The 55,025-nt window shown below is 64.8% G+C and carries 57 protein-coding genes (1 of these 57 running past the window's edge); 37 read left to right on the top strand and 20 right to left on the bottom strand.

Annotated elements, in window-relative coordinates:
• On the bottom strand, positions 1–753 hold the start of the coding sequence (locus tag N5C28_RS21805) for a sensor histidine kinase (protein WP_279825444.1). It extends 2,202 nt beyond the left edge of the window; the window shows 753 of its 2,955 coding nt (coding positions 1–753); its start codon is at positions 751–753; its stop codon lies beyond the left edge, outside the window.
• Positions 754–810: 57 nt separating this feature from the next.
• Entirely contained in the window at positions 811–987 is a 177-nt protein-coding gene (locus N5C28_RS21800) for a hypothetical protein (protein ID WP_003244646.1), read from the bottom strand.
• A 154-nt stretch (positions 988–1,141) separates the two neighbouring features.
• On the opposite strand from N5C28_RS21800, the gene N5C28_RS21795 reads away from it, so the two are divergent.
• The 4 genes from N5C28_RS21795 (at position 1,142) to N5C28_RS21780 (ending at position 7,272) form a co-directional block, all read left to right on the top strand.
• A complete protein-coding gene (locus N5C28_RS21795; protein WP_279825442.1) occupies positions 1,142–2,389 on the top strand; it encodes a parallel beta-helix domain-containing protein in 1,248 nt (415 codons plus the stop codon).
• Positions 2,386–3,501 carry an SO2930 family diheme c-type cytochrome gene (locus N5C28_RS21790; RefSeq protein WP_279825440.1) on the top strand — a complete coding sequence of 372 codons (1,116 nt, stop codon included), beginning with the start codon at positions 2,386–2,388 and terminating at the stop codon, positions 3,499–3,501. Before N5C28_RS21795 ends, N5C28_RS21790 begins: the two co-directional genes overlap by 4 nt.
• Before the next feature lie 373 nt (positions 3,502–3,874).
• Positions 3,875–6,361, top strand: a complete 2,487-nt coding sequence (locus N5C28_RS21785; protein WP_279825438.1) for a circularly permuted type 2 ATP-grasp protein — start codon at positions 3,875–3,877, stop codon at positions 6,359–6,361.
• On the top strand, positions 6,358–7,272 hold the full coding sequence (locus N5C28_RS21780) for a transglutaminase family protein (RefSeq protein ID WP_279825437.1): 915 nt from the start codon (positions 6,358–6,360) through the stop codon (positions 7,270–7,272). The genes N5C28_RS21785 and N5C28_RS21780 overlap by 4 nt, the downstream gene beginning before the upstream one ends.
• A gap of 9 nt (positions 7,273–7,281) precedes the next feature.
• Here the strand turns inward: N5C28_RS21780 and N5C28_RS21775 are convergent, their stop codons facing one another.
• The 4 genes from N5C28_RS21775 to N5C28_RS21760 all read right to left on the bottom strand — a co-directional run bounded on the left by N5C28_RS21775 (position 7,282) and on the right by N5C28_RS21760 (position 11,357).
• Entirely contained in the window at positions 7,282–8,238 is a 957-nt protein-coding gene (locus tag N5C28_RS21775) for a DUF808 domain-containing protein (RefSeq protein ID WP_279825435.1), read from the bottom strand.
• A 124-nt stretch (positions 8,239–8,362) separates the two neighbouring features.
• Entirely contained in the window at positions 8,363–8,950 is a 588-nt protein-coding gene (locus N5C28_RS21770) for a TIGR00730 family Rossman fold protein (RefSeq protein WP_279825434.1), read from the bottom strand.
• Between the two features lie 710 nt (positions 8,951–9,660).
• Positions 9,661–10,572 (bottom strand): glycerophosphodiester phosphodiesterase, encoded by a 912-nt coding sequence (locus N5C28_RS21765; protein WP_279825433.1) that lies wholly within the window; start codon positions 10,570–10,572, stop codon positions 9,661–9,663.
• A 149-nt stretch (positions 10,573–10,721) separates the two neighbouring features.
• Positions 10,722–11,357: a TetR family transcriptional regulator gene (locus N5C28_RS21760; protein WP_279825432.1), complete on the bottom strand. Its 636-nt coding sequence runs from the start codon at positions 11,355–11,357 to the stop codon at positions 10,722–10,724.
• Between the two features lie 142 nt (positions 11,358–11,499).
• On the opposite strand from N5C28_RS21760, the gene N5C28_RS21755 reads away from it, so the two are divergent.
• Together N5C28_RS21755 and N5C28_RS21750 are read left to right on the top strand one after the other, a co-directional pair.
• A complete protein-coding gene (locus tag N5C28_RS21755) occupies positions 11,500–12,606 on the top strand; it encodes a ferredoxin reductase (RefSeq protein WP_279825430.1) in 1,107 nt (368 codons plus the stop codon).
• Positions 12,607–12,648: 42 nt separating this feature from the next.
• Positions 12,649–13,731 (top strand): fatty acid desaturase, encoded by a 1,083-nt coding sequence (locus N5C28_RS21750; RefSeq protein ID WP_279825429.1) that lies wholly within the window; start codon positions 12,649–12,651, stop codon positions 13,729–13,731.
• 10 nt (positions 13,732–13,741) lie between these two features.
• Here N5C28_RS21750 and osmE read toward each other — a convergent pair whose 3' ends face one another.
• On the bottom strand, positions 13,742–14,083 hold the full coding sequence (gene osmE, locus N5C28_RS21745; RefSeq protein ID WP_279825428.1) for an osmotically-inducible lipoprotein OsmE: 342 nt from the start codon (positions 14,081–14,083) through the stop codon (positions 13,742–13,744).
• A gap of 149 nt (positions 14,084–14,232) precedes the next feature.
• Between osmE and N5C28_RS21740 the strand changes: the two genes are divergently transcribed.
• Positions 14,233–15,129 (top strand): AEC family transporter, encoded by an 897-nt coding sequence (locus tag N5C28_RS21740; protein WP_279825427.1) that lies wholly within the window; start codon positions 14,233–14,235, stop codon positions 15,127–15,129.
• 4 nt (positions 15,130–15,133) lie between these two features.
• Here the strand turns inward: N5C28_RS21740 and N5C28_RS21735 are convergent, their stop codons facing one another.
• Positions 15,134–15,595: a hypothetical protein gene (locus tag N5C28_RS21735; RefSeq protein ID WP_279825426.1), complete on the bottom strand. Its 462-nt coding sequence runs from the start codon at positions 15,593–15,595 to the stop codon at positions 15,134–15,136.
• Positions 15,596–15,895: 300 nt separating this feature from the next.
• On the opposite strand from N5C28_RS21735, the gene N5C28_RS21730 reads away from it, so the two are divergent.
• From N5C28_RS21730 to N5C28_RS21695, 8 genes are all read left to right on the top strand, one after another.
• Positions 15,896–16,786 carry a triacylglycerol lipase gene (locus tag N5C28_RS21730; RefSeq protein ID WP_279825425.1) on the top strand — a complete coding sequence of 297 codons (891 nt, stop codon included), beginning with the start codon at positions 15,896–15,898 and terminating at the stop codon, positions 16,784–16,786.
• 82 nt (positions 16,787–16,868) lie between these two features.
• The gene (locus N5C28_RS21725) at positions 16,869–17,816 is read left to right on the top strand and encodes an alpha/beta fold hydrolase (RefSeq protein WP_279825424.1); all 948 of its coding nucleotides are present in this window, start codon (positions 16,869–16,871) and stop codon (positions 17,814–17,816) included.
• 144 nt (positions 17,817–17,960) lie between these two features.
• On the top strand, positions 17,961–18,413 hold the full coding sequence (locus N5C28_RS21720; protein WP_347881275.1) for a PAAR domain-containing protein: 453 nt from the start codon (positions 17,961–17,963) through the stop codon (positions 18,411–18,413).
• On the top strand, positions 18,410–18,934 hold the full coding sequence (locus N5C28_RS21715) for a DUF4123 domain-containing protein (RefSeq protein ID WP_279825422.1): 525 nt from the start codon (positions 18,410–18,412) through the stop codon (positions 18,932–18,934). The genes N5C28_RS21720 and N5C28_RS21715 overlap by 4 nt, the downstream gene beginning before the upstream one ends.
• On the top strand, positions 18,927–19,310 hold the full coding sequence (locus N5C28_RS21710; RefSeq protein ID WP_279825421.1) for a hypothetical protein: 384 nt from the start codon (positions 18,927–18,929) through the stop codon (positions 19,308–19,310). The genes N5C28_RS21715 and N5C28_RS21710 overlap by 8 nt, the downstream gene beginning before the upstream one ends.
• A gap of 323 nt (positions 19,311–19,633) precedes the next feature.
• Positions 19,634–20,116: a Tox-REase-5 domain-containing protein gene (locus tag N5C28_RS21705; protein WP_279825420.1), complete on the top strand. Its 483-nt coding sequence runs from the start codon at positions 19,634–19,636 to the stop codon at positions 20,114–20,116.
• Positions 20,117–20,129: 13 nt separating this feature from the next.
• On the top strand, positions 20,130–20,852 hold the full coding sequence (locus N5C28_RS21700; protein ID WP_279825418.1) for an Imm52 family immunity protein: 723 nt from the start codon (positions 20,130–20,132) through the stop codon (positions 20,850–20,852).
• 58 nt (positions 20,853–20,910) lie between these two features.
• Positions 20,911–21,633, top strand: coding sequence for an Imm52 family immunity protein (locus tag N5C28_RS21695; RefSeq protein WP_279825417.1), 723 nt, complete (start codon positions 20,911–20,913; stop codon positions 21,631–21,633).
• Between the two features lie 39 nt (positions 21,634–21,672).
• Here N5C28_RS21695 and N5C28_RS21690 read toward each other — a convergent pair whose 3' ends face one another.
• The gene (locus tag N5C28_RS21690) at positions 21,673–22,347 is read right to left on the bottom strand and encodes a type 1 glutamine amidotransferase domain-containing protein (RefSeq protein ID WP_279825416.1); all 675 of its coding nucleotides are present in this window, start codon (positions 22,345–22,347) and stop codon (positions 21,673–21,675) included.
• 269 nt (positions 22,348–22,616) lie between these two features.
• Here N5C28_RS21690 and N5C28_RS21685 point away from each other — a divergent pair, with 269 nt between their 5' ends.
• Genes N5C28_RS21685 through N5C28_RS21670 form a run of 4 tightly spaced genes read left to right on the top strand, consistent with a single transcriptional unit; the run spans position 22,617 to position 26,865 of the window.
• Positions 22,617–23,255: a methylamine utilization protein gene (locus tag N5C28_RS21685; RefSeq protein ID WP_279825481.1), complete on the top strand. Its 639-nt coding sequence runs from the start codon at positions 22,617–22,619 to the stop codon at positions 23,253–23,255.
• A complete protein-coding gene (locus N5C28_RS21680; RefSeq protein WP_279825415.1) occupies positions 23,242–25,578 on the top strand; it encodes a sensor domain-containing phosphodiesterase in 2,337 nt (778 codons plus the stop codon). Before N5C28_RS21685 ends, N5C28_RS21680 begins: the two co-directional genes overlap by 14 nt.
• Positions 25,579–25,582: 4 nt before the next feature.
• Complete coding sequence (locus N5C28_RS21675; RefSeq protein ID WP_279825414.1) at positions 25,583–26,443, top strand: DUF3034 family protein; 861 nt, start codon at positions 25,583–25,585, stop codon at positions 26,441–26,443.
• Between the two features lie 2 nt (positions 26,444–26,445).
• Entirely contained in the window at positions 26,446–26,865 is a 420-nt protein-coding gene (locus N5C28_RS21670; protein ID WP_279825413.1) for a group 1 truncated hemoglobin, read from the top strand.
• A 3-nt stretch (positions 26,866–26,868) separates the two neighbouring features.
• Here N5C28_RS21670 and N5C28_RS21665 read toward each other — a convergent pair whose 3' ends face one another.
• From N5C28_RS21665 to dksA, 3 genes are all read right to left on the bottom strand, one after another.
• A complete protein-coding gene (locus N5C28_RS21665; RefSeq protein ID WP_279825412.1) occupies positions 26,869–27,402 on the bottom strand; it encodes a hypothetical protein in 534 nt (177 codons plus the stop codon).
• Between the two features lie 82 nt (positions 27,403–27,484).
• Positions 27,485–28,369 carry a tRNA glutamyl-Q(34) synthetase GluQRS gene (gluQRS, locus tag N5C28_RS21660; protein WP_279825411.1) on the bottom strand — a complete coding sequence of 295 codons (885 nt, stop codon included), beginning with the start codon at positions 28,367–28,369 and terminating at the stop codon, positions 27,485–27,487.
• Between the two features lie 65 nt (positions 28,370–28,434).
• Positions 28,435–28,878, bottom strand: coding sequence for an RNA polymerase-binding protein DksA (gene dksA / locus N5C28_RS21655; protein WP_279825410.1), 444 nt, complete (start codon positions 28,876–28,878; stop codon positions 28,435–28,437).
• A gap of 196 nt (positions 28,879–29,074) precedes the next feature.
• Here dksA and N5C28_RS21650 point away from each other — a divergent pair, with 196 nt between their 5' ends.
• On the top strand, positions 29,075–30,256 hold the full coding sequence (locus tag N5C28_RS21650) for a pyridoxal phosphate-dependent aminotransferase (RefSeq protein ID WP_279825409.1): 1,182 nt from the start codon (positions 29,075–29,077) through the stop codon (positions 30,254–30,256).
• Positions 30,246–30,953 carry a DNA/RNA nuclease SfsA gene (gene sfsA, locus N5C28_RS21645; RefSeq protein WP_279825407.1) on the top strand — a complete coding sequence of 236 codons (708 nt, stop codon included), beginning with the start codon at positions 30,246–30,248 and terminating at the stop codon, positions 30,951–30,953. Before N5C28_RS21650 ends, sfsA begins: the two co-directional genes overlap by 11 nt.
• Here the strand turns inward: sfsA and N5C28_RS21640 are convergent, their stop codons facing one another.
• Positions 30,954–31,271 carry a Rieske (2Fe-2S) protein gene (locus N5C28_RS21640; protein ID WP_279825406.1) on the bottom strand — a complete coding sequence of 106 codons (318 nt, stop codon included), beginning with the start codon at positions 31,269–31,271 and terminating at the stop codon, positions 30,954–30,956.
• Between the two features lie 83 nt (positions 31,272–31,354).
• Positions 31,355–33,568 carry a TonB-dependent hemoglobin/transferrin/lactoferrin family receptor gene (locus N5C28_RS21635; RefSeq protein ID WP_279825405.1) on the bottom strand — a complete coding sequence of 738 codons (2,214 nt, stop codon included), beginning with the start codon at positions 33,566–33,568 and terminating at the stop codon, positions 31,355–31,357.
• A 217-nt stretch (positions 33,569–33,785) separates the two neighbouring features.
• Between N5C28_RS21635 and N5C28_RS21630 the strand changes: the two genes are divergently transcribed.
• The 7 genes from N5C28_RS21630 to N5C28_RS21600 all read left to right on the top strand — a co-directional run bounded on the left by N5C28_RS21630 (position 33,786) and on the right by N5C28_RS21600 (position 39,750).
• Entirely contained in the window at positions 33,786–34,496 is a 711-nt protein-coding gene (locus N5C28_RS21630) for an energy transducer TonB (protein WP_279825404.1), read from the top strand.
• A gap of 18 nt (positions 34,497–34,514) precedes the next feature.
• Entirely contained in the window at positions 34,515–35,585 is a 1,071-nt protein-coding gene (locus tag N5C28_RS21625) for a ChuX/HutX family heme-like substrate-binding protein (RefSeq protein ID WP_279825402.1), read from the top strand.
• A 103-nt stretch (positions 35,586–35,688) separates the two neighbouring features.
• The gene (locus N5C28_RS21620; RefSeq protein WP_279825401.1) at positions 35,689–36,588 is read left to right on the top strand and encodes an ABC transporter substrate-binding protein; all 900 of its coding nucleotides are present in this window, start codon (positions 35,689–35,691) and stop codon (positions 36,586–36,588) included.
• Complete coding sequence (locus N5C28_RS21615; RefSeq protein ID WP_279825400.1) at positions 36,585–37,622, top strand: iron ABC transporter permease; 1,038 nt, start codon at positions 36,585–36,587, stop codon at positions 37,620–37,622. The genes N5C28_RS21620 and N5C28_RS21615 overlap by 4 nt, the downstream gene beginning before the upstream one ends.
• Positions 37,622–38,389 carry a heme ABC transporter ATP-binding protein gene (locus tag N5C28_RS21610; protein ID WP_279825399.1) on the top strand — a complete coding sequence of 256 codons (768 nt, stop codon included), beginning with the start codon at positions 37,622–37,624 and terminating at the stop codon, positions 38,387–38,389. The genes N5C28_RS21615 and N5C28_RS21610 overlap by 1 nt, the downstream gene beginning before the upstream one ends.
• 10 nt (positions 38,390–38,399) lie before the next feature.
• Positions 38,400–39,284, top strand: a complete 885-nt coding sequence (locus tag N5C28_RS21605) for a ChaN family lipoprotein (RefSeq protein WP_279825398.1) — start codon at positions 38,400–38,402, stop codon at positions 39,282–39,284.
• Between the two features lie 61 nt (positions 39,285–39,345).
• Complete coding sequence (locus N5C28_RS21600; RefSeq protein WP_279825397.1) at positions 39,346–39,750, top strand: nuclear transport factor 2 family protein; 405 nt, start codon at positions 39,346–39,348, stop codon at positions 39,748–39,750.
• A gap of 579 nt (positions 39,751–40,329) precedes the next feature.
• Here N5C28_RS21600 and N5C28_RS21595 read toward each other — a convergent pair.
• The 4 genes from N5C28_RS21595 to N5C28_RS21580 form a co-directional block, all read right to left on the bottom strand.
• On the bottom strand, positions 40,330–41,130 hold the full coding sequence (locus N5C28_RS21595; RefSeq protein WP_279825396.1) for a cyclic nucleotide-binding domain-containing protein: 801 nt from the start codon (positions 41,128–41,130) through the stop codon (positions 40,330–40,332).
• A gap of 96 nt (positions 41,131–41,226) precedes the next feature.
• On the bottom strand, positions 41,227–41,499 hold the full coding sequence (locus N5C28_RS21590) for a TfoX/Sxy family protein (protein ID WP_279825395.1): 273 nt from the start codon (positions 41,497–41,499) through the stop codon (positions 41,227–41,229).
• A 205-nt stretch (positions 41,500–41,704) separates the two neighbouring features.
• Positions 41,705–42,049, bottom strand: coding sequence for a pentapeptide repeat-containing protein (locus N5C28_RS21585; RefSeq protein ID WP_279825393.1), 345 nt, complete (start codon positions 42,047–42,049; stop codon positions 41,705–41,707).
• 87 nt (positions 42,050–42,136) lie between these two features.
• A complete protein-coding gene (locus N5C28_RS21580) occupies positions 42,137–43,699 on the bottom strand; it encodes a bifunctional aminoglycoside phosphotransferase/ATP-binding protein (protein WP_279825392.1) in 1,563 nt (520 codons plus the stop codon).
• A gap of 119 nt (positions 43,700–43,818) precedes the next feature.
• Between N5C28_RS21580 and mrcB the strand changes: the two genes are divergently transcribed.
• From mrcB to N5C28_RS21565, 3 genes are read left to right on the top strand one after another with little or no spacing between them, the layout of a single operon-like run.
• The gene (gene mrcB / locus N5C28_RS21575) at positions 43,819–46,137 is read left to right on the top strand and encodes a penicillin-binding protein 1B (RefSeq protein WP_279825391.1); all 2,319 of its coding nucleotides are present in this window, start codon (positions 43,819–43,821) and stop codon (positions 46,135–46,137) included.
• 17 nt (positions 46,138–46,154) lie between these two features.
• Positions 46,155–46,886 (top strand): tetratricopeptide repeat protein, encoded by a 732-nt coding sequence (locus tag N5C28_RS21570; RefSeq protein ID WP_279825389.1) that lies wholly within the window; start codon positions 46,155–46,157, stop codon positions 46,884–46,886.
• Positions 46,886–47,215, top strand: coding sequence for a YqcC family protein (locus tag N5C28_RS21565; RefSeq protein WP_279825388.1), 330 nt, complete (start codon positions 46,886–46,888; stop codon positions 47,213–47,215). Before N5C28_RS21570 ends, N5C28_RS21565 begins: the two co-directional genes overlap by 1 nt.
• A gap of 18 nt (positions 47,216–47,233) precedes the next feature.
• On the opposite strand, the gene N5C28_RS21560 is transcribed toward N5C28_RS21565, so the two are convergent.
• The gene (locus tag N5C28_RS21560; protein ID WP_279825387.1) at positions 47,234–47,671 is read right to left on the bottom strand and encodes a DUF4124 domain-containing protein; all 438 of its coding nucleotides are present in this window, start codon (positions 47,669–47,671) and stop codon (positions 47,234–47,236) included.
• A 404-nt stretch (positions 47,672–48,075) separates the two neighbouring features.
• Here N5C28_RS21560 and N5C28_RS21555 point away from each other — a divergent pair, with 404 nt between their 5' ends.
• Both N5C28_RS21555 and ilvN read left to right on the top strand, forming a co-directional pair.
• Positions 48,076–49,800 (top strand): acetolactate synthase 3 large subunit, encoded by a 1,725-nt coding sequence (locus N5C28_RS21555; RefSeq protein ID WP_279825386.1) that lies wholly within the window; start codon positions 48,076–48,078, stop codon positions 49,798–49,800.
• A 2-nt stretch (positions 49,801–49,802) separates the two neighbouring features.
• Positions 49,803–50,294, top strand: a complete 492-nt coding sequence (gene ilvN / locus N5C28_RS21550; RefSeq protein WP_279825384.1) for an acetolactate synthase small subunit — start codon at positions 49,803–49,805, stop codon at positions 50,292–50,294.
• 51 nt (positions 50,295–50,345) lie between these two features.
• On the opposite strand, the gene ilvY is transcribed toward ilvN, so the two are convergent.
• A complete protein-coding gene (ilvY, locus tag N5C28_RS21545) occupies positions 50,346–51,227 on the bottom strand; it encodes an HTH-type transcriptional activator IlvY (protein ID WP_279825382.1) in 882 nt (293 codons plus the stop codon).
• Between the two features lie 125 nt (positions 51,228–51,352).
• Between ilvY and ilvC the strand changes: the two genes are divergently transcribed.
• From ilvC to msrQ, 4 genes are all read left to right on the top strand, one after another.
• A complete protein-coding gene (gene ilvC / locus N5C28_RS21540) occupies positions 51,353–52,369 on the top strand; it encodes a ketol-acid reductoisomerase (protein WP_279825380.1) in 1,017 nt (338 codons plus the stop codon).
• Positions 52,370–52,527: 158 nt separating this feature from the next.
• Positions 52,528–53,343 carry a CDP-diacylglycerol--serine O-phosphatidyltransferase gene (gene pssA / locus N5C28_RS21535; protein ID WP_279825379.1) on the top strand — a complete coding sequence of 272 codons (816 nt, stop codon included), beginning with the start codon at positions 52,528–52,530 and terminating at the stop codon, positions 53,341–53,343.
• Positions 53,344–53,405: 62 nt separating this feature from the next.
• On the top strand, positions 53,406–54,413 hold the full coding sequence (gene msrP, locus N5C28_RS21530; RefSeq protein WP_279825378.1) for a protein-methionine-sulfoxide reductase catalytic subunit MsrP: 1,008 nt from the start codon (positions 53,406–53,408) through the stop codon (positions 54,411–54,413).
• A partial coding sequence (msrQ, locus tag N5C28_RS21525; RefSeq protein WP_279825377.1) for a protein-methionine-sulfoxide reductase heme-binding subunit MsrQ occupies positions 54,413–55,025 on the top strand: 613 nt, incomplete at its 3' end. The genes msrP and msrQ, both read left to right, overlap by 1 nt.

Raw genomic sequence — 55,025 nt, 5'->3', positions numbered from 1 at the left:
CGAGGCGAAGAACACCAGCAGCAGGGTGCGCCATGGGCCCTCCTGCAATGGGGTGTGCAGGCTGGTCAGGGCGGCCTGGTTCTGCACCAGCCAGTATTCCAGGTCGTTCGGCCCGTCGAAGACCCCGTACAGCGCATACAGGCCGATGGCGCCCAGGGCAGTCAGCTTGACGATCGATTCGAAGGCAATGGCGAACACCAGGCCCTCGTGCTTCTCCCGGGTGGCGATGTGCCGGGCGCCGAACAGGATGGTGAACAGGATGATCAGCCCGCAGAAGGCCAGGGCCACCTGCTCCTGCACCGGTTCGCGGGTGAGAATGCCGATGGAATCGGCCACGGCCTGGATCTGCAAGGCCAGCAGTGGCAGTACGCCGACCACCATGAATACGGTGCTCAGGGCACCGGCCCAGGTGCTGCGGAAACGGAAGGCGAACAGGTCGGCCAGCGACGACAACTGGTAGGTGCGGGTGATGCGCAGGATCGGGTAGAGCAGCACCGGCGCCAGCAGGAAGGCCCCCGACACCCCCAGGTAACTGGCCAGGAAGCCGTAGCCGTACTGGTAGGCCAGGCCCACCGTGCCATAGAAGGCCCAGGCGCTGGCATAGACGCCGAGCGACAGGGTGTAGGTCAGCGGGTGCCGGATGATCCAGCGCGGAATCAGGCCGTGTTCACTGACCCAGGCGACGCCGAACAGCACCAGCAGGTAGGCGGCGCTGATCAGGATCAGTTGGCTCAGGCTAAAGCTCGTCAGCATCGTGTCGGCTCTGTGCAACGAAGGAGAAGGGCAGCCACCGGGCGGCTGCGCGACGGGTCAGAGTTCATCGGCATCGCGCTGGCTCTGCAGGATGAAGGTCACCACGATCAGGATCAGCCACAGCAGGTAGGGGCGGTACCAGGCCCCGTTGGGGTCGATCCACCAGTCCATGATGGCCGGGGAAAACAGGTAGATCCCCACCACCAGGATCAGAACCAATCGATAGATATACATGCCGCATCTCTTCGCGTGAGTGGCGCCGATGGTAACGGAAAGCGGGGGTGGCTGCGTAGGGCGCAGGGGCTGACGAATGGCCGGCTGGAGGCTTGGCGGACGATTTAATTGGGACTATAGTTCCAATTAAATAACAAGAATCCCGGAGGCTCCCATGCGTGCCCTGTTGCCCTCGCTTGTCGCCACGACCGTGCTGCTGGCCGGTTGCAGTGAAGAAAAGCCCACCCCGGTGGCCAACCAGGACTTCCAGAAAGACCTGCAGACGCAGCTGATCAAGGCCAAGGCCGGCACGGTCATCGAGATCCCGGCCGGGACCTACCAGCTCGACCGCAGCCTGAGCCTGAAGGTCAGCGGCGTGACCATCCGCGGCGCCGGGATGGACAAGACCATCCTCAACTTCAAGGGCCAGAAGTCCGGTGCCGAAGGCCTGCTGGTCGACGCCTCGGACTTCACCATCGAAGACATCGCCCTGGAAGACACCAAGGGCGACGCGCTCAAGGTGGTCGGCGGCAAGAACATCATCATCCGCCGGGTGCGCACGGAGTGGACCAACGGCCCGGCGACCGAGAACGGCGCCTACGGCATCTACCCGGTGCAGACCGAAAACACCCTGGTCGACGGCGTGGTCGCCATTGGCGCCTCGGATGCCGGCATCTACGTGGGCCAGTCGCGCAACGTCGTGGTGCGCAACAGCCGTGCCGAGCGCAACGTGGCCGGCATCGAGATCGAGAACACCGTCGACGCCGACGTCTACGACAACGTCGCCACCGGTAACACCGGCGGCATCCTGGTGTTCAACATGCCCAACCTGCCCCAGGCCGGCCGGGTAACACGGGTCTACCGCAACAAGGTCGAGGGTAACAACCACCGCAACTTTGGCCACAAGGGCACGCCGGTGGCCAGTGTGCCGGCCGGCTCGGGGGTGGTGATCAACTCCAACGACGACGTCGAGATCTTCGACAACGATATCGGCGAGCACAAGACCGCCAACGTCATCATCAGCAGCTACTTCAGTACCGGCTACACCGACCTGTCCACGGCAGAGACCTTCGACCCCTATCCGGAAGGCATCTACATCCACGGCAACCGCTTCGGGCCGGCCGGCGACAGCCCGGATCACCTGGAACTCAAGGCGCTGAAGATCACCCAGTTCGGCCTCAACGGCCGCCTGCCGGACATCCTCTGGGACGGCTACGTGAACACCAAGCTGCTGGTGGACGGCAAGCTGCCGGCCGACCGCGCCATCTGCATCGATAACGGCGAGGCGCAGATGATCAACGTCGATGGGCCCAACAACTACAGCAACATCAGCATGGACATGACCCATCACCGCTGCACCCTGCCGCGTCTGCCGAGCGTGGAACTGCAGGCCGGTCTGGGCGAGGTGGGCGAGGACGCATGAAACGGGCGTGGGGGGGCGTGATCGCGTTACTGCTCGGCGGTTGCGGGCAGCAGGCTGCACCGTTGTATCTGCCGGAGGGGGATGCCTACCCGCAGACACTCAGCGAATGGGGCATGGTGCAACAGGTCGATGGGCACCTGCAGCCGGTGGGGGAGGTGCTGCCCTACGACCTCAATACCCCGCTGTTCAGCGATCATGCGCACAAGTTCCGCACGGTGTGGATGCCGACCGGCTCGGCGGCCCAATACGGCGAAGGCACCTTCGATTACCCCGTGGGCACGGTGCTGAGCAAGACCTTCTACTACCCCCGTGATGAACAGGGGCGCCTGCTGCTGGAACAGGCCGATGTGCGCGATCCGAAGCGCGGACTGGCCCTGAAGCAGGTGCACATGGTGGAAACGCGCATCCTGCTGCGGCAGAAGGACGGGTGGGTGGCCTTGCCCTACGTCTGGGACGACAAACAGCAGGAGGCGCAACTGGAGTGGGCCGGGGCCAGCTTCGACCTCGAGCTGCATGACGAAGCCGGCCAAACGGTCGCGGTCGATTACCAGGTGCCGGACGCCAACCAGTGTGCCGGCTGCCACGAAGAGCGCGCCGGGCAAGGCGTTACCCCGCTGGGACCCAAGGCCCGTCACCTGAACAAGACCTTCGCTTACGCCGATGGCGAGCACAACCAACTGGAGCAGTGGCAGCGCCTGGGCCACCTGCAGGGCGTGCCGGAAGGCCTTGCCGGGGTACCGCAGAATGCCCGCTGGCCGCAGCCTCGCGAGGGCGAAAGCTTGGAGCACCAGGCGCGCAGCTACCTGGACGTCAACTGCGCCCATTGCCACAACGCCCAGGGGCCGGCACGCACCTCGGGCCTGCTGCTCGACCCTGCCACCCCGCTGGGTATCCCCTACGGCCTATGCAAGCAGCCGGTGGCGGCGGGCAAGGGCTCCGGTGATCGCCTGGTGGACATTCATCCGGGGCAGCCGGACCGCTCGGTGATCATGTTCCGTATGGAAAGCACCGATCCGAGCATCATGATGCCCGAGCTGGGGCGCTCCACCGCCCATGGGCAGGGTGTCGAGGTGCTGCGCCGCTGGATCGCCAGCCTGGAGGGCGACTGCTAGGCGCGCCAATGCAGTCGCCGCATGAAAGGTCCGGTACAGGGACCATTTTCGTGCGCCGGGCCAGGCGCGGGGCGGGCCGAGCCCCGTTCTGGTGCGGACGCCATGCCGGCCTGCTGCGCCGTGGCCCAGGCACAGGCCACTGGCATAAGTCTTGCGCCGCATCGGCACTGTCCAGGTTCTCAGGAGGCCACCGTGCCGTGCATCCCATCACCCGTGCTTGTGGTGGGCGGTCCACCCGCCTGCCGCTGGCGCGTTGCGCCTGTCTCGGCCATAGTCCAGACCGGTGGTCGCTCGGCAGCAGCCCGTCGACCGCGCTGCCGGCGGGCCCGCGTGGAACCGCGGGTGCCTGACTTGCCACGATGCCGAGTGCGACATGCCTGACCTGCTTGCCAGTTATCCCCAGACGGACACGGCCTACCACGAACTGCTCGATGCCGACGGGCAGGTGCGACCGCACTGGCGCGCCCTGTTCGAGCACCTGCAGGGCAGCACCCCGGCGCACCTGCAGCAGCGGCAGGCCCTGCTCAACCGGCAGATCCAGGAAAACGGCGTTACCTATAACGTCTATGCCGACCCGGAAGGCGCCGACCGCCCGTGGGAGCTGGACCTGTTGCCGAACCTGATTCCAGCCGATGAGTGGCAGCAGGTCGCGGCCGGTGTGACCCAGCGCGCCAGCCTGCTCAACCGGGTGCTGGCCGACCTCTACGGGCCGCAGGCGCTGATCGCCGAGGGCCTGCTGCCGGCGGAGCTGGTGTTCGGTCATGACAACTTTCTCTGGCCCTGTCAGGGCATCGAACCGCCGGGCGGCACCTTCCTGCACCTGTATGCCGTCGACCTGGCGCGGGCGCCGGACGGCAGCTGGTGGGTCACGGCCGACCGCACCCAGGCGCCGTCGGGCGCCGGCTACGCCCTGGAGAACCGACAGATCGTGTCCCGGGCCTTTCCCGAGCTGTACCGGGACCTGCACGTGCAGCACCTGGCCGGGTATTTCCGCACGTTGCAGGACACCCTGGCCCGCCAGGCGCCGGCGGACGGCGAAACGCCCCTGGTGGTGTTGCTGACGCCGGGACGCTTCAACGAAAGCTATTTCGAACACCTCTACCTGGCGCGCCAGCTCGGCTATCCGCTGGTCGAGGGCAGCGACCTGACGGTGCGCGATGCCACCCTCTACCTCAAGACCCTGGCCGGCCTGCGCCGGGTGCATGCGGTGCTGCGTCGGCTGGACGACGACTTCTGCGACCCGCTGGAGCTGCGCACCGATTCGGCCCTGGGCGTGCCCGGCCTGCTCGAGGCGGTGCGCCAGGGGCGGGTGCTGGTGGCCAATGCCCTGGGCAGCGGGGTGCTGGAGTCCCCCGGGCTGCCGGGCTTCTTGCCGGCGATCAGCGAACGCTTGCTCGGCGAGCCGTTGTTGCTGCCGAGCGTCGCCAGTTGGTGGTGCGGCGAGCCGCCGGCCCTGGATGACGCATTGACCCGGCTGGATGAGGTGCTGGTGCGGCCCAGTTTTCCGTCGCAAAGCTTCGCCCCGGTGTTCGGGCGCACGCTCGACGACGCCCAGCGCAGCGCCTTGGCCGAGCGGCTACGGGCGCGCCCCTACGCCTATGTTGCCCAGGCCCGGGCGCAACTGTCCCAGGCACCGGTGTGGCAGGCGGCGGATGGGCAATTGCAGCCCCGGGCCATCGGCATGCGGGTCTTCGCCGTGGCCAGCGTCGACGGCTACCGGGTGTTGCCCGGCGGCCTGACCCGGGTCGCCGCCGAGGCCGATGCCGAGGTGGTGTCCATGCAGCGTGGCGGTGCCAGCAAGGACACCTGGGTGCTGGGTGAACGCCACGGCGGGCATGAACCCTGGCAGTGGCCGCGCCCGCTGGGGGTGGCCGACCTGGTGCGCAGCGACCCGTATCTGCCGTCGCGGGTGGTGGAAAACCTGTTCTGGTTCGGCCGCTACAGCTCGCGCTGTGAAGACAACGCGCGCCTGCTGCGCATCATGCTGGCGCGCTACGTGGACGATGACGACGACCCCCAGGCCCTGCGGACCGCCCTGAACCTGGGCGAACGCCTGGGGCTGCTGTCCCGGGACGAGAGCCGTCCCTTGGAGGCGCGCCTGCTGGATGCCCTGCTCGGCAGCGCATGGCCGTCCAGCCTGCGCGCCAACCTGCAACGCCTGCAATGGACCGCCGGCAGCGTGCGCGGCAAGCTGTCCCAGGCCAACTGGCAGGCGCTGCTGCAGGTGCAGCGCGAGGCCCAGCAACTGGATGGCAAGCCGCTGGGCGATCTGCTGGATTACCTGGACGGGCTGATGATTTCCCTGGCGTCGCTGTCCGGCTTCGCCCTCGACGACATGACCCGTGACGACGGCTGGCGCTTCCTGATGATCGGCCGCTGCATCGAGCGCCTGCAGTTCCTCGCCGCCAGCCTCGCCGGCTTCCTGCGCAGCGGTGCCGAGGACGACCAGTCGGCCCTGGAATGGCTGCTGGAATTGGGCAACAGCAGCATCACCTACCGCACCCGTTACCTGGCGTCGGCGCAGCTGATACCGGTGCTGGACCTGCTGCTGCTCGACGAGCAGAACCCCCATGCCGTGCTGTTCCAGCTGCGCCTGCTGGTGGGCTCCCTGGAACGCCTCGACGAGCGCTTCGAACTGCCTGCCGACGTTCAGCTGGAGCGTCTGGAGCGGCAACTGACCGCGTTCAACCTGGGCAGCCTGGAGAATCCGCTGTTCGGCGCGGGCAGCGTACGTGCGGTGCTCGATGGCCTGGCGAGCCTGCTGGGTGATATCGCCAGGGCCGCCGGGGACGTATCGGACCACCTGGGGCTGCGCTTCTTCGTCCATGTCGACGCCAGCCAGCGGACCCAGTCGTCATGAGCCGCGCCTACTACCAGGTGTTCCACGACACGCACTATCGCTATGCGGCGCCGGTGTCGCTGGCCCGGCAACTGGCGCACCTGTGGCCGCGACCCTGTGCCTGGCAGGTCTGCCATGGGCAACAATTGGAGGTCACGCCACAGCCCTGTCAGCGCCGTGATTCCCTGGATGTGTTCGGCAACCCACTGACCACCCTGGCCTTCGACCGGCCTCACGATGCCCTGAGCGTCAGCGCCCGTCTGCGCCTGGAGGTGCTGGCGCGGGCAAGCCGCGACCTGGCAGATTCCCCCCCCTGGGAACAGGTGCGCGATGCCCTGGCGTACAGCCGGCAGGCGTTGACGGCTGAACAACTGGAGGCGCTCCGCTACCGTTTCGAATCGCCCTACGTGCGGCTCAAGCAGGCGTTCGCGGCGTACGGTGCCGAGTGCTTCGTGCCCGGCCGGCCGCTGCTGGTGGCGGTGGCGGCGCTGATGCAGCGGATCTTCGAGGAGTTCACCTTCGATGCGGTGGCCACCCAGGTTGCCACGCCCTTGCTGCAGGTGCTGGAGCAGCGCCGCGGGGTCTGCCAGGACTTCGCGCACCTGATGCTGGCCTGCCTGCGTTCCCGGGGGCTGGCGGCGCGCTATGTCAGCGGTTACCTGCTGACCCAGCCGCCACCGGGGCAGCCACGCCTGATCGGTGCCGATGCGTCCCACGCCTGGGTGTCGGTGTACTGCCCGCGACAGGGCTGGGTGGATTTCGACCCGACCAACAACATGCTGCCGGCGCTGGAGCACATCACCCTGGCCTGGGGCCGGGATTTCGCCGATGTGTCGCCGTTGCGCGGGGTGATTCTCGGGGGCGGGCACCATGACCCGGAGGTGCAGGTCACGGTGCTGCCGGTGGCCGCCACGGACATGGCGGCCGGGTAGGCGACGGCCTCAGGCCGTGCCGGCGGGCTTCTTCACGGTTTTCCACAGGCGGGTCGCCAGGCTCACCAGCACCAGGGCGATGGCACCGGCGACGATGCCGGCCAGGGCATTGAGCAGGGTCGGCAACAGGGCCGCGAGAATGCCGCTGCTGGCCGCCAGCTGGGCGGTCAGTTGCTCGATGCCGTGGTGCGCCACCGGGATGCCGTGGGTCAGGATGCCGCCACCGACCATGAACATCGCGGCGGTGCCGAGAATCGACAGGGTTTTCATCAGGTACGGCGCCGTCGCCAGGATGCCGCGCCCCAGGGCCCGCTGCAGGCGGCGGCCCAGGCTCTCGCCGCCACGCTGGTTGAGGTACAGGCCGGCGTCATCGAGTTTGACGATGGCCGCCACCAGGCCATAGACACCTACTGTCATCAGCGCCGCGATGCCACACAGCACCGCCACCTGTTTGCCGAACGTGGCACCGGCCACGGTGCCCAGGGTGATGGCGATGATTTCTGCCGAGAGGATGAAGTCGGTGCGGATCGCCCCGCTGATCTTGTCCTTCTCGAAGGCCACCAGGTCCACCGCCGGATCGGCGACGGCTTCAAGCCGCTCGCCATGCTGCGCCTGGGTCTCGGCCTTGCTGTGCAGAAATTTGTGCGCCAGCTTCTCGAAGCCCTCGTAGCAGAGGAAGGCGCCACCGAACATCAGCAACGGCGTGACCGCCCAGGGCGCGAAGGCGCTGATCAGCAGCGCCGCCGGCACCAGGATCAGCTTGTTCTTCATCGACCCCTTGGCCACCGCCCAGACCACCGGCAGCTCGCGCTCGGCACGGACCCCGGAAACCTGCTGGGCGTTGAGCGCCAAGTCGTCGCCGAGCACACCGGCGGTTTTCTTCGCCGCGACCTTGGTCATGACCGCCACGTCATCGAGTACCGCGGCAATGTCATCGAGCAGGGTTAACAGACTGGCACCGGCCATAAGATTTCCTTCTCCTGGAACGTCGGTAATGGGGGATTGGACACGCCCGAGGGGCGAATCACGCAGGTTTATACGTGATGCGCTCGCCGGCAGCTACTGGGGCGTTACACAAGGGCGGAGCGGGTCACTCCGGCTGGCGATCGACCCACTTGGGGGCGACGCTGGGCTGCCAGTGGCGCAGCTTGTGCAGCAGGTCGTCAGGCGTTTCGCTCAGTTGCAGCATGCCGCGGTGTTCGGCGCGTACGAAGCGCTCCTGCACCAGGTGATCGAGGAAGTCGCCGAGCTTGGCGTAGAACCCGTTGACGTCGAGCAGGCCCAGCGGCTTGCTGTGGTAGCCGAGCTGGCCCCAGGTCCAGACCTCGAACAGTTCTTCCAGGGTGCCGAGGCCACCGGGCAGGGCGATGAACGCATCGCTGAGTTCGGCCATGCGTGCCTTGCGGGTGTGCATGGTGTCGACCACTTCCAGGCGGGTCAGGCCGGTGTGGCCGATTTCCGCCCGCTCGAGGCTCTGCGGAATGATGCCGACCACCTCGCCGCCGGCGGCCATGGCGGCATCGGCCACCACGCCCATCAGGCCGACCGCGCCGCCGCCGTAGATCACCCGCACACCCTGTTCGGCCAGGTGCCGGCCCAGGGCTTCGGCGGCCTGTCGGTAGATCGGGTGGGCGCCGGGGCTGGCGCCGCAGAATACACAGATCGAGCGCAAGGTCATGGGTGGGTCTCCTGGGCAGAAAAAGCGCCCAAGAGTAGCGGGTCGTGCGCTATCCACCAAGGGTGGTGCGCTATTCGATGTCGTGCCCACTGGCACCGCCAGCGTAGGCGGCGAGTAGGCTGCGTAACAGGTCATTGACGGACATGGGACGTCTCCACGGGAACAGGTGTCGACGATAGGCCTAGGGGCGCAGACAGGGCTCGTTGATTGTCTCGATAGGCGTGATAGAGCGCTCGGTGCAGTTGCCCACAAAGGCTGTGGACAGTGCTGTGGGTAAGGTGGTGGCAGCGCCTTGCAGAGGCCGTGAATCGGCCGTTTCTGGTAATTGAACGTTTTTTGATCGACCTGTTTTTTATAGAAAAAACAGTTGCTTATCCACGTTTTTCGGTGTTGGCGCAGAAACCGGCAAGTTGTCCACGCTGGCTGTGGGCAGAGCTGTTGATAAGTCTTGTATGCCTCGCTGCAGGCCACGCACGATGTGCCTTGGCGGGATGTGTCTGTTTTTTGTACAGGGTGTGGGTGGCGCCGCTCGCGCGGTGAAAGTCAAGAAATAAACGAGTTATTTCAACGGCTTGGGGAGAGGCTAGGGTGCGCAGTGGATAAGTTATCCCGCCAATCTGTGGGCAGTCCTGTGGATAAGCTGCGCATGGCTGGCCCCACGCCTCGGTTGGCGTGGGGTTGGTGAGGTCGTCGCTTTTTTGAGCAGGGCGTTAGTCGCCGAGGGCGCTGATGCGGGTCGAGCGGCCGAGCAGTTGCAGGGCGCGATCCGGGTAGTCGGTGATCAGCCCCTGGGCACCCTGGTCCAGCAGGCGGTGCATGACCGGTTGTTCGTTGATGGTCCACAGTTGCACATTGAGGCCGCGCGCCTGGGCGGTGCGCATCAGGCGTTCGCTGGCCACCGTCAGGCCGCTGTGGCGTTCGGGAATCTGCAGCGCCTGGTAGGACGGCGACAGCACGCTGCCCAGCCCCACCAGGTTCAGGGCCACCAGCAGGCGCACCGAGCCGGGACCGGCGGACGTGGCCACGGCCGGGCACTGTTCGCGGAACAGCTGCAGGCTGCGCTCGTAGAAACTGCCGACGATCACCCGGTCGAGCTGGTCATGGGCTGTCAGCGCGTCGCACAGACGGGCCTCCATGCCGGCATCCGGCTCCTTGATTTCGATGACCTTGGGCGTGGTGGGAAAACGCGCCAGCACCTCGTCGAAGGTCGGGATGCGCACGCCCTGGCCGCGGTACGGGTAGCTCTGGCCGCCATCGGCGGTCCAGCGGTAGCCGGCATCCAGCGACTGCAACTGGTCGAGGTTCAGCGCAGCCACCGGGCCCTGGCCGTTGGTGGTGCGGTCCAGGGTGCTGTCATGGATCACCACCAGTTCGCCGTCGGCGGACAGGTGCAGGTCCATTTCCAGCATGTCCACCCCGAGCGCGGTGGCGCGTTCGAAGGCGAACAGGCTGTTCTCCGGCCACAGGCCCTTGCCACCACGGTGGGCGATGACCAGTGGCTGGTCCCCCAGGGCGGTGAGCACCTTGGGCGGTGTGGCGGGCCGGCTGGTCTGCGACAGCACCAGCAGGGCGATGGCGATCAACAACAGCGGCACGAGCAGAAAACGAGCGACACGAAGCATGGCGAATCCCCAGGCGAAGGTGTGCAACGAACGCGGGGGACTATGCCAAACGACAGGCGAAGCGGCGAGGGGTGAATCGCGACAGCCGGGTGGCCTTTGGAGACAGCTTTACCGGCAGCCGCCGCGGGAGGGCGCCGGGGCAGGAGGAGTCAGGAGGCGACGTGGCCGAGGCCTTGCCAGTGCTTGGCGCCGATGAAGATGAAGCGCAATTGCTCGATCATCTTCGCTTCCGGGGTCAGGTGGGCCGGCAGCGCCTGGGCCGGCGGGTCGATCAGCTCCGGCAGGGTTGCGAACACGGTCTTCACCACCAGGTCGGCGATCACCGCCTGGGCCTGGGGGGGCAGGTGCTGCAGTTTCGGCATCAGGGCCAGGTCGGCCACCAGGTCGGCGGTGATGCCTTCGCGCAGGGTCGCCAGGGCCTGGCGCACGGGCTGCGAACCGCCGTATTGCTCGCGGGCCAGGAACAGGAACTGCGAACGGTTGGCCGCCACCGCTTCGATGAAGATGCGCACCGAGGCATCGATGATGCCGCCCAGTTCGAATTCGTTGTGGCGCACCACCCGGATGGTGCCGCGAAAGGTCTCGCCCACTTCAGCCACCAGGGCCAGGCCGAGCTGGTCCATGTCCTGGAAGTGGCGGTAGAACCCCGTCGGCACGATGCCGGCGCTGCGGGCAACTTCGCGCAGGCTCAGGCTGCCGAACCCGCGTCCGCTGTCCATCAGGCTCCGAGCGGCGTCCATGAGGGCGTGGCGGGTTTGCAGTTTCTGTTCGGCGCGGGGCTGCATGCGGTGAGGCTTCCATGGATTTGCGTCGCACTCTAACAAATGCGCTTCGCACCCGTCGAACCGCCATTGAGTGAACAACTGTTGACTGAGTGGTGGTGCTTCTGTCAGTTTAGTGAACGATTGTTCACTGGAATATTCCTCCATGCCCCTGATTCCCTTTGCCTGGGCGCGCACCCGTTTGCCGTGGCTTCGCCCCGTGCGTGCCTTGGTGGCGCGGCGCTGGCTGCGCGAAAGCGAGGTCGATGCCGTGCTGGCGGTGTTGCATCCCGCCTTGCACCTGAACCGGGTGTTTGCCCGGGTCGAGGAGCGCTGCTGGGTCGCCGACGACATGCTGGCACTGACCCTGCGCCCCAACGGCAACTGGCGTGGCGCGCAGCCGGGCCAGCACCTGCAGGTCTATGTCGAACACCGTGGCGTGCGCCTGTCGCGCAGTTACAGCCTGACCGCGGTGCATGCCGATGGCCGCCTGGAAATCGCGGTCAAGCGCCAGCCCGGTGGCCGTGTGTCACCGCACCTGCTCGATTGGTTGGCGGTTGGCCAGGTGCTGGAGCTGGGGCCGGCGTTCGGCGAGCTGCAGTGGGATTCACGCAGCACCGGCGTCCTGTTGCTGGCGGCCGGGAGTGGTATCACGCCGCTGCTGGGGCTGTTGCGTGAGGCCCTGGCCCAGGGTTTCCGTGCGCCGGTCACGCTGCTGCACTACGTCCGTGAGCACGGTCAGCGTGCCTTCGTCGACGAGTTGCAGGCGCTGCAGGCGCAGTACCGCAACCTGACGGTGCGCTGGGCGGTGACCGGCGATCCTGCCAGCGAGCCGAGCGGGCGTTTCCAGGACGCCCACCTGGACGATACCGAGGCCGTGCAGCAGGTGCTGGCCTGTGGGCCGGCGGGCTTCGTCGAGCGGGTGCGGGATTGGCACCGGCGTATCGCCGGGCCGCAGGTGGTGTTTCAGGGCGAGGCGTTCACCCCGCCCAGCCGCGACGCGGCGCAAGCCTCCGGCACGGTGCAGCTGGGGTTCGCCCGCAGCCAGCTGAGTGTCGCGGGCGACCGCCAACGCAGCCTGCTGGAGCTGGCCGAAGCCCAGGGCCTGCGCCCAGCCCATGGTTGCCGCCAGGGCATCTGCGCCAGTTGCACCTGCCTGCTGCTCGCCGGCGAAGTGCGTGATCTGCGCACCGGCGAGCTGTTCAGCGAGCCCGACCAACCGATCCGTTTGTGCATCAGCGCGCCGCACCGCGACGTGCTGATCGACCTGTGACAACCGATACGCCCCGGCCGATGCCGGTGAGACGAGGCATGCATGCGTAACGACCGTGAATTGAGCCCCGAGCAGCTGGCTGCCTTCGGCGCGGAACTGGATGCCCTGCGCCAGCGCACCCTGGCCGACCTGGGGGAGGCCGATGCGCGCTACATCCGGCGGATTCGCGCGGCGGTGCGGGCCTGCTGCTGGACCGGGCGGGCCCTGCTGATGTTCGGCTGGTTCCCGCCGACCTGGCTGCTGGGCAGCCTGCTGCTGGGGCTGGGCAAGATCCTCGAGAACATGGAGCTCGGGCACAACGTCATGCATGGCCAGTACGACTGGATGAACGACCCCGAGTTCGCCGGCCGCCGCTACGAGTGGGACATCGTGGGGCCCAGCGATTTCTGGCGACACACCCACAACCACATCCACCACACCTACACCAACGTGCTGGGCAAGGACGATGACGTGGGCTACGGCGTGGTGCGGCTGTTTCCCGAGCAGCGCTGGCGCCCGTTCTACCGCTGGCAGCCGCTGTGGGTAACGCTGCAGGCGGTGCTGTTCCAGTATTCGGTGGCGATCCAGCACCTGCGCCTGGACAAGCTCTACAAGGGGCGGATCAGCCGCGACGAGGTGCGCCCGCTGCTGCGCCAGTTCAATGCCAAGCTGCTGCGCCAGTCGGTCAAGGACTACCTGTTTTTCCCCGTACTGGCGGTGCTGTTCGGGGCCAGCGGGCTGGCGGTGTTGCTGGGCAATGCGCTGGCCAACCTGATCCGCAACCTGTGGACCTTCACCGTGATTTTCTGCGGGCATTTCACCGAGCAGGCGGCAGTGTTCACCCCGCAAAGCATCGAAGGCGAAAGCCGGGGGCACTGGTACCTGCGGCAGCTGCGCGGCTCGAGCAATCTGTCCGGCGGGCCGTTGCTGCACATCCTCACCGGCAACCTCAGCCACCAGATCGAACACCACCTGTTTCCCGACCTGCCGGCACGCCGTTACGCCGCCCTGGCGGTGGAGGTGCGAGAGATCGCCGAGCGCTATGGCCAGGTGTACAACTGCGGGCGCCTGAGCACGCAGTTCGCCACGGTGCTCAGGCGTATCTGGGTCTACCGCCTGCCGAACGCCGAGGCGGCGTCGGCCTGACGGTACTCGATCAGGAGCGGCGGGCGCGCTCGTTGCTTTCCATCATCTTGCAGGTCATGAAGCCCTGGCCGTCGACCCGCGCCGAGGAGTTGAAGCTGACGTAGTAGGGCTGCTGGTGGCCGTCGCGGGTGAGGATGTAGTCGTGGCAGGTGCCGGGTTGCACGGTGCGGGCGCTTTCGCTCGAGGGTGGGCCGCCGATCTCCAGCACCTGCTGCTTGCTCATGTCGTTGTCGACCTGTTGCACCAGCGGTTCGTTGCGGTAGGTGAAGTGATCCGCGGGGTTTTCCAGGGTTCCGGCGCAACCGGCGAGGATGGTCGCGATGCCCAGGCTGCCGACGATACGAATGTCCATGCTGCTCTCCTTACTCGTTCTCGGGAAGGCGCGTCTATTGAATGCTCGGTCGTATTCGAGCGGGCGCCCCGGTATGCTGGCGGCCCCCGATCGTGGCCGCTCCGCTGGAGCGCCACGAAATGCGTCGTGTGTATGGAGCCACAGAAGACATGGTAGCTGTTCAGGCGATTTTGCCGATCTTTGGTTTGATTGTGCTGGGCTACCTGCTGGGTGTGCGGCAATGGCTGACGGCCGAATCGGCGGCCGGGCTGGCGGCCATCACCTTCAAGCTGTTCATGCCCACGCTGCTGTTCGCCGGGATCGCCAAGGCACAGCTGGCCGACGGCCTGTCGCCCATGTTGCTGCTCGGCTACTACCTGCCGGTGCTGGTGGTGTTCACGCTGGTGAACCTGATCGCCCATCGGCGCGCCGGCACGGCCACGGCATCCGGCCTGGCGGCGGCCTTCTCGAACAACGTGCTGGTGGGGATTCCCCTGGTGACCACCCTGATGGGACCTGCAGGGCTGGTGTATGTGTTCGCTATCCTGGTGTTCCACAGCCTCACGCTGTTTTCCCTGCAGAGCGTGTACGCGGCATTGGGCGGACACGACAAGGTCGATGCCCGCTCGCTGCTGAAGAACCTGGCGAACCCGATGATCATCGGTCTGTTGCTGGGGGCATTGCTCAACGTCTCGGGGCTCGAAGTGCCCGCGACGCTGTGGCGAATGATCGAGTGGCTGGCGCAGGCGGCGTTGCCGTGTGCCTTGATCGTGCTGGGTTCGGGGCTGTCGCGCTATCGCTTGCGTCCCAGTGCCCAGGCGGTGGGGCTGGCGACGGCCAAGCTGCTGGTATTCCCGGCGCTGGTGTGGTGGCTCAGCGGCCACTTGCCGGGGCTCAACGACGCGGCGCGCACCGTGCTGGTGGTGCTGGCTGCCTGTCCGAGCGGGGTGAACATCCTGCCTTTCGCCAAAACGCCTGAGGACATCCGCAGCGTCAGTTCGGCGATCTTTCTTTCTACCGTACTGGCGGCGCTGACACTGCCGCTGTGGATGCTCGTGCTGGGCTGATCATTCAGCCGATACGCTGGGCAAGGGTACGCTCTGCACCACCTTCGGCGACGCGGATGCGCTGCTGGCCCGGGGTACGCTCGGAACCGCCCTCGGCGACGCGAATGCGTTGTTGGCCGGGAGTACGCTCGGAACCGCCTTCAGCGACACGGATGCGTTGCTGACCTGGGGTACGCTCGGAACCGCCTTCGGCGACGCGGATGCGTTGTTGGCCAGGGGTGCGCTCCGAACCACCTTCAGAGACGCGGATACGGCGGTCGATCTGGGCGTCGTTTTCAGCGGTGCGCAGGCGCTGTTCCAGGGTGCGTTCGGCACCACCTTCAGCAACGTGACGGTCCTGCGGCAGGACGTCTTGCTGGCTGTCCTGGACTTCGCCAAGAATCGGCATCGGGCCCTGGCTGGGCAGTGCGAAGGCGCTGGTGGTGAACAGGCCGAGTAGCAGGCTGATCGCGATTGTCTGTTTCATGATGGTTCCTCCTAAGAGATTGCGAGTGGGTATGGGAGGCAATGGTAGGGACTTGACCGCGAATAAGAAGTTGACTGGCTCGATAGTATCCATCGACACCGGTAATGGTTGATTTTGCAGCTCTAGGACGGTGCTTTCAGCGAGCCATGGTCTAGGCTTCAGGGCGCTGTGCGTCGTGTTCGAGGGGCGTTGGAAAACCCTTCGGCGACGTCGAAATCGAAGAATTGGGAGAGGCGCACCCGATCATCGGCTGGTGTCGGTTGCCTCGTTTCGCTGTGTGTTCACCACGGATGATTCGCCATGTCGACGACTGCTGGACCGCGTTACCCTCTGGTGCTGGTGCCGGGTCTGCTCGGCTTCGTTCGCCTGCTGGGATACCCCTATTGGTACGGCATCGTGTCGGCCTTGCGCCGGCAGGGCGCCACGGTCTTTCCCGTGCTGGTGTCTTCAGTCAATTCCACCGAGGTGCGCGGCGAGCAATTGCTGGCGCACATCGCGCGCGTCCGCGAGCAGAGCGGCGCCGCCAAGGTGCACCTGATCGGCCACAGCCAGGGCGCGCTGACCGCCCGCTACGCGGCGGCGCTACGCCCAGAGTGGGTGGCCTCGGTCACCTCGGTGGCGGGCCCCAACCACGGCTCCGAGCTGGCGGACTACCTGGCACGCCGGGCGCCCCATGGCAGCCTGCGCGAGCGCCTGTTGTCGGCGCTGCTGCGCGGGGTGGCGCGCTGCATGGCCTGGCTGGAAACCGGCGACAAGGGGCCTGCCCTGCCGATGGATGTCGCCGCGGCCCAGCAGTCGCTGACCTGCGAGGGCGTGGCCGCTTTCAACGTGCGTTATCCACAGGGCCTGCCGGATACCTGGGGCGGGCAGGGCGCCGCCGAGGTCAATGGCGTGCGCTACTACTCCTGGTCCGGCACCTTGCAACCGGGGGTGACCAACCGCGGTGGCAATCGCCTGGATGGCCCGAACCTGGCCTGTCGCCTGTTTGCCCGTACCTTCCGCCGCGAAGCCGGGCATTGCGACGGCATGGTCGGGCGCTACAGCTCGCACCTCGGCACGGTGATCGGCGACGACTACCCCCTCGATCACTTCGACATCGTCAACCAGACCTTCGGCCTCGTGGGCAAAGGGGTCAGGCCGGTCGAGCTGTTTCTCGAACATGCCCGGCGCCTGCGCGAGGCCGGCCTGTAGATTCCGTCTTAGGAGCGATGCCCGACGCGCCGGCGAATCCGTACCATTGCCGCCACGGTTCGCCAACGACAAGGACACGACCATGAGACACCTCGCCAGGGCCCTGCGGACCACCGTGCTGGTTCTGCTGTTGGGCATCGCCGGGTTCATCGCCCTCAACTGGGCGCCCGACCTTCCGGTGGAGGAACTGGCCGAGCGCTGGGCGCCTGCGCCGTCGCAGTTCGTCACGGTCGACGGCATGCAGGTGCACCTGCGTGACGAGGGGCGCCGTGACGACCCGGTGCCGCTGCTGTTGCTGCACGGCACCTCGGCCAGCCTGCACACCTGGGAAGGCTGGGTCGCCGCGCTGAAGGCGGAGCGCCGGGTTATCAGCCTGGATTTGCCCGGCTTTGGCCTGACCGGCCCGTTCCCCGATGGCGACTACCGCCTGGCGCACTACAGTCGCTTCCTCGCGCAGGTGCTCGATCAGGTGCAGGTGCCGCGTGTGGTGGTGGCCGGTAACAGTTTCGGCGGCCAGCTGGCCTGGCGCTTCGCCCTCGACCAGCCGCAACGGGTCGAGCGGCTGGTGCTGGTGGACGCCGCGGGCTATCCGCGCAACGCCACGTCGGTGCCCATCGGCTTCCGCCTGGCGCAGGTGCCGGGGCTGGCGCCGCTGATGGCCAACCTGCTGCCGCGCTCGATGATCGACTCCAGTGTGCGCAACGTCTATGGCGACCCGGACAAGGTGGACGAGGCGCTGGTCGACCGCTACTACGACCTGACCCGGCGCGCGGGCAACCGCCAGGCGCTGCGCCAGCGTTTCGTCCAGGCGCCCTCTGGCGAAGACCATGCACGCATCGCCGAGCTGAAGGTGCCGACGCTGATTCTCTGGGGCGGCCAGGATCGCCTGATTCCGCCGGACAACGCCGAGCGTTTCCAGCGTGATATCGCCGGCAGCCGCCTGGTGCTCTTCGATGACCTGGGGCATGTGCCGCAGGAAGAAGACCCGCTGCGCACCGTCGCGGCACTGCGGCAGTTTCTGGCCAACTGACGGTCAGCATGAAGGGAAAACGCTAATGACGGCGTTTTAAATCGGCCGACATTCAGCGTGGCAAAGGTGCGCAAGTTTTTGCGCATTTGCCTTTATTTGGTGCTTTTAGCCACATAAATAGCGATTTTCTGTTGCGGCCGTTGTGTGGCCTGGCGCAGAGTTTTCCCTGTCACAGCGACCGATAGGGAGATTGGAATGTCTGGAAAACCAGCTGCTCGCCTAAGCGATCCCACCGCGTGTCCACTGCCGGGGCATGGAACGAACCCCATTGCAGCCGGCTCGCCCAATGTGTTCTTCGACAGTCTGCCGGCCGCGCGCCAGGGCGACCCCACGGCCTGCGGTTCTGCCCTGGCCGGCAATGTCATTCCCACTGTGCTGATCAATGGCATGCCGGCCACCGTCCTTGGGACGGTGGGCAGCCACGGCAACGTGGTGGTCGGCGGGTCGGGCACCGTGCTCATCGGCAATTCCGGTGGTGCATCGGTATCGCCGGTGGCGGCCCTGGTCACGCCCAAGCTGTGCCTGCCGTGCCTGCTGGCCGCCGCCAAACGCAACCAGACCTTCGTGCCACTGGAAAGCCTGGGCGGTGGCCGATGACCCAGCCGCTGCAACGTTTCTCACTGACCCCCAGCGACCCGACGCTCACCCTCTACGCACTGGTCGACGGCGCCCGCTACCTGACCCTGGACAAGCGCCTGGAGAACGCCAGCGACGCCTTCCGCTTCCAGTGGCTGCTCGAAGGTGGCGAACTGGACGGCATCCGCCATGGCGGCCCGGCGCTGGTCGAATTTCCCCAGGCCGCGCTGCCCCATGATTTTCTCAGCTGGCTCACCGAACGCGACCGGCGCGACCCGATGGTGTCCTGGCTGTGGAGCAGCGAGTCGTTCAGCACCCTCGCCGCGCACTACACGCAGTTGTTGTTCACCCGCCTGCCCGATGGCCGGCGCTCGCTGTTTCGCTATTACAACCCGACGGTGCGGCGCAGCCTGGACCTGGTGCTGACGGGCGAGCAACAGGCGGCGCTGATGCAGCCGGTGCACGAGTGGCTGGTCTGGCAACCGCTGCAAGGCAGCTACCTGAGTTACACCAGGAAGTCGCAGGAGGCGACGCATGCTTGAGTTGAGCGAAGAGCAGGTATTGCAGCTGGAAGAGATTCGCCAGGACGAAATCATCGAGCGCCTGCTGCTGGAACTGCGCACGGAAAACCCCACCTGGCTCGAACAGAAGGGCCTGTGGCCGGCTATGCAGATGCTCCGCGACCTGCGCGAAGAAGCTCGGGCGCTGGGCATTCGTGATCCGGATGTTACCGAGCGCTTCATGCGCCACGGCCTGGCCTATACGGATTTCCACCAGCAGCCGGTGTTCATCGATTTCATGAAACGCCCGGTCGATGACAGCCCCGAGCAGCGCTTTCAGGATTACGAAAGCATCGTCGAATTCAACACCCTGATGCGGGACTGGAAGGCCTACGAGGCCACGCAGGAGGCACGATGAGCGGATTGTTGCAGGCGGGGCCTGTGGTGACTGGCCCGTTGGGCGGGGTTCGTGTCGGACCCCGTATCGGCCCCCGGGGCCCGTTCGACGCGCCAGCACCGCTCCCCGGGCCGCGTTTTCCCACCCCGGCGCCTCGTCCAGGGCCGCGCCCGGCACCGCCTCGGGCTCCAGAACCGGCGGCACCACCCGCACCGCGCCCGGTCACCCGACCGGCACCCCAGGCGGTACCCCGCCCGCGGACGGTCCCGCGCACCCGCGAGGCGGAGCGCGACTGCACCAGTGCTGACAGAGACTGCGTAGAGTGCCCGCCGGAACAAGGATCGATGGCCGCTGCCAACGCGGGCAAGGGCCACAGCATGTCCGACTTGTCAGCCCAGTATCAGCAGTGGGTCACCAACTTTCCGTTTCCCTATGAGTGGCTGTGGAGTGCGACCTGGTGGGATGGTTTCGACGAGTCCCGCTGTACGTTGCTGGAAGCCAAGGCCAATTACGCGTTCATGTTCATTCCGTTGGTGGGCATACCGCGTCCCTGGGCCAACGTCGAAAAGGAATTGATCGTACCGGCGGTAAACCATGCCAGGAAAGCTCAGCCGGCTCCGCCGGTTTCGGTCGAATGGCATTTCCTGCAGCGGGTCGTGTACGAGTATTGCGCTGAGCAGTACGCCGAGCTTGGCTTGACCAACCTCAAGGCGTTCTGGAACCCGATGCCCGGTCACTCGGAGCACGACGACTACCAGCAGCATCGAGACGAAGAAAAGCGCCTGATGGAAGAGGATATGAAGAATAATCCCGAGCGTTGGGCTTGAGTTGGAGAAAGGAATGGCCGTTCCATTCAGAAAGTTTTCGTTTGTATTGCGCTTCGATCAATCTCGCATCGTGGCGGTGCCGCACAGTGTCCAGCTGGAGCGACTGAGCGCTTTTCTGCTGGGGCTGGGAGAAATCCACCCGCTGTTGAAGAACTGGTACCGTCAGGGCGGTTCGAAGAGCGAGGCGCTCAGCAAGCCCGTGGTTGGCGATGTGCAGCAGTTGCAAGGTGAAGCGCAGGACAACCTCGATGCCGAGGTGCCGAGCTGGCTCCGGGTATCGCTGTGGAATGGGCAGGATGATCCCTTCGCGGGCGGCCTGGCACTCCATTACAGCGCCCATGACCAGGGCACCATGTCGTGCATGCGCTTCGAGGATGGTGGGGCGTTGATTGCGGCCTTCGACGACGTCCGGCAGGTGGTGCTGCGCATCCTGCAATTGGCCGTGAGCCTGTGGCCCGAGATCGATTGGGCGGTGTTCGCGCCCCGAGAGCACTACTTGCGCAGCAAGGTCTTCAAGGATCGCCAGACCATCGGCTGGATCGGTTTCTGTCCTCATCCGCTCAAGGCCGAGGATTACCCGGAAGCCGACGAACTGATCGAACTGCCGGAGCGCGGTACGCTGGTGGTCAGTTGCCCGGCGGCGATGAATGAGCAGTCTTCGGCAGATGTACAGCGGGTAGGCAGCCTCGATATCCGGTTGTTGGACAAGGGCCTCCTGCCGTTTTTCGTTTCCTGACACACGCGTGGCGGTAGCCCGTGCTACCGGCTCGCGCATTCCGACACGGTGCTCCTCAATGGGCGTTGAATTCGTAGGGTTCGAACTGTTCTTCCGGTTCGACCCGGTGCGCATCGCGGCAGTGTCCAGGCAGGAGCAACTGCAACGCAGCCTGCGTTTTTTCGAGCGTATGGCGGTGGCGAGCCCGCTGCTCGCCAATTGGTACCGCGGCGGTGGCTCGATTGCCGATGGGCTGCGTTTCAATGTGATGGAGAACCCCCAGTACCTCCAGGACGAAGCGGACCAGTGGGCTGATCAGGAAGATCCCCAGCGTGTGAAGTACGTGCTGTGGAATGGCGAGCCGGACATTTTCAAGGGCGGGCTCTCGCTCTCGTACGACGCCATGACCCGCCATGCGTCATCCGGCATGCGTATTGAAGACATCGGTGGTTTGCTGCGGGTGCTGCCGGACCCTACGGCAACCATCAAGGCCGTGATGCTGGCGGCGGTGGAACTCTGGCCGGAAATCACCTGGGCGGTGGCGGTGCCCCAGGACCACTACCTGTTCCGGCGCGTGTTCAAGGACCGACAGAGCATCGGCTGGATCGGCTTTTGCCCGCACAGTTTGAGCGCCGCCGATCTACCGGATGCTGAGGCCGTGCTCGCGATTCCGCAGCGCGGCACGCTGGTGGTGACCTGCCCCGGGGTGATGAACGACCAGGATCGTACCCACGTGCAGCGCGTCGCTGACACCGATATCCGGTTGCTGGAGCGGGGCTACCTGCCGTTGTTCGCCGGGTAGTGGAGGCGGCGCCTGGTCCGCGCCGCGCACCTGGATCGCTCAAAGCCGTTCGATCAACGCCCTGGCCGTGGCCTCGGAAGAGGCAGGGTTCTGGCCGGTGATCAGCAGGCCATCGATCTCGACATGGCTCATCCAGTCATCAGCGCTGGTGTAATGACCGCCGTTGGCGGTGAGCATGTCTTCGACCAGGAATGGCACCACGTCGTTGAGCTGCACCGCGGTTTCTTCGCTGTTGCTGAAGCCGGTCACCCGCTTGCCGCTGACGACGGGCTTGCCGTCGTTGCCCTTGGGATGGCGCAACACCGCCGGGGCGTGGCACACCGCGGCCACTGGCTTGCCCTGTTCCAGGAAGCGCTCGATCAGGGCGATGGACAGCGTGTCCTCGGCCAGGTCCCAGAGCGGCCCATGGCCGCCGGGGTAGAACAGGGCGTCGTAGTCGCTGGCATCGATCTCGCTCAGGGGCACGGTGGTGGCGAGTGCGCGCTGGGTCGCCGAGTCGTCGTTGAAGCGGCGGGTGGCTTCGGTCTGGGATTCTTCGGCGGTGCTCTTGGGGTCGATGGGCGGCTGGCCGCCCTGGGGTGAGGCCAGGGTCAGGCGGGCGCCGGCATCCTTGAACACGTAGTAGGGCGCGGCAAATTCCTCCAGCCAGAAGCCGGTCTTGAGTCCGGTATCGCCCAGCTGTTCGTGGGACGTGAGCACCATCAGGATCTTCATGGGTTCCTCCTCTCCTGGCCCGGTGGCCAATCGGTGGTCGCTAAGGTAGTGACCGCCGTCGGTGTCGATAATTCGACCGGGCAGGGCATGGCAGGTGGCCACGCCCTGAACGTGCTCTTCTGTCGAGTGCCAGCTACGCTCATTGGCACAACCCATGAGGATGCCAAGGACGCGCACGCGCCTGGCGGAGGCTGGACACCGTGGACCAGGCACGAGCGAACACCCCCATCATCACTTGTCTTTCCACCTTGCTGGCGCTGGGCCTGGGCCTGTTCAGCACGGCGTCGTCGGCGACCGGGCTGCGGGCCGACATGGTCGACGAAGCCGGCCAGCCGCTGGCCAATGCCGTCCTCACGCTGCGCGGCCCGCTGGACGCCGAACCGGCCAGCAGCAAGGCCATCATGGACCAGCGTGCCCAGCAGTTCGTGCCCAATGTCCTGGCCGTGCGCACCGGCACCGCGGTGTCCTTCCCCAACAGCGATGACATCCGTCACCACGTGTATTCCTTTTCCCCGGCCAAGCGCTTCGAGCTGCGCCTGTACCAGGGCACGCCCAGCGAGCCGGTGGTGTTCGACAAACCGGGCCTAGTGGTGCTGGGGTGCAACATCCATGACTGGATGGTGGGGTACGTCTACGTCACCGACGATCCGTGGTTCGCGGTGAGCGATGAGCAGGGGCGGATCGCCTTCGACGGCCTGCCTGCCGGGCGCTACGCCGTGAGCCTGTGGCACCCCAACGTACCGGGCATGCTGCCCCAGGCCGGGGCGGAGCTGCAGGTGGGCGCCGAGGTCGGCACCCAGCGCTACCAGCTGGCGCTGCAGACCCCGGCGACACCCGCACCGAGTGGTCCGCCGCCCAGCAGCTTCGGCGATGCGTTCAGGAAAGCCACACGCGATGCTGCGCAGTAGTTTCCAGGCGCGGATCGCCAGTGTCCTGACGCTTCTGCTGCTGGTGGTCGTGGGTTCGCTGTACATCGCCGTGCAGGCCGCCACCGGCGTGGCGGTGCGCACCCAGGCCAGCGAACAACTGCAGGTCGGCACCCAGGTGTTCGAGCAATTGCTCGACCTGCGCGGGCGGCAATTGCACGATGCAGTGCAGGTGCTGGCCGCCGATTTCGGCTTCAAGGACGCCGTGGCCAGTGGCGATGCGGCGACCATCCAGTCGGCCATGGCCAACCACGGCGCGCGAATCAGCGCCAGCGTGGTGATGATGCTGGACCTGGACGGCAACTTGATGCTGTCCACCGACAGCCGGCTCGACGAATTCACGGCCGCCAGCCTGGGCGCCCAGACCCTGCAGCGTCAGAACGAGGGGGTGCAGACCTTCCTCATGCCCCTGGCGGACAAGGTCTACCTGCTGGTGCAGTCGGTGATCGCGGCGCCGCTGCCCATCGCCCGAGTGATGATGGGCTTCGAGGTGGACGAGCGTTTTGCCCGCGAACTGCATGAGCTCACGCACCTGGAGTTGACCCTGGTGGCACGCCAGAAGGGGTTGCCGGAGGTGTGGATCAGCACCTTGCCGGTGTCCAGCCACGATGCCCTGCGCCAGGACCTCGGTGCACCGGATCAGGAAGGGGTGATGCAGCTCGGGCAGGCCCTGTACCTGGGGCAGCACCTGCTGCTCGCCAGCGGGCCGGATTTCGAGATGCAGGCATTGCTGCACCGCTCCCTGGCCCAGGCCCAGCAGGCCTTCGTGCCGCTGGAACGACACATTCTGCTGATCGCCCTGGCAGCCCTGGTGGCTTCGCTGGTGGGGGCGCTATTGCTGGCGCGCAGTATTTCCCAGCCGGTGCGGCAATTGGCGGAAGGGGCTGCGCGGGTAGGCCAGGGCAATTACCAGGAGTCCCTGGAGTTGGCCCGGGGTGACGAGCTGGGGCGCCTGTCCCGGGCGCTGCAGGCCATGCAGCTGGGGATCGCCGAGCGCGAGCAGCAACTGGCGCACAACGCCCTGCATGACCCGCTCACCGGCCTGCCCAACCGTTCATTGGCCCTGGAACGGCTGGGCAGCGCCATCACCGCACGGCGCCCCACGGCGCTGCTGTACCTGGGTATTGGCAACTTCCGTTCGGTCAACGAGAGCTGCGGGCCGGGCGGTGGCGACCTGGCCCTGCAGCAGCTCAGTCGTCGCCTGCAGGTCATTCTGCGGCCGGGCGACAGCCTGGCGCGGATCATCGGCGACGAATTTCTCCTGCTGCTGGAGAACACCGACAGCGACAGCGCGGTGGCGATCGCCGACAGGGTGCAGCAGATGCTGATCAAGCCGCTGCGGGTCGGCACCCTGGACATCGCGCTGGACTGCCGCATCGGCATCGCCGCCTACCCGGACGATGGCGACCTGCCCGAAGACCTGCTGCGCCGGGCCAGTATCGCCATGCAGGACGCTGCCCAACTGCCAGGGCGTCTGCAGATTTACCAGCGGGGCCGGGATGACGACCAGCAGCGCCAGGTCCGGCTGATCCGCGACTTGCGCCGTGCCGCGGACAACGGCGAGTTGCTGCTGCATTACCAGCCCAAGCTGGACATCGCGGCGGGGCATATCGGCCAGGCCGAGGCGCTGCTGCGCTGGCAGCATCCGCACCTGGGCATGGTCTCGCCCGGGGAGTTCATCCCGCTGGCCGAGCGCACCGGCAGCATCCAGCAACTGACTGCCTGGGTCATCGAGGAATGCGTGCGCCAGTTGCAGGAGTGGGCGCGGCGCGGCCTGCAGGTGCAGTTGTCGTTGAACATCTCCACGGCCGACCTGGTGGATGCCGAGTTGCCTGGGCGGGTATGCCAGCTGTTGCAGCAGTACCAGGTGCCGGCGGAACAACTGGTGTTCGAGATCACCGAGAGCGGCATGATGCTCGACCCCGAGGCGGCGCTGCGGGTCCTGCACGGTCTGCGTGATTGCGGCATCAGCCTGTCGGTGGACGATTTCGGCACCGGTTACTCGTCCCTGGCCCAGCTCAAGCGCATGCCGGTCCAGGAACTGAAGATCGACCAGTCCTTCATCCGCGAGCTGGACGACCTCAGCGAAGACTCCGTGATCGTGCGCTCGACCATCGAAATGAGCCACAGCCTGGGCCTCAAGGTGGTGGCCGAGGGGGTCGAACTCGACAGCAGCCTGCGCCTGCTGCGGCACTGGCGTTGCGACACCGCCCAGGGCTACCTGATCAGCCGACCGCTGTCGGCGGCGGCCTTCGAGGCCTGGGTCGCCAACCCCTTGACACCTTCCCTCTCGATGGTGCATTGAGCCTATGCGATACGTGCCTTCCCTCAGCGTTGCGTTGTTCCTCCTGCTGCCTGCCTTGGCCTGGGCCGATCAGGGGCGATTGCTTGCCACGGGCGGTGCCACCAGCCTGGAGGGCGCGGCCGGTGGCGGCATCACGCCCTGGGCGGTGCTGGCCGGTTATGGCGAGCGGGGCGAATGGGGCGCCGATGTGTTCGCCACCCGGGTGGAAACCGGCGACTACCGTCTGGACGTGGCCGGGGTGGCGGCGTCCTTCGACAATCGGCTGGAGTTGTCCTACGCCCGCCAGCGCTTCGACCTGGGCAACCTGGCGCGCGACCTGAGCCTGCCGGAAAACAGCCTGAGCCAGGACGTTTTCGGGCTCAAGGTGCGGCTGTTCGGCGACCTGATCTACGACCGCTTGCCGCAGGTGTCCCTGGGGCTGCAGCACAAGCGGCAGAAGGATTTCCTCATCCCCAGCCTGGTCGGTGCCCAGCGCAGCGAAGACACCGAGGGCTACCTCACCGCCAGTCGCCTGATCCTCGGCGGGGCGTTCGGCTACAACCTGTTGATCAACGGCGGCCTGCGCTACAGCCGGGCCAACGAGCTGGGGCTGCTGGGGTTCGGTGGTGATCGCCGTGATCGCCATTCGGTGCTCAAGGAGGGCTCGGTGGCGGTGCTGCTCGACCGCGACTGGGCGGTGGGCATCGAGTACAGGGAGAAACCCGACAACCTCGGTTTCGCTGGCGAGAGAGACTGGGCGGACCTGTTCATCGGCTACTTCCCCAACAAGCACCTGGCGGTGGTGCTGGCCTATGCGCGCCTGGGGGAGATCGCCACCCTGGACAACCAGGACGGGTTCTACCTGTCCGTGCAGGGGAGCTTCTGAACATGCGCCTGATCGCCGCCGTTCTGCTCCTGAGCCTTGCCGCCTGCGCCCAGCAGCCGCCCAGGGACGACAGCCTGTACCGCGCCCTGGGGGAGCAGGCCGGGATCACCCGGATCGTGGAGGGCATGCTGATGAACATCGCCCGGGATAGGCGCATCGTCCGGCATTTCGAGAAGATCGATATCGTGCGCTTGCGCGACAAGCTGGTGGAGCAGTTCTGCGTGGAGGCCGGCGGGCCGTGCACCTACACCGGCGACAGCATGGAAGAAAGCCACAAGGGCCAGCGGCTGACGCCCAGTGATTTCAATGCGCTGGTGGAAAACCTGCAGGACGCCATGGACACCGAGGGGGTGCCGGTGCCGGCGCAGAACCGCCTGCTGGCGCGCCTGGCGCCCATGCGGGCCCAGGTCATCGACCGTTAGCGGTCAGTCCTGTTCCTGGGCCGCTTTCAGGGCCTCGTAGGCGGGCGCAGCGTAGATGCCGATCTCCACGGCCAGGGCCAGCACCCGCTCCAGGTCATTGCGGTAGACCAGCACCGCCTGCAGGGCGTCATCCAGCGGCTCACTGAAGTCGACCAGCACATAACCACCGGTTTCCGGGCTGAGGCTGCCCAGTTGCACCTGGATGCGGTTCAGCGCCTTGAGCGGCTCGACTTTCACCAGTTGCTTGGGCTTGAGCACGAAGCTCACCTGGGGCCCGAACGAGTCGACCACCTGCTGGAACAGCGCATCGTAGGAATCGGCCTGGAACAGCACGGTGTCCGGCAGGCTGCCGACCACCATCCACTCGCCCAGGGGAATGGGAAAGCTGCCGTCGTAGTTGATGTCCGGGTTGGCGGCCAGGAAGGCCTCCGGGTCGGCATAGGCCTGGGCCGCTTCGCCGGCGATCCGGGTGATGTCTTCCGGCAGCATGCAGCCCGAGCTGATTTTGCCGATCAATTCTTCGAGCTGGGCGTGCATGGCGAGGTCCTGTAGGGGAGGGGAATGGCGCGAAGGATAAAGGCCCGCAGGCGGATTGTCGCCTGAATTGAACAGGGGAGGCCTACAGGCTCGCTTCGGCCAGGGTGGCGCTGCGCGGTATCCGCGTGGCATCCCAGTGCGTGGTCGCCCAGGCCAACAGCTCATGGGGGCGGGCGTCGTCCAGTTCGGGCGGCACCACCTGGCCCAGTGCGCGCAGGGCGCGTACCAGCAGGGGCGCGGCCTGGTCGGTCGGCAGGGGCGGCGAGCGGTAGGATTTGCCGAGCTTGTTGCCATCGGGCTGGATGATCAGCGGCACGTGCAGGTAGCGCGGCTGGGGCAGGCCCAGCAGTTCCTGCAGGTAAAGCTGGCGCGGCGTGGAATCGAGCAGGTCGGCGCCGCGCACAACGTCGGTTATGCCTTGCCAGGCATCGTCCAGAACCACGGCCAGTTGGTAGGCGTAGAAGCCGTCGCGGCGCTGGATGATGAAGTCGCCCACCTCGCGCCCCAAGTGCTGCTGGTAGTCGCCCTGCACGCGGTCGGTGAAGCGGTAGGTCAGCTCCGGCACGCGAATGCGGATGGCGGCATCCTGGGCGGGGTTGCCGGCGTTGCGGCACAGGCCCGGGTAGATGCCCTGGTAGCCCTCCAGTTGCTTGCGCGAGCAGGTGCAGGCGTAGGCCAGGCCCTGGCTGAACAGGCGGTCGACCACGGCCTGGTACCCGGCATGGCGGTCGCTCTGGCGCACCAGCTCGCCGTCCCATTCGAAACCGTAGCTTTCCAGGGTCTGCAGGATGGCCGTCTGGGCGCCGGCGACTTCCCGTGGTGGGTCCAGGTCTTCCATGCGCAGCAGCCAGCGGCCGCCCACCGCGCGGGCGTCGAGGTAGGAAGCCAGGGCGGCGACCAGGGAGCCGAAATGCAGGTAGCCGCTTGGGGTCGGTGCGAAGCGGCCTGTGTAGGCGGGCGCGTTCATGCTGGAGGGTCGTGTCGTGCGGAGGGCAGAAACAACACGGGGCGCCTCAGCGCCCCGTTGTCAGATCAGGAACCGATCTGCTTTTCCTTGATTTCCGCCAGCGTCTTGCAGTCGATGCACAAGGTCGCGGTCGGGCGGGCTTCCAGTCGGCGGATGCCGATCTCGACGCCGCAGGAGTCGCACCAGCCGTAATCGTTGTCTTCGATCAGCTGCAGGGTTTCGTCGATCTTCTTGATCAGCTTGCGCTCGCGGTCGCGGGCGCGCAGTTCGAGGCTGAATTCCTCTTCCTGGCTGGCACGGTCGGCCGGGTCCGGGAAGTTGGCTGCTTCGTCCTGCATGTGGTGAACGGTACGATCGACTTCCTGCATCAGCTCAAGTTTCCACTTGTTGAGGATGCCGGTGAAGTGGGCGCGCATCTCATCGCTCATGTACTCCTCGCCCTTGCTCTCTTGATAGGGTTCGAAGCCACGAATCAGTTGACTGCTCTTTGCTTTTGCTTTGGTGGGCATGGATGACCGCCTCTCACTCTCTCTAGTCCACTGCGCAGGATAATTTCCATTGCCATTAACAAAACGGCCCTGCGACTGCAAGCGGGCGAACTTACCAGATCAACTCAAGCCGCGCCACTCCCGGTTGTCGAGGTTGCTGCCGTTTCGGCAGAGGCTTGGTTAGAATCCGCGCCTCCACCTTCTACAAGGCAGCTCCATGGCACAGTCCTACAGTGCGCGCAGCCGCGCCATCGAACCGTTTCACGTCATGGCATTGCTCGCCCGGGCCAACCAGTTGCAGGCCGATGGGTTCGATGTCATCCACCTCGAGATAGGCGAGCCGGACTTCACCACTGCCGCGCCAATCGTCGCTGCGGGCCAGGCGGCACTGGCCGCCGGTCATACCCGCTACACCGCTGCCCGTGGGCTGCCGGCCCTGCGCGAGGCCATTGCCGGCTTCTACGCGCAGCGTTATCGATTGAGCATAGACCCGGATAGGATTCTGATTACGCCAGGAGGTTCAGGTGCTTTGCTGCTGGCCAGCAGCCTGCTGGTCGACCCCGGCAAACACTGGCTGCTGGCGGACCCCGGCTACCCCTGCAACCGCCACTTCCTGCGCCTGGTCGAAGGCGCGGCGCAGCTGGTGCCGGTGGGCCCCGAGGTGCGCTATCAACTGACCCCTGACCTGGTGGCGCGGCACTGGGACCAAGACAGCGTCGGCGCCCTGGTGGCCTCGCCGGCCAACCCGACCGGCACGCTGCTGGGACGTGACGAACTGGCGGACCTGTCCCAGGCGCTCAAGGACAGGGGCGGTCACCTGGTGGTCGATGAGATCTACCACGGCCTGACCTACGGCGTGGACGCAGCCAGCGTGCTGGAAGTGGACGACGACGCCTTCGTGCTCAACAGCTTTTCCAAGTATTTCGGCATGACCGGCTGGCGCCTCGGCTGGCTGGTGGCGCCTGAGGCTGCGGTGGCCGACCTGGAGAAACTGGCGCAGAACCTCTATATCAGTGCGCCGAGCATGGCCCAGCACGCGGCCCTGGCCTGCTTCGAGGCGCCGACCCTGGAGATTCTCGAGACGCGGCGCCATGCCTTCCAGGCGCGCCGGGATTTCCTCCTGCCGGCGCTGCGCGAGCTGGGCTTCAGGATCGCGGTGGAGCCTGAGGGTGCCTTCTATCTATATGCGGATATCAGCGCCTTAGGTGGCGATGCGTTCACCTTCTGCCAGCACTTCCTGGAAACCGAGCACGTGGCGTTCACGCCGGGGCTGGATTTTGGCCGCCACCAGGCGACCCAGCACGTGCGTTTCGCTTACACCCAGGACTTGCCGCGCCTGCAGGAAGCGGTCGAGCGCATCGCCCGCGGCCTGAAGACCTGGAGGCCGGATGCGCTTTGATCCACCGCTCGAACAGGCCGTCCTGCTGCGCCGCTACAAGCGGTTCCTGGCGGATATCGAAACGGCGTCCGGCGAGCGATTGACCATCCATTGCCCGAACACCGGCTCGATGCTCAATTGCATGAGCGAAGGCGCGCGGGTGTGGTTCAGCCGCTCCAGTGACCCCAAGCGCAAGCTGCCGGGCACCTGGGAGATCGGCGAAACGCCCCACGGGCGGCTGGCGGTGATCAACACCGGGCGCGCCAATGCGCTGGTCGAAGAGGCCCTGCGTGCCGGGTTGATCACCGAGCTGGCGGGGTTCACCGCGCTCAAGCGCGAGGTGCCTTACGGTCAGGAGCGCAGCCGGGTGGACTTCTGCCTGGAGTACCCGTCGGGCACCGCGTTCGTCGAAGTGAAAAGCGTGACCCTGGGGTTTGCCGACAGCCCGGTGGCGGCGTTTCCCGATGCCCGCACCGAGCGTGGCGCCAAACACCTGCGAGAGCTGGCCAGCCTGGCCCGAGCCGGCGTGCGTGCTGTGCAGCTGTATTGCGTGAACCTGAGCGACATCGAGGCGGTGCGCCCGGCGGTGGAGATCGACCCCGCGTATGGTGCCGCCTTGCGGGAAGCGGTCGATGCTGGTGTCGAGGTGTTGGCTTACGGGGCCGAGGTCAGCGCTGACGAAGTGCGCCTGGTGCGGCGGCTTGCGGTGCACCTGTAACTACGGCGTCACCCAGATACCGTCAGCGGTTTCGGTGCAGGGCAGGGCCGTGAGTGACTGGCCTGCGCACGGGCCGGCCACGCATTCGCCGGATTCGATCAAGAACAGCGCTCCGTGGGTGGCGCACTGAATCAGGCTGGCGCTGGCGTCGAGAAACTGGTCCGCCTGCCATTCCAGGGGGATACCCCGGTGCGGGCAGCGGTTGCGGTAGACGAACACCTGGCCGTCCTTGCGGACGGCGAACAGGGTCTCGCTGTCGGTCTTGAAGCCCAGGCTGCGGCCTTCGGCCAGCTCTTCCGGTGCACATAGACGAATCATTGGTTTCTCCATGCCTGAGCCGTGGATTATCCCGCAGGGCATGGCGAAGCGATAGGAGGGCGCGTCCTTGTGCCAAGTGGAACTCAGATTTCCCAGATCAGGTTGATCGCCGCATGGCGGCCTGGCTGGGTGTAGCGGCCGAGGCTCTGGCTGTTTTCGGTGAGGCTGCGCACGTCGCCCCATTGCCAGTATTGCTTGTCGCCCAGGTTGAACAGGCCGGCGTTGACCGAAACTTCTTCGGTAACCTGCCAGTAACCGGTCAGGTCGAGGATACCGTAGCCCGAAGGCTCGTACTGGTTGGGGATTTGCGCCTGATCCACGCGGTCCTTGGCTGCCACCAGGGTCCAGGCCAGCTCGCCGCCGAACTTGCCGGTCGGGGCGTCATAACCGAGACCGAACACCGCTTTCATCGGGTCGATGCTGTTGATCGGCTCGCCGCTGGCTTCGTCCTTGCCGCGGGCATAGGCGATGGCACTGCGCAGGCGGGTGCCGTTAGGCAGTCCGAAGTGGTTGAGGAACAGCTCGCCCCGGGCTTCCGCGCCGCGAATGGTTACACGATCGAGGTTCTGGTACTGGAAGGTCATGCGACCAGCCCCGGTGGGGTCGCTGGCCAGGGTGACCTGCTCGATGAAGTCGTCGTAGCGGTTGTAGAACAGCGCCAGACCGAAGCTGCCGACCTCGTATTGGCCGCGCAGGCCCAGCTCGTAACTGTCGCTGGTTTCGGCCTTCAGATTCGGGTTGGCGATGGTCTGGTAGCCCCGGGCGAAGTTGATGAATTCGCCGAAGATATCCACCGCGTTCGGAGCCCGAAAACCGGCCGCGTACTGACCGTAGACGCTGTGGGCGTCATCGACCTGGTAGGTGACGCCGAGTTTTGGCGAAACGGCGTGGTCGCTGTAGTTCGACGGTGAACGGTTAACCGGCTGGCTGTTCAGGTATTCGGGGGTAACGTCCGGTTCGAGCTTGTAATGGTCGTAACGCAGCCCCGGCAGCAGGGTCCAGCGACCAATGCTGATGCTGTCCTGGGCGAACAGGGCGTATTCGGTGGTGGTCGGGTCCGGGAAGTCGCTCAGCGGGAAGATTTCATCGCCAGGGACGGCAGGAGCCGGCAGGCCGGTAGCGATGACGATTTCGCGTCCACGGCGCAGGTCGCTGTTTTCCAGGCGCTTCACGTCGAAGCCGTAGATCAGGTGGTGCGCAGCCTCACCGGTGGCGAACGCCTTGTCGAACTTGGCGTTGAGCGCCCAGAGCTTCTCCTGGTAGTTGGAGTCCCGGGTGCGGTTGCGGAATCCGCCACCGGCGAAGCGGGTTTGCTGGGTCTGCTGGCGAATCTGGCTGTCCTGGTAGCTGAGCTGCCAGTCGACATGGTCGGCGAGCAGGCTGCCCAGTTCGAACGTGTGCTGCAGGCTGATGCGTTCGCGGTCGGTGCTGTCCGTGGCGCTCGAGGTGCGCACGGCGGCAGTGGTGCTGTGCTCGCTGAGCACCTGGGTGTCGGCGTCATCGGCGTAGCGTTCGTAGGTCAGCTGCAGGCGGTCGCTGCCGTTGTAATTCCAGCCCGCTTTGGCCAGCAGGTTGTCGGCGCTGTAGTCCTGCGGGTTGGCTTCCTCGCGGGAGGCGCCGATGCCGCTGCGACCGCCGTAGGTGTCCAGCGCCTGGCCGTCGCGGCGGCCAATGTGCAGCAGGCCGTCGACCGTTCCAAGGCGGCCGGCGAAGGTCGCGCTGCGCTGCCAGCTGTCGTCGGCACCGTCATACCCCGTCTTGAAACGCGCGTAGGCGTCATCACCTTCTTCGAGGTAGTCCGCGGCGTCCTTGGTCAGGAAGCTCACGGCACCGCCGATGGCGTCGCTGCCGTACAGCGAGCTGGCCGGGCCGCGGATGATTTCCACCTGCTTGAGGGTGTCGACATCGACGTAGTTGCGGCGTGCGTCCAGGAACGGGCCGAAGGTGAAGGCGTCGGGCATCGACACGCCATCGACCTGGGTCAGCACGCGGTTGCCGCCGATGCCGCGAATGGTGAAGCCAGACAGGCCGAAGCGGCTGCCAGTGCCGCTCACCGAAACGCCTGGCTCGTAGCGCACCAGGTCACGGATGTTCTTCACGTTCTTCTGGTCGATGTCGCGTTCGGTCTGTACCGATACGGTGCTGGGCACCTGGTCCAGGGTCTGCTCGCTGCGGGTGGCCGTTACCGTGACGGTATCGAACTGGGTGGCCGCCTTGTCGGCAGCCATGGCGAGGGAGGGCGATAGCAACAGCAAGGCCAGCCAGGGACGGCGGGCGAAGGGCGGACGGCGCAGCATGGCGGTACTCCTGAATGGGTGCTCGCGACACGGATCGGCCTGCTCTGCGGCGGGCGCAACCTGGTTGCGCGGCGTCCAGCCTGTCGTCATCGGAAAGGGTGGAGGCGGCGGGTGTGAAGCGGTCACCGGGGTTGGCATCGGCGGCGAACATAACCAGCTTGACATTCAAATGCAAATAATTATCAAATGAATTCGTATTCAAGAGGTCTAAGGCGCGATGCTGCGTTTGCCGTTCTACCTGATGCTCTCCGTGGCGCTGCACGCAGGTGTAGGCTGGCTGCTGCGCGAGTTTCAGGTGTCGCCTGGCAAACCGCTGACGCCTGCCGAAGTGACCATGATCAGCCTGGCGCCGCTGCCGGCAGCGCCTGCTGCACCGGCCGTTGCGGCGGTACCTGTCGCGCCGCCTCGCCAGAGTGAGCCGCCGGCGCCGGCCAAGGTCGTGCCGCCACCCGCCAAGAGCCCCACGTCCGTTGTCGAAAGGCGCCCGGAACCCAAACCGGTGGTTGCCAAGGCGCCACCGCGCCCGGAGCCGGAGCGCCCGAGCGTGGCCAAGCCCTTGGCCTCGTCACCGGTCTCGCACGAGAACGTTCGTGCCCAGGCCGTGACGCCCAGCGCGCTTCCCTCTGCGCCGCCGAAAGAAGTGCTCAGCACCAAACCCCGTTTCCTCGCGCCGCCATCACCACCGCGTTACCCCTCGCAGGCCCGTCGCCGTAACCAGGAGGGTGTGGTGTTGCTGGAAGTGCGCCTGGATGAGCTGGGGCGCCAGCTCGAACGTACGTTGCTGCGTTCATCGGGCGTAGAAAGCCTCGACCTGGCCGCGCTCGACGCCGTTTCCCGTTGGCAGTTTCACCCAGAAACCGTGGATGGGCGGGCCGTGCCCAGCCGAATCCAGATACCCGTGCAGTTCGCCTTGAAGGCGGGCCGTTGATTCCTGAAGGAGCTTCACATGACCACCCAGACCACCCCCGTTTCCGCGAACAATGGCCTCTACCAGGCCTGGCAGGCCCTGCGCCTCGAACAGCCGCGCCTGCGTGCGCGTGATGCCGCCGAGCACCTGGCGGTGAGCGAGGCGGAGCTGGTTGCCAGCCGCGTGGGGATCGATACCGTGCGCCTGCGCCCCGAGTGGGCGACGCTGCTGCCGGCGCTGGAGTCGCTGGGCTACATCATGGCGCTGACGCGCAACGAGCATTGCGTACATGAGCGCAAGGGTTACTACCGCGACGTGACCGTGACCGGCAACGGTCAGATGGGCCTGGTGGTGTCGCCCGACATCGACCTGCGCCTGTTCCTGGGCGGTTGGGCCAGCGTATTCGCCATCGCCGAAGAAACCGGCAAGGGTACCCAGCGCAGCCTGCAGGTGTTCGACCGCCAGGGTACGGCGGTGCACAAAGTGTTCCTCACGGAACAGAGCCAGCTGGACGCCTGGGCGCCGCTGCTCGAGCGTTTCCGCGCCGAGGAGCAGGACGGCCCGCTCGATCTGCAACCGCTGCCCGAACCGGCGCCGGCGCGTGCCGATGATCAGATCGATGTGGCAGCCCTGCGCGAGGGGTGGTCCACGCTGAAGGACACCCATCATTTCTTCGCCCTGCTGAAAAAACACGGCACTACCCGCACTCAGGCGCTGCGCCTGGCCGGGCGTGAGTGGGCCGAGCCGCTGGACGTGCGTGAATTGCCGAGCCTGCTGGAGCAGGCGGGCGCCCGTGAGGTGCCGGTGATGGTGTTCGTCGGCAACCGCCACTGCATCCAGATCCATACTGGCCTGGTGAAGAACCTGCGCTGGATGGACACCTGGTTCAACGTGCTCGACCCCGAGTTCAACCTGCACCTGAAGACGCCGGGCGTTACCGAACTGTGGCGGGTGCGCAAGCCGAGCAGCGACGGCGTGATCACCAGCTGGGAAGCCTACGACGCCGACGGCGAGATCGTGGTGCAGCTGTTCGGCGCCCGCAAACCGGGCGTGCCGGAGCTGGAGCAATGGCGTGCGCTGGCAGAGGGCGCGGCGGCCCTGCCGAGCTGAAGCCTGCGGTGTCCACGGGGCCGCAGTCCGGCCCCGTCACTTCTCATTCCTGACCTGACGGCAACATGCCGTCGGGGCTCTCGCATTTGGTTGGAGCCGAAACATGAAATATTACGGTCCTGCACTCGCGCTGGCGGCGAGTCTGTTGTGCCACGCCCTGCCGGTGTCGGCTGATCCCTTGCCGCAACGCTGGGTCAGTGCGGGCGGCTCGCTGAGCGAGTGGGTGGTCGCGCTGGGCGGTGAAAGCAAGCTGGTCGGGGTCGACACCACCAGCCTCAACCCGGCCTCGCTGCAGAAGCTGCCAAGCATCGGCTATCAGCGCCAACTGGCCGCCGAGGGCATCCTCGCCTTGCGACCGGATGTGTTGCTGGGCAGCGAAGAAATGGGCCCACCGCCGGTGCTGGCACAGTTGCAGGCGGCCGGTGTGCGGGTCGAATCGCTGTCGGCCAAGGCGAACATGGCTACCTTGGAAGACAACCTGACGCGTATCGGAGCGCTGTTGGGTGATCCGCAGCGCGCCGAAAAGGCCCTGGCCGATTACCAGCAGCGCCTGGCGACGCAGGCAGACTGGGTTGCCCAGGCGCAGCGTGAGCAGAAGGCACCGGGCGTCATGCTGCTGCTCGGGCACGCGGGCAACAGCCCGATGGCGGCCGGTCAGGACACGGCGGCGGCCTGGCTGATCGAGCAGGCCGGTGGGCGCAACCTGACTACGCACAACGGTTACAAGGCGCTTTCCACCGAGGCGCTGATGGCGCTCGACCCCGAGGTCGTGGTGTTCGCAGACCGGCGTCTGGTGGGTGAAGAGGCGAAGCAGGCATTGCTCAAGAGCAATCCGGCGCTGGCGGCGACCCGTGCCGCCCGTGACGGTCGCCTGGTGGCACTCGATCCGACCTTGTTGGTCGGCGGCCTGGGCCCGCGTATCCCGGATGGGCTGGCAGCCTTGTCCGCGGCCTTTTATCCTGCCAGCCAACCGTTGGCCGCCGAAGCACAACCCACACCATGAACCCAGTCATCCAACCGCGCTCACTGTTTATCGCACTGGGCCTGTTGCTCGCGCTCGCGCTCTGGCTGTCGCTGGCGCTCGGGCCGGTCAGCCTGCCGCTGGCGGACACGTTGCGCGCGTCGTTGCGCCTGCTCGGGGTGTCGCTGGGCGGCGATGAACTGCTGCAGGCCGAGCTGATTCTGGGCCAGATCCGTATGCCCCGGGCATTGCTCGGGCTGGCGGTCGGTGCCGTGCTGGCGCTGTGCGGCGTGGCGATGCAGGGATTGTTTCGCAATCCACTGGCTGACCCGGGCCTTGTCGGTGTGTCGAGCGGTGCCGCCCTTGGCGCCGCGGTGGCCATCGTCGGTGGCGCGTCGCTGGGCGGCCTGCCGCCGGCCTTCGAGCCGTACCTGCTGTCGCTGTGTGCCTTTATCGGCGGTCTGGGGGTTACCGCGTTGGTGTACCGGCTGGGGCGGCGGGATGGGCAGACCAGCGTGGCGACCATGTTGCTGGCCGGTATCGCGCTGACGGCCCTGGCGGGCGCGGTGATCGGCCTGTTCACTTATCTGGCGGATGACGCGACCCTGCGGACCCTGACGTTCTGGAACCTGGGCAGCCTCAACGGTGCCAGCTACGAGCGATTGTGGCCGTTGTTGCTGGTGACGCTGGCGGTGGCGCTATGGCTGCCGCGTCGGGCCAGGGCGTTGAATGCGCTGCTGCTGGGTGAGTCGGAAGCCCGGCACCTGGGGTTTGCGGTGGAACGGGTCAAGCGCGAGCTGGTGTTCTGCACCGCGCTGGGCGTTGGGGCCGCGGTGGCCGCGGCCGGCATGATCGGTTTTATCGGCCTGGTGGTGCCGCACCTGGTGCGCCTGATGGTCGGCCCCGACCACCGGGTGCTGTTGCCCGCCTCGGCGCTGGCGGGGGCGAGCCTGCTGCTGTTCTCTGACCTGGCGGCGCGGCTGGTGCTGGCACCGGCCGAATTGCCGATCGGGATCGTCACGGCACTGATTGGTGCGCCGTTCTTCCTTTATCTGTTATTGCGGGGACGTGCCTGATGCTCTGCGCGGAAAATCTGATGGTGCAGCGCGGCACCAGCACGGTCCTGGCGGATGTCGACCTGGAGCTTCGCCCCGGGGAAGTCCTGGGCGTCCTTGGGCCCAATGGTGCCGGCAAGAGTACGCTGCTGGCGGCCCTGTGCGGCGAACTCGCCCCGAGTGGGGGGCAGGTGCGTCTGGATCAGCGACAACTGGCGGATTGGCCTGGCAGCGAACGGGCCAAGCGCCTGGCAGTGCTGCCGCAGACGTCCACCCTGAACTTCGCCTTCCGTGTGGAAGAGGTGGTCGGCATGGGGCGTCTGCCTCACGCCAGCGGCCGGGTGCGCGATGCACAGATCGTCCAGCAGGCGCTGGAGGCTGCCGATGCGGCGCACCTGACGGGGCGCAGCTACCTGGCGCTGTCTGGTGGCGAACGCCAGCGCGTGCACCTGGCGCGGGTTCTGGCGCAACTCTGGCCGGGCGGCGAGGGGAGGATCCTGCTGCTCGATGAGCCGACCTCGATGCTCGATCCGTTGCACCAGCACACCACGCTACAGGCCACCCGAGCGTTCGCCCAGGAAGGCGCCGCAGTGCTGGTGATCCTGCATGACCTGAACCTGGCGGCCCGTTACTGTGATCGGCTGCTGCTGTTGGAGCGCGGCCGGCCCCATGTGCTGGGCACGCCCGAGCAGGTGTTGCGGGCCGAGCCGCTGTTGGCTGTTTTCGGTCTGGAGGTGCTGGTGCAACAGCATCCCGAGCGAGGGCATCCATTGATCGTTGCACGATAAGGAAACCACCATGCGTCCGCTGCTGTGCCTGTTGTTATTGTTCCTGGCCGGTTGCCAGGCCGTTCTGGCGCCATTGCCCGCCTGGCAGAGCCCGGAAGGGCGCGATCATGCCGAGGTCGGGCAGATCATCGAATTGCGCACGGGGCAACGGCTGACGCCGGAGCAACTGGTGCAACGCCTGGCTTCTTCGCCGCGGGTTCTGCTGGGGGAGCGTCACGACAACCCTGACCATCACGCCCTGCAGCTCTGGCTGCTGCGTTCGCTGGCCAGCCAGCGTGAACAGGGCAGCCTGCTGCTGGAAATGCTCACCCCCGGCCAGCAGGCGGCGGTCGACGATGCCCAGGCGCGGCTGGCCAAGGGTGAGGCCATCGCTGATCTGCCGACAGCGCTGGCCTGGCAGAAGGGTTGGGATTGGTCCTGGTACGGCGCGATCGTGCGTCATGCCCTGGCGCAGCCGTATCCGCTGCTGGCTGCCAACCTTGATCGCTCGGAGATCATGAGCATTTACCAGAATCCGCCCGCGTTGACTGGGGCGCTTTCCACCGCAGAAACGGTGAGAGCACCGCTGCTGGAGCAGATTCGCGAGTCCCACTGCGGGCTGCTGCCCGAGAGCCAGATGGCGCCGATGCTGGCCGTGCAACAGCAGCGTGACCGGCGCATGGCCGAGGCCTTGCTGGCGGCGCCGGAGCCCGCCGTGCTGTTGGCGGGGGCATTCCATACACGCCGTGATCTGGGGGTCCCCCTGCACCTGCGCGACCTGGGGGATGCTACAGGCGGGCAGGTGCTGATCTTTGCCGAGGTGGGGGATGACTCGCTGGGTGCCGAGCAGGCGGATTTCGTCTGGTACACACCGTCGACACCCGAGCAGGATCACTGCGCGAAACTGCGACGCTAGCCCCTTTCCCGATCCCGTCCCACGGTTATTCTCGGCGCTTTTCGCGTCGAGGAAGCCGTGCATGTCTGTTGCAAACGAATTGGTCACCCGCTATTTCCACGCCCTCAATGAACGGGACGCGCGCGCCTGCCTGGCCCTGCTCAGCGATGACGTGTGCCTGGACCTCAATCAGGGTATGCGCGAAGAAGGGCGTCAGGCGTTTGCCGCGTACCTGGCGCGTAACCAGCGCTGCTACCGCGAATCCTTCGACAACCTGGTGATACTCGGTGAACCCAGCGGGCGGCATGCGGCCTGCGAATTCACCTTGAGCGGCGAGTACCTGGCTACGGACGATGGCCTGCCTGATGCCTGCGGCCAGTCCTACCAGTTGCAGGCGGCGACCTTCTTCGAAATTCGCGACGGTTTGATCTGCCGGGTCAGCCAGCACTTCAACCTGCCGGAATGGCTGGCACAGGTCGATTTCTGATCGCCAGCAGGCACTTTTCTGCAGGCAAAAAAAGACCCGGCAAAAAGCCGGGTCAATAACCGTGATTAGCCTGATGAGGAGATAATCTGAAGAGTCCGACTGAAGGTCTCTAGAGCTTATCGACCGATCTCGCGATCAGTTGCGATAATAATAACAATTCTCATTTCAGTGTCAACATTCTTTTTTGCCTCAATTCACGGTACTTGAATTCCAGCGAGAACAGCGGGCTGCGTGGCCATTTTGTCAGTTGTCGGCGCTGAAATTCGCGACGATAGGTTGCGCGGTGCAGGTAGGGAACGGTGAACATCGGCTCGCTTGGCGAGGCTTTTTTACAGGCAAAAAAAGACCCGGCAAAAGCCGGGTCAATAACCGTGATTAGCCTGATGAGGAGATAATCTGAAGAGTCCGACTGAAGGTCTCTAGAGCTTATCGGCTGATCTCGCGACCAGTTGCGCTAATAATAACAATTCTCATTTCGCAGTCAACACCCTTTCCTCAGTTATTTTTCGAGGCCTTTTGCGGGCCCAAAAAACGAAAAACCCGGCACATGGCCGGGTTCGTCAGCGCGGCGGATGCGCCTTATTCTTCGCCCTCGGGAAGGCGCAATTGCGTGACTTCCTTGTTCAGCAGGTCGATACGGCGGGCCATGCTTTCGATCAGGCTGTGAGCGATGCGCGGATTGCTCTGCATCAGGCTCAGGAACTGTTCCTTGGGGATCACCATCACGGTGCAGGGCTCGCTGGCCAAAACGGTGGCGCTGCGCTTTTCACGGGTGAACACGGCCATAGCACCGAAGATTTCATCCTTCTGTACGTCGCCCACTTTGTGCCCATCGACGTACGCCTCGGCGTGCCCTTCGATGATGATGAATACGTGGTCGGCAGCGTCGCCCTGGTGGATCAGCTCTTCGCCGGCGGCGAAATGCTGGAAGCCGGTGGAGGGACGAATCTCCGGCTGCTTCAGGCGCGCCAGAGCGTCGGACAGCAGGGCGGTATGGCCGATCAGGTACTGAATGAACAGTTCCTGGCGCTGTTCGCTGGCATAAATGTGCTTGAACACGTCGGTGCGTGAATACGGCACCAGGCTCAGGGGTTCTTCGCTGCTGTAGCGGCAGCTGGGCAGGTCGATCCCTTGGCGCAGGCCTACGAGGTCGCCTTCCTGCAGGTAGAACAAGGGACGTTCATCGACCAGGGCGTGCAGCAGGCCGTTCTCGATGATGAACAGTTGGTTGCCCGGGAGTGCTTTGGCCAGGTCATCAACGCGATCCAGCACCAGGGGTTCTCCACTGGGTGCCAGTCCCTCCAGCAGCTGCGTGGGGATGCTCTGCAGGCGGTTGATCAACTGATCGGCGTAAGCCGGTTGCTCCCCGAGTAAGTACATGCGCGTAATTCCTTGAACTGGCTAAGCAGACGAACGTCCCTGAAACAATAGGCCTCGCCAGGCCTGAGGTAAATCTCTGTTTACAGAGGTTGTGAGCTATCTCTTATTGTGAGGGGTTCCGGCGTTGAGCTGCCCGTTCAATTCTGCCTTGTGAGCAGGGGGCAGTTCGCTCCAGTGGATGTCCAGCAAGGCGCCTTCGATGGCATACAGCAGGACTTTCGAGGCGCGAAAGCCGCGTGCCCTGACCGCGCGGTAGGCGCTGACGGCGCCAAGTCGGCGCAGGTCCTTGGCGCTGTGGATGCCGGCGGCATGAAGCCATTGTGCGGATGTCTTGCCCAGGTTCTTCAGGTGTTGCAATTCGTCGTTCATCGAGCCTCCTTGCGTTGCTGCTGGCGCGACCGGCTGTCAGGCGGGTTTCGGTCTGCCTGTCAGGAAGTGTAGCGGCCATTTAAAAATGCGTGGCTGATTGATATCACCTCAGTGTTTACGCGGGTTGTGCTGATAAAGGCAGGCCGGGGCGCCGCCGAAAATGGTGCGCCTCGGTGTGGGTTGGCGGTCGGTGGTGCTGGTGCAGCTACCGGGTGCGGTAGCGCAACCGGGTGCCGAAATTCATGGACATGAGGATTTCGTCGGCGGTCAGCTCCACCGGGAAATAGGCGCCGGATATCTGGGCGTGGGCGATGCTGGCGCCTTCCAGTTGGGCATTGCGCAAATCCAGGCCGCGCAGATCGGCGCCGCGGAAGTAGGCGTCGGTGAAATTGATGCGTTCAGCATCGAGGGCGCGAAGGTCCAGCCCACGGAAGTCGCCGCCGGACAGGTCGACTTCACCTGCCTGCGGTTTCTGCGCGTTGAAACCTTTCACGTCGTCGTTGTGCAGCAGGCGGTAGAGCGGGGTGTCGAGCTGGCGCGGCTGGCTCATTGGGAACATCCGGTGTTGTGGGTCACCGGAGTATAGAGCGCATGGCGACTTGTGCTCGCCATGCGCTTCGGGCTGTTGCCGTGGGCGTTAGAGACCCGGCAGGCGCTGGCGGATGCGCTCCACCAGGCTGTCGAGGCTGGCGCTGTCGTGGGTGTCGACGCGCTTGCTGTGCGCCTGCTCGTCTTCGTTCAGCGGCTCGCGCTTGGTTTGCTGGGCGGCGATCACGGCCATGCTGGCGTCGGACGGGTCCTGGTTCTCCGCCTGACGCTGAGCAAGCCAGCTGGAAATGACCTCATCCGGCGCATGGCAGTCGAGGATCAGGAAGGGCGTACCGGTGTTTTCGGCAACCTGCCAGGCGGCCTGGCGCTGCTCGCGCATCAGGTAGGTGGCATCGAGCACGACGGGCTGGCCTGCTTGCAGCACCTCACCGGCCAATTGATGCAGGTGCTGGTAGGTGGCGGTACTGGCGTCCTGGCTGTAGATGCCGGTGTTCAGGTCGTCCTGCGAACCGTCTTTCTGCTCGCCGAACAGGCGCTTGCGTTCGACATCGGAGCGTATGCGAATGGCGCCGAGGGCTTCGACCAGGCGCATGGCGACGTGGCTTTTGCCAACGGCGGAAACGCCATGGGTGATGGCCAGGAACGGCGACGGAATGGCGCTGTAGCTTTCCGCCAGGTTCGCATAGCCGCGGTACTGACGCAGGATCACGGCGCGCTGCACGGCATCCTGCTCCTGGCCCAGGCGGAACAGGTTGACCTTGGCGCGGACCAGGGCGCGGTGCGTCTTGTAGAGGTTGAACAGCTTGAGGGACGCATAGTCGCCGGTGTGCTCCAGCCAGGCGTTGGTGAAGCGGCGCGCCAGGCACTTCAGGCCACGGTCTTCGAGGTCCATGACCAGGAAAGCTGCATCCAGGGCGATGTCGATCAGGCGGAACGGCTCGTTGAACTCAATGCAGTCGAACAGGACGGCCTGGCCTTCCAGCAGGGCAGCGTTACCCAGGTGAATATCACCATGGCATTCGCGGATATAGCCTTGGCTGGCGCGCGCTTCCAGTTCGGGCCACAGGCGTTCCAGGCTGCTCTCGGCCCAGGCTTCCAGGGCGTCCAGTTGCTGCAGGTCGGCTTTATCGCTGAGCAGCGGGCGGATCTGTTCGAAGTTCTGCCGCAGCGGGGCAATGATTGCCGTCGCCGTGCACAGCGGGTGATCCAGTGCGACTTTCGGGGTGTTCAGGTGGAAGGCGGCGACCTGGGCGGCCAGGGAGTCGATATGCGCCTCGCTCAGTTCGCCCCGCGCCTGGACTTCGCCCAGCAGTTGCGACTGCGGGAACTGGCGCATCTTGAGGGCGTAGTCGATGACCGTGCCGTCGCCGTTGAGTTGGGGAGCTTCGGCGCTGCCGCTGATCGGCAGGACTTCCAGGTAGAGACCGTCGGTCAGGCGTTGGTTGAGGCGCAGTTCTTCTTCGCAGAAGTGCTTGCGGTCGGCCAACTGGGTGAAATCCAGGAAGCCGAAGTTGACCGGCTTCTTGATCTTGTAAGCGTAGGGGCCAGTGAGCAAAACCCAGGAGATATGCGTCTCGATGACCTGGAAGCCCTCTACCGGGTGCGGGTAAAGGGCCGGGTTCTGCAGGGCGGAGATCAGGGCTTGGCTCACGGACTATCCTTGGCTTGTTGGTAGGGTTCAGAGCCCACCATTATGGCGGTTGTGCGCTGTCGTGCAAACCGCCGGGCTGCGCCTGCCCGTGCCCGGCAAAGTGCGTATAATGCCGCGCCATGACTCGTACTCGATCCCCCCGTTCTCGTTCCAAGCGCCGCTCGCGTGGCCTTCGCCCCTGGCTTGGCTGGGCCGTAAAACTCGGCCTGGTTGGTCTTGTGGTGCTGGCTGGTGTAGCGGTTTACCTCGACGCCGTGGTGCAGGAGAAATTCTCCGGCAAGCGCTGGACTGTGCCCGCCAAGGTCTACGCCAGGCCTCTGGAGTTGTTCGTCGGCCAGAAGCTGGCCAAGGACGACTTCCTCAAAGAGCTGGATGCCCTGGGCTATCGCCGTGAAAGTGTGTCCAACGGCCCGGGCGCGGTGTCGGTATCCGGCAATAACATCGAGTTACACTCCCGCGGATTCCAGTTCTACGAAAGTACCGAGCCTTCCCAGCGGGTGCGTGTGCGCTTTTCCGGTGATTATGTGGCGGGCCTCAATCAGGCCAATGGCAGTGATCTGGCGGTGGCCCGACTGGAGCCGATGCTGATCGGGGGTCTGTACCCGGCGCACCAGGAAGACCGTGTGCTGATCAAGCTCGAACAGGTGCCTGCTTATCTGGTGGAGGCCCTGGTGGCGGTCGAGGACCGTGAGTTCTTCAACCATTTCGGCGTGTCGCCGAAGGGCATCGCCCGTGCCATGTGGATCAACGCCACGGCAGGGCAATTGCGGCAGGGCGGCAGTACCCTGACCCAACAGTTGGTGAAAAACTTCTTCCTCACCAACGAGCGCAGTCTGACCCGCAAGGCCACCGAGGCCATGATGGCGGTGTTGCTGGAGCTGCATTACGACAAGAACGATATCCTCGAGGCCTACCTCAACGAGGTGTTCCTCGGTCAGGATGGCCAGCGTGCCGTGCACGGCTTCGGCCTGGCCAGCCAGTACTTCTTCAGCCAGCCTTTGTCCGAGCTGAAGCTCGATCAGGTGGCGTTGCTGGTGGGGATGGTCAAGGGGCCGACGTACTACAACCCGCGCCGCAATCCGGAGCGCGCCCTGGAACGCCGCAACCTGGTGCTGGATGTGCTGGCCGAACAAGGCGTCGTTACGCCCGAAGAGGCCGCAGCCGCCAAGCAGAAGCCGCTGGGTGTGACCCAGCGGGGCAGCATGGCCAACAGTTCGTTCCCGGCCTTCCTGGATCTGGTGAAGCGCCAGTTGCGCGAAGACTACCGCGAGGAAGACCTCACCGAGGAAGGCCTGCGGATCTTCACCAGCTTCGATCCGATTCTGCAGTTGAAGGCGGAGTCCGCATTGGCGGATTCGCTGAAGCGTCTGTCGGGGCGCAAAGGTGTCGATCAGGTCGAGGCCGGCATGGTCGTGACCAACCCGGAAACCGGTGAGGTGCAGGCGCTGATCGGTAGCCGTCAGCCGCGCTTTGCCGGGTTCAACCGCGCCCTGGATGCGGTGCGGCCGATCGGCTCGTTGATCAAACCGGCCATTTACCTGACGGCGCTGGAGCGCCCGAGCCAGTTCACCCTGACCAGCTTCCTGGAGGACGAGCCGTTCTCCATCAAGGGGCAGGATGGCCAGGTCTGGCGGCCGCAGAACTATGATCGCAAGGCCCATGGCACTATTTACCTGTACCAGGGCCTGGCCAACTCCTACAACCTGTCGACCGCCAAGCTTGGCCTGGAACTGGGCGTGCCGAATGTGCTCAAAACATTAGAGCGCCTTGGCGTGCAGCACAGCTGGCCGGCCTATCCGTCGATGTTGCTGGGTGCGGGTGGTTTGAGCCCGATGGCCGTGGCAGATATGTACCAGACCCTGGCCAATGGTGGTTTCAATACGCCTCTGCGCGGGATTCGCAGCGTGCTGACGGCCGAGGGTGAGCCGCTCAAGCGCTACCCGTTCCAGATCCAGCAGCGTTTCGATGGCGGGGCCATCTATCTGTTGCAGAACGCCATGCAGCGCACCATGCGCGAGGGGACGGGGCGCTCGGTTTACAGCCAGCTGCCGGCGTCGCTCAATCTGGCGGGCAAGACGGGCACCAGTAACGATTCGCGCGACAGTTGGTTCGCCGGCTTCAGCCAGGACCTGCTGGCCGTGGTGTGGCTCGGTCGCGATGACAACGGCCCGACGCCGCTGACCGGCGCGACCGGTGCCCTGCAGGTGTGGACGGACTTCATGCGCAAGGCCGATCCTCTGCCGCTGGATATGCCGATGCCGGAAAACGTCGTGCAGGCGTGGATCGATCCCGGCACGGGCCAAGGCTCTGACCCGAGCTGCCCGGGCGCGGTGCAGATGCCGTATATTCGTGGAAGTGAGCCGGCACCTGGCGTGGCTTGTGGTATCCAGGCACCGGTCGATTCGGTGATGGATTGGGTTCGTGGCTGGTTGGATTAAGTTGAAGAGGGTGTGACGTGACCAAGTGGTTGATTCCAGTTTTAACCGCCTCTGTCCTCCTGGGTGGTTGTGCCAGCGTTCCGCGCGGCTCCATTCCGGTGGTTGACTCCGGCACTTCCGCATCCGATCGGCGCGACCAGGCGGCCGGCAACAACACCGGCTACAACGCACCGGCGGCGCAGCCGCAAGCCATGCCGGAAGATTCCGGCGTGGTGGTCATGGTCCCGGGTGGCGGCAGTGCGACGCCTATCCAGACATTCCCTGCCGGCAGCGCGCCGAGCAGCGGCGGTCTCACGTTCGATGAGCCGCTGTCGAGCGGGCCGTCGGTCAGCCAGCCGGCGAATGTCGGTGCATACAGCACGCCGTCGGCGCCGAGCATGCCCAGCGGGATTCCGAGCTCGGGCGGCCTGGCCGCTGACGAGCAACTCGACGGTCCGGTACTGGCCTTGCTGACCACTGCTCAGCAACAACAGGGCGGTGGCGACCTCAACGGCGCCGCCTCCAGCCTGGAGCGTGCACAGCGCATTGCCCCGCGCGAGCCTCAGGTGCTGTATCGCCTGGCTGAAGTGCGCCTGGCCCAGGGTGATGCGGCCCAGGCCGAGCAGTTCGCCCGTCGCGGCCTGAGCTATGCGAGTGGTCGCCCGACCTTGCAGGCCAGCCTGTGGAACCTCATCGCCCAGGCCCGCGAGCGCCAAGGCGATGCTGCTGGCGCGGCGCAAGCCCGTGAGCAGGCGCGGGTCAATCTCTGATGGATGCGCGTACGCCCCAGATTGCAGAACTTCTGCTGCTGATCGAGCGAGAGCTGCGTCAGCAGGGCTGGTGGTCGGAGGCTTCGCCCAGTGCGAAGGCGTTGGCCAGCCAAGAACCGTTCTGCGTCGACAGCATGGCCTTCGAAGAGTGGTTGCAGTGGATTTTTCTGCCGCGGATGAAGGTCTTGCTGGAGAGGGGGGCTGCACTGCCGAAAGTTTCCGGCATCCAGCCAATGGCTGAGCAGGCATTGGCCGAGCGGGGCACTCGCGCGAAAGGTGTGGTCATGCTACTCGGCGAGTTTGACGGGTTGATTGGTGGCGCAGCCTGAAGCTGCGCACCGCCTGCCTTACTTGCAGTTTTCGCTGATCGATTTCTTCGCGTCGTTGATTTGCTTCTGACGCTCTTCTTCCGTCATCCGGCGGACTTCACCGTTCACTTCGAATTCGACGCGTGGGTTGTTGTTCAACTGCGCGAGGTTGCTGCGCATGCTGTCGCAGAACTTTCTCAGTTCCGCTTCCGTGTGTGCCACTTCCTTTTTCACTTTCTCATCATATTCCGCCTGTTTGGGGTCGGCCACGCTGTCGAAGGTCGGCGCGGGCGGTGGCGGGGTGGTCGTCTTGGGCTGGGCTGTCGAGGTATTGACCGAGGTCGCCTGCTGGCCCTGCGGTGGCTGTGAGCCGAAGTGGGTCACACCTTGTTCATCGACCCATTTGTAGACCTGGCTGGCCATGGCAGATGCGCTCAGGGCGAGCAGCAAGCTACTGGTGAGAATCATGCGGCGCATGCTGTTTCCTTTTAAGAGCTGCGAAACCTGATGGTTACTATACCCAAAACAATCGAATCTTCATTCTGCGCTACGTCACAGCGGAAGATGACAGAATCCGTTAAGGACTACTTGACTTGCTCTTGCCTAATCCCAACAATCCAATGCTCGCTGTAGTGGAGTCGGCCGCAAGCAGGCTTTAGCTCAGCAGACATGAGGCGTTACCCACGCCGACCTTTGTTACACCCGCAACGCGTTACCTCGCGCTGGGTGGGAAAACCCCACAACACTTTGGGGCGTTCCCAATACTTGCTCAGTAGTAGCTGACGTAGTCGGCGACCACCGTCGCTCATGCTCTGCTAGCAGTAAACCTATCTTAGGCCGTCCCCGGTGGGCGGTTTTCTGGCGTTTTAGAGGTGAACAACGTGGAGCTTTTATCCGGCGCTGAAATGGTCGTCCGCTTTCTGCGTGACGAAGGCGTTAAGAATATCTACGGGTACCCGGGTGGTGCCCTCCTGCACATCTACGATGCCCTGTTCAAAGAGCCGGAAGTGAATCACATCCTGGTTCGTCACGAGCAGGCGGCTACCCACATGGCGGACGGCTACGCCCGCGCGACCGGCAAGGCCGGTGTGGTGCTGGTGACTTCCGGACCTGGCGCGACCAACGCCATCACCGGTATCGCCACGGCCTACATGGACTCCATTCCGATGGTCGTGCTGTCTGGCCAGGTGCCGAGCAACATGGTCGGTACCGATGCCTTCCAGGAAACCGACATGATCGGTATCTCCCGGCCGATCGTGAAGCACAGCTTCATGATCAAGCACGCATCGGAAATTCCAGAAGTCCTGAAAAAAGCGTTCTACCTGGCGCAGTCCGGCCGTCCAGGTCCGGTTGTCGTGGACATTCCGAAGGACATGACCAACCCGGCAGAGAAGTTCGAATACGTCTACCCGAAGAAGGTCAAGCTGCGCTCGTACAGCCCGGCCCTGCGTGGCCATTCCGGCCAGATCCGCAAGGCCGCCGAAATGCTGCTGAGCGCCAAGCGCCCGATGGTCTATTCGGGCGGTGGCGTGATCATGGGGGGCGCTGCCGCGCCGCTGACCGAGCTGGCACAAATGCTCAACCTGCCGGTGACCAACACCCTGATGGGCCTGGGTGGCTACCCAGGCACCGACCGTCAGTTCCTGGGCATGCTGGGCATGCACGGCAGCTACACCGCCAACCTGGCCATGCACCATGCCGACGTGATCCTCGCGGTCGGCGCGCGTTTCGATGACCGCGTGATCAACGGCCCGAGCAAGTTCTGCCCGAACGCCAAGATCATCCACATCGACATCGACCCGGCCTCCATTTCCAAGACCATCAAGGCAGACGTCCCGATCGTTGGCCCGGTGGACAGCGTCCTGACCGAGATGGTCGCCATCCTCAAGGAAATCGGCGAGCACCTGAACAAGGAAGCGCTGGCCAGTTGGTGGAAGCAGATCGAAGAGTGGCGCGGCAGCCGCGGCACCTTCCCGTACGAGAAGGGCGACGGCAGCATCATCAAGCCGCAGACCGTGATCGAGACCCTGTGCGAAGTCACCAATGGCGACGCCTTCGTGACCTCCGACGTGGGTCAGCACCAGATGTTCGCGGCGCAATACTACCGCTTCAACAAGCCCAATCGCTGGATCAACTCCGGCGGCCTGGGCACCATGGGCTTCGGTTTCCCGGCGGCCATGGGTGTGAAGTTGAGCTTCCCCGACGACGACGTCGCGTGCGTGACCGGTGAAGGCAGCATCCAGATGAATATCCAGGAGCTGTCGACCTGCATGCAGTACGGCCTGCCGGTGAAGATCGTCAACCTGAACAATGGCGCCCTCGGTATGGTGCGTCAGTGGCAGGACATGATGTACAGCAGCCGTCACTCGCACTCCTACATGGAGTCGCTGCCGGACTTCGTCAAACTGGCCGAGGCCTATGGCCATGTCGGTATCCGCATCACTGACCTGAAAGACCTCAAGTCGAAGATGGCCGAAGCCTTCGCCATGAAGGATCGACTGGTGTTCCTCGATATCCAGGTCGATACCAGTGAGCACGTCTATCCGATGCAGATCAGAGACGGCTCGATGCGCGATATGTGGCTGAGCAAGACGGAGCGTACCTAACCATGCGACACATTATTTCCCTGCTGCTGGAAAACGAGCCCGGCGCACTGTCCCGCGTGGTGGGTCTGTTCTCGCAACGCAACTACAACATCGAAAGCCTCACCGTGGCGCCGACCGAAGACCCGACCCTGTCGCGTCTGACGCTGACCACCGTAGGGCATGATGAGGTCATCGAGCAGATCACCAAGAACCTCAACAAGCTGGTCGAGGTGGTCAAACTGGTCGACCTGTCGGAAAGCGCGCACATCGAGCGCGAGCTGATGCTGGTGAAGGTCAAGGCGACGGGCGCTCAGCGCGCCGAAGTCAAACGCACCACCGACATCTTCCGCGGGCAGATCGTCGATGTGACCAGCAGCGTGTACACCATTCAATTGGCTGGCACGAGCGACAAGCTGGACAGCTTCATCCAGGCTATCGGCACTGCGTCGATCCTGGAGACCGTGCGTAGCGGTGTTACCGGCATTGCCCGGGGCGACAAGGTACTGAGTATCTGATCGTTCTGTAAAAAAGGGCCCCGCTTCGTGCGGGGCTTTTTTTTCCGAAATTTATGGCTGGCGGTTCCAGAAGGCCGCGATCAGCGGGTCCTTGAGACGCTTTTCCAGGGCGAACAGACCGATGTCGTAGGCGGTCAGCGGCGGTTGGATGTCGTAGATACGAATGCGCGCCGTCAGAGGGCTGTTGTCGAGCACGATCTGCGGCACCACGCCGATACCGAACCCCAGGCTCACCATGCTGACGATGGCTTCGTTGCCGCTCACTTGGGCGTAGATCCGCGGTTTGATGTTGTGGCTTTTCAGCCAGCGGTCAGTGCGGGTTCGCGCCAAGCCCTCTTCCGAGAGAATCATCGGCACGTCCCGCCAACTGGCGGCGCTCGGGTTCTTCAACTGGTCCTCATTCAGCAACTGAGGAGACTGCGGGCCAATGAAGCACAGCTCGGAGCGGGCAATCGATTGAAACGCGATCCCGGCCGGCAGGCTGTCGGGGCGGGCGCCGATGGCCAGGTCTTCCAGGCCTTCCTGCACGCGTTCGACAGCTTTTGCCGGGTCGCCGGTGTGCAGCTTCATTTCGATGCGTGGGTAGTCCTGCCGGAAACTGCTCAGGATGTCATAGAGGAAACTGTAGCTGGCGGTAACCGAGCAGTAGAGAGAGAGTTCGCCATGCAGGATCAACTGGTCCTGCTTGAATGCCTGGCGAATGGCCTGCCAGCCGTTCAAGACCTCGCTCGCGTATTCACGGAACTGTTGCCCTTCGCGGGTCAGGCGGACCGAGCGGTTGTCGCGCAAGAAGAGCGGGGCGCCGAGCTCTTCTTCGAGCTGCTTGATGCTGCGGCTGAGTGCGGAAGGGCTGACATGCTGTTCACGGCTGGTTTTGCCGAAGTGCAGGTTGTCGGCCAGGGAAAGAAAGAGCCTGAGGGCGTGGCTGTCCATTTTTGCATTTCATTTTTCGGCATGTTGTGTTGCAAATATATCATTTTACGCAACGGGCAGGATCACTTAAGGTGCTTTTGTCGCGGTGCGTGCACCCATCCCTTTCGACCAAAAGAGCCAAGAACATGAAAGTTTATTACGACAAAGACTGTGACCTCTCGATCATCCAGGGCAAGAAAGTTGCCATCATCGGTTACGGTTCCCAGGGCCATGCACAGGCGTGCAACCTGAAGGACTCCGGTGTAGATGTCACTGTCGGTCTGCGTAAAGGCTCGGCCACCGTTGCCAAGGCAGAAGCCCACGGCCTGAAAGTTGCCGACGTGGCCACTGCTGTCGCTTCCGCCGACCTCGTCATGATCCTGACTCCGGACGAATTCCAGGGCACGCTGTACAAGAACGAGATCGAGCCGAACATCAAGAAAGGGGCCACCCTGGCCTTCTCCCACGGCTTCTCGATCCATTACAACCAGGTCGTTCCGCGCGCCGATCTCGACGTGATCATGATCGCGCCGAAAGCCCCGGGCCACACCGTGCGTACCGAGTTCGTCAAGGGCGGCGGTATTCCTGACCTGATCGCGGTTTACCAGGACGCCTCCGGCAACGCCAAGAACGTCGCTCTGTCCTACGCCTCCGGCGTTGGCGGTGGCCGCACCGGCATCATCGAAACCACCTTCAAGGACGAGACCGAAACCGACCTGTTCGGCGAGCAGGCCGTTCTGTGCGGCGGTTGCGTGGAGCTGGTCAAGGCTGGCTTCGACACCCTGGTCGAAGCGGGCTATGCCCCTGAAATGGCTTACTTCGAGTGCCTGCACGAGCTGAAGCTGATCGTTGACCTGATGTTCGAAGGCGGCATCGCCAATATGAACTACTCGATCTCCAACAACGCCGAGTACGGTGAGTACGTCACCGGTCCGGAAGTGATCAATGAGCAGTCCCGCGAAGCCATGCGCAACGCCCTGAAGCGTATCCAGAACGGTGAATACGCGAAGATGTTCATCCAGGAAGGTGCGAGCAACTATGCTTCCATGACCGCCTACCGCCGCAACAATGCCGCTCATGGCATCGAAGTGGTCGGTGAGAAGCTGCGCGCCATGATGCCGTGGATCGCTGCCAACAAGATCGTCGACAAGGCTAAGAACTAAGGCCTTCCGATGTTCTGAAAAAACGCGGCCATGGCCGCGTTTTTTCGTTATGACGCAAGGCTTCTGGTATAAAGCCTGATCGTTGTGTCAGGACATCCCTCGAACCTCGTTGGAGGGCGCCTGTCGAAATTCTTCAAACCCGTTGCAAGGTGTAGTTCATGAGCGAACGTCCAGAAGAGCCCAAATCGGCCCCCGATGCGGATAGCCTGTTGCCCATTGATGAGCATGTCGAGGAAGGGCATGACGCCGACGGGCGCAAGGTTCGCCACCGTGGCATCTACCTGCTGCCGAACCTGTTCACCACGGCCAATCTGTTCGCCGGGTTCTACGCCATCATCAACGCCATGAACGGCAACTTCTACGTGGCTGCTGCCGCCGTATTCGTCGCCATGGTGCTCGATAGCCTCGACGGCCGTGTCGCTCGCCTGACCAACACGCAGAGCGCCTTTGGTGCCGAGTACGATTCGTTGTCCGACATGGTGGCGTTCGGCGTGGCGCCTGCGCTGTTGGCGTTCGAATGGGCGCTGGGCAGCATGGGTAAGGTCGGCTGGATGGTGGCCTTCATCTATGTGGCCGGCGCAGCGTTGCGCCTGGCGCGCTTCAACACTCAGATCGGCAGTACCGACAAACGCTATTTCATCGGTTTGGCCAGTCCGGCAGCCGCTGGCGTGGTGGCGGGAACCGTATGGGCGTTCAGCGACTTCGGCATCAAAGGATCGAACATGGCCTTCGCAGTCGCGATACTCGTCGCTGCAGCCGGCATGCTCATGGTCAGTAATATCAAGTACAACAGTTTCAAGGACCTCGACTTGAAAGGTCGCGTGCCGTTCGTGGCGATCCTGGCGGTGGTATTGGTCTTCGCGGTCGTCTTCAGCGACCCACCCCGGATTCTGCTGATCATCTTCCTGGCGTATGCTGCATCAGGCCCTGTGCAGTATTTGTTGCAACTGCGTCGCCGTAAGAGCGTCGAGTGATGTAATTTCCTCCCGGCTCCGCGGTCTACAGGCGCATCCATTCCTGTCGCTGCGGAGCTGTCATGCTTATTCGCATCCCCCCTGCTTCAGCCTCGCACGAGTCTGAAGTCACTCCCGAATCCATCTACCTGTCTCGTCGTCGGCTGCTGTCAGCGGCGGGTGGGCTCGCGGCGCTCTCCATGCTCCCTGTTTCGGCCCGTGCCGACATGGCGCGCTACGCCGATGTCGAGCCGGCTGCAGCGCCTGACTGGTTCGCACAGAAGCTCGAGAAGACCCGCTGGCAGGCCGTTACCGCCGGCGACGAGAAGCTCACGCCGTTCAAGGACGCCACGCACTACAACAACTTCTATGAGTTCGGGCCTGACAAGGGTGACCCGGCGCGAAACGCCGGTGCCATGAAAGTCGAGCCCTGGACGGTCATGGTCGATGGTGAGGTCAACAAGCCAGGACGTTATGGTGTGGAAGACTTGGTCAAGCCTCACCAGTTGGAGGAGCGCATCTACCGTTTGCGCTGTGTCGAAGCGTGGTCGATGGTCATTCCATGGCTCGGTTTTCCGCTTGGCGAACTGATCAAGCAGGCTGATCCCAACGGCAATGCCAAGTTCGTCCGTTTCGAAACGCTCGTCGATCCTGAGCGCATGCCGGGGCAGCGTTCAGGGTTCTCCTTGATCAAATGGCCTTACGTGGAAGGCTTGCGGCTGGATGAGGCGATGCATCCGCTGACAATCCTGGCCGTGGGCATGTATGGCCGGGTGCTGCCGGCGCAGAACGGGGCGCCTTTGCGTCTGGTCGTGCCCTGGAAGTATGGATTCAAGAGCATCAAATCGATCGTGCGTATCAGCTTGGTGCGTGAGGCGCCGACCACAACTTGGGAAGCACTGGCGCCGGAAGAGTATGGCTTCTATGCCAACGTGAACCCCGAGGTCGATCATCCGCGCTGGACGCAGGCGCGTGAGCGTCGTTTGCCGAGCAGCCTGTTCAGTCCGAATGTCATGCCCACCCGTATGTTCAACGGCTACGACGAGGTGGCCGATCTGTACGCCGGTCTCGATCTGCGGAAGAACTACTGATGCGCTATCGGCTGTGGCGGTGCGCAGTGTTCGTGGGGGCGTTGGTGTTCCCGTTGTACTGGCTGTACCAGGCCTGGATCTTCGCGCTGGGGGCGGACCCCGGCAAGGTGCTGGTGGAGCGCCTGGGCTTGGGGGCGTTGATCCTGTTGCTGCTGACGCTGGCCATGACGCCTTTGCGTCAGATGACCGGATGGGGTGGTTGGATCGCTATTCGTCGACAGCTGGGGCTGTGGTGCTTCACTTATGCGCTGCTGCACCTGGCAGCCTATGCGGTGTTCCTGGTGGGACTCGATATGGGGCAGTTGCTGATCGATCTGGGCGAGCGTCCCTATATCATCGTTGGTGCGTCGGCACTGTTGGGATTGCTGGCCTTGGCGGTCACCTCCAATCGCTACAGCGTGCGAGCACTTGGCCGGCGCTGGAAGCAGTTGCATCGGCTGGTCTATCCGATTCTCGTCCTGGCCCTGGTGCATATGCTCTGGGTGGTGCGTGCGGATTTACGGGAATGGGCTTTCTATGCGCTTGCAGGGACGGTGCTTTTGCTAATGCGCGTGCCAGCTGTCGCCGGTTGGCTGGCGCGGCTGCCCAAGCTGCGTGAGCGAGTTATGACAA

It is taken from the genome of Pseudomonas sp. GD03944, assembly GCF_029839275.1.
GTDB lineage: Bacteria > Pseudomonadota > Gammaproteobacteria > Pseudomonadales > Pseudomonadaceae > Aquipseudomonas.
Note: the sequence above shows the minus strand (reverse complement) of the source record. Positions and strands in the feature narration are given on the sequence as shown.

Coding starts and splice junctions, on each gene's coding strand:
- N5C28_RS21560 (WP_279825387.1), bottom strand. CDS start 47,671: ATGCGCCGCATGATTCTCACCAGTAGCTTGCTGCTCGCCCTGAGCGCA.
- msrP (WP_279825378.1), top strand. CDS start 53,406: ATGCTTATTCGCATCCCCCCTGCTTCAGCCTCGCACGAGTCTGAAGTC.
- mrcB (WP_279825391.1), top strand. CDS start 43,819: ATGACTCGTACTCGATCCCCCCGTTCTCGTTCCAAGCGCCGCTCGCGT.
- N5C28_RS21665 (WP_279825412.1), bottom strand. CDS start 27,402: ATGCACGCCCAGCTCGAAGAATTGATCGGCAAAATCAGCTCGGGCTGC.
- N5C28_RS21770 (WP_279825434.1), bottom strand. CDS start 8,950: ATGACCTTGCGCTCGATCTGTGTATTCTGCGGCGCCAGCCCCGGCGCC.
- N5C28_RS21705 (WP_279825420.1), top strand. CDS start 19,634: ATGGCCGCTGCCAACGCGGGCAAGGGCCACAGCATGTCCGACTTGTCA.
- ilvN (WP_279825384.1), top strand. CDS start 49,803: ATGCGACACATTATTTCCCTGCTGCTGGAAAACGAGCCCGGCGCACTG.
- N5C28_RS21735 (WP_279825426.1), bottom strand. CDS start 15,595: ATGAAACAGACAATCGCGATCAGCCTGCTACTCGGCCTGTTCACCACC.
- N5C28_RS21620 (WP_279825401.1), top strand. CDS start 35,689: ATGAAATATTACGGTCCTGCACTCGCGCTGGCGGCGAGTCTGTTGTGC.
- N5C28_RS21725 (WP_279825424.1), top strand. CDS start 16,869: ATGAGACACCTCGCCAGGGCCCTGCGGACCACCGTGCTGGTTCTGCTG.
- N5C28_RS21640 (WP_279825406.1), bottom strand. CDS start 31,271: ATGATTCGTCTATGTGCACCGGAAGAGCTGGCCGAAGGCCGCAGCCTG.
- gluQRS (WP_279825411.1), bottom strand. CDS start 28,369: ATGAACGCGCCCGCCTACACAGGCCGCTTCGCACCGACCCCAAGCGGC.
- N5C28_RS21765 (WP_279825433.1), bottom strand. CDS start 10,572: ATGCTTCGTGTCGCTCGTTTTCTGCTCGTGCCGCTGTTGTTGATCGCC.
- N5C28_RS21680 (WP_279825415.1), top strand. CDS start 23,242: ATGCTGCGCAGTAGTTTCCAGGCGCGGATCGCCAGTGTCCTGACGCTT.
- N5C28_RS21565 (WP_279825388.1), top strand. CDS start 46,886: ATGGATGCGCGTACGCCCCAGATTGCAGAACTTCTGCTGCTGATCGAG.
- N5C28_RS21670 (WP_279825413.1), top strand. CDS start 26,446: ATGCGCCTGATCGCCGCCGTTCTGCTCCTGAGCCTTGCCGCCTGCGCC.
- dksA (WP_279825410.1), bottom strand. CDS start 28,878: ATGCCCACCAAAGCAAAAGCAAAGAGCAGTCAACTGATTCGTGGCTTC.
- N5C28_RS21700 (WP_279825418.1), top strand. CDS start 20,130: ATGGCCGTTCCATTCAGAAAGTTTTCGTTTGTATTGCGCTTCGATCAA.
- N5C28_RS21755 (WP_279825430.1), top strand. CDS start 11,500: ATGCCCCTGATTCCCTTTGCCTGGGCGCGCACCCGTTTGCCGTGGCTT.
- N5C28_RS21590 (WP_279825395.1), bottom strand. CDS start 41,499: ATGAACGACGAATTGCAACACCTGAAGAACCTGGGCAAGACATCCGCA.
- N5C28_RS21605 (WP_279825398.1), top strand. CDS start 38,400: ATGCGTCCGCTGCTGTGCCTGTTGTTATTGTTCCTGGCCGGTTGCCAG.
- N5C28_RS21630 (WP_279825404.1), top strand. CDS start 33,786: ATGCTGCGTTTGCCGTTCTACCTGATGCTCTCCGTGGCGCTGCACGCA.
- N5C28_RS21595 (WP_279825396.1), bottom strand. CDS start 41,130: ATGTACTTACTCGGGGAGCAACCGGCTTACGCCGATCAGTTGATCAAC.
- N5C28_RS21615 (WP_279825400.1), top strand. CDS start 36,585: ATGAACCCAGTCATCCAACCGCGCTCACTGTTTATCGCACTGGGCCTG.
- N5C28_RS21730 (WP_279825425.1), top strand. CDS start 15,896: ATGTCGACGACTGCTGGACCGCGTTACCCTCTGGTGCTGGTGCCGGGT.
- N5C28_RS21650 (WP_279825409.1), top strand. CDS start 29,075: ATGGCACAGTCCTACAGTGCGCGCAGCCGCGCCATCGAACCGTTTCAC.
- sfsA (WP_279825407.1), top strand. CDS start 30,246: ATGCGCTTTGATCCACCGCTCGAACAGGCCGTCCTGCTGCGCCGCTAC.
- ilvC (WP_279825380.1), top strand. CDS start 51,353: ATGAAAGTTTATTACGACAAAGACTGTGACCTCTCGATCATCCAGGGC.
- N5C28_RS21760 (WP_279825432.1), bottom strand. CDS start 11,357: ATGCAGCCCCGCGCCGAACAGAAACTGCAAACCCGCCACGCCCTCATG.
- N5C28_RS21690 (WP_279825416.1), bottom strand. CDS start 22,347: ATGAAGATCCTGATGGTGCTCACGTCCCACGAACAGCTGGGCGATACC.
- N5C28_RS21750 (WP_279825429.1), top strand. CDS start 12,649: ATGCGTAACGACCGTGAATTGAGCCCCGAGCAGCTGGCTGCCTTCGGC.
- N5C28_RS21710 (WP_279825421.1), top strand. CDS start 18,927: ATGCTTGAGTTGAGCGAAGAGCAGGTATTGCAGCTGGAAGAGATTCGC.
- N5C28_RS21585 (WP_279825393.1), bottom strand. CDS start 42,049: ATGAGCCAGCCGCGCCAGCTCGACACCCCGCTCTACCGCCTGCTGCAC.
- N5C28_RS21625 (WP_279825402.1), top strand. CDS start 34,515: ATGACCACCCAGACCACCCCCGTTTCCGCGAACAATGGCCTCTACCAG.
- N5C28_RS21790 (WP_279825440.1), top strand. CDS start 2,386: ATGAAACGGGCGTGGGGGGGCGTGATCGCGTTACTGCTCGGCGGTTGC.
- N5C28_RS21600 (WP_279825397.1), top strand. CDS start 39,346: ATGTCTGTTGCAAACGAATTGGTCACCCGCTATTTCCACGCCCTCAAT.
- ilvY (WP_279825382.1), bottom strand. CDS start 51,227: ATGGACAGCCACGCCCTCAGGCTCTTTCTTTCCCTGGCCGACAACCTG.
- N5C28_RS21695 (WP_279825417.1), top strand. CDS start 20,911: ATGGGCGTTGAATTCGTAGGGTTCGAACTGTTCTTCCGGTTCGACCCG.
- N5C28_RS21675 (WP_279825414.1), top strand. CDS start 25,583: ATGCGATACGTGCCTTCCCTCAGCGTTGCGTTGTTCCTCCTGCTGCCT.
- N5C28_RS21635 (WP_279825405.1), bottom strand. CDS start 33,568: ATGCTGCGCCGTCCGCCCTTCGCCCGCCGTCCCTGGCTGGCCTTGCTG.
- N5C28_RS21785 (WP_279825438.1), top strand. CDS start 3,875: ATGCCTGACCTGCTTGCCAGTTATCCCCAGACGGACACGGCCTACCAC.
- N5C28_RS21780 (WP_279825437.1), top strand. CDS start 6,358: ATGAGCCGCGCCTACTACCAGGTGTTCCACGACACGCACTATCGCTAT.
- pssA (WP_279825379.1), top strand. CDS start 52,528: ATGAGCGAACGTCCAGAAGAGCCCAAATCGGCCCCCGATGCGGATAGC.
- N5C28_RS21740 (WP_279825427.1), top strand. CDS start 14,233: ATGGTAGCTGTTCAGGCGATTTTGCCGATCTTTGGTTTGATTGTGCTG.
- osmE (WP_279825428.1), bottom strand. CDS start 14,083: ATGGACATTCGTATCGTCGGCAGCCTGGGCATCGCGACCATCCTCGCC.
- N5C28_RS21610 (WP_279825399.1), top strand. CDS start 37,622: ATGCTCTGCGCGGAAAATCTGATGGTGCAGCGCGGCACCAGCACGGTC.
- N5C28_RS21795 (WP_279825442.1), top strand. CDS start 1,142: ATGCGTGCCCTGTTGCCCTCGCTTGTCGCCACGACCGTGCTGCTGGCC.
- N5C28_RS21775 (WP_279825435.1), bottom strand. CDS start 8,238: ATGGCCGGTGCCAGTCTGTTAACCCTGCTCGATGACATTGCCGCGGTA.
- N5C28_RS21800 (WP_003244646.1), bottom strand. CDS start 987: ATGTATATCTATCGATTGGTTCTGATCCTGGTGGTGGGGATCTACCTG.
- N5C28_RS21715 (WP_279825422.1), top strand. CDS start 18,410: ATGACCCAGCCGCTGCAACGTTTCTCACTGACCCCCAGCGACCCGACG.